This window comes from Pseudomonas sp. NBRC 111139 (assembly GCF_001753955.1).
Classification (GTDB): Bacteria; Pseudomonadota; Gammaproteobacteria; order Pseudomonadales; family Pseudomonadaceae; genus Aquipseudomonas; species Aquipseudomonas alloputida.
In genome coordinates, this window is the sequence record NZ_BCBP01000036.1 from 1 (window position 1) to 53,076 (window position 53,076).

Annotated in this window: 64 protein-coding genes and 4 pseudogenes (1 of these 68 only partly in view); 39 read left to right on the forward strand and 29 right to left on the reverse strand. The window is 61.1% G+C overall.

Going from position 1 to position 53,076, the window contains the following annotated elements:
• The 3 genes from BJQ17_RS14425 to dusA form a co-directional block, all read right to left on the reverse strand.
• A partial coding sequence (locus tag BJQ17_RS14425) for an alkaline phosphatase D family protein (RefSeq protein ID WP_070096203.1) occupies positions 1–1,783 on the reverse strand: 1,783 nt, incomplete at its 3' end.
• A gap of 179 nt (positions 1,784–1,962) precedes the next feature.
• Complete coding sequence (gene tal, locus BJQ17_RS14430) at positions 1,963–2,889, reverse strand: transaldolase (RefSeq protein WP_070096204.1); 927 nt, start codon at positions 2,887–2,889, stop codon at positions 1,963–1,965.
• 156 nt (positions 2,890–3,045) lie between these two features.
• Complete coding sequence (dusA, locus tag BJQ17_RS14435; protein WP_070096205.1) at positions 3,046–4,056, reverse strand: tRNA dihydrouridine(20/20a) synthase DusA; 1,011 nt, start codon at positions 4,054–4,056, stop codon at positions 3,046–3,048.
• A gap of 100 nt (positions 4,057–4,156) precedes the next feature.
• Between dusA and BJQ17_RS14440 the strand changes: the two genes are divergently transcribed.
• The gene (locus tag BJQ17_RS14440) at positions 4,157–5,284 is read left to right on the forward strand and encodes a tyrosine-type recombinase/integrase (protein WP_070096206.1); all 1,128 of its coding nucleotides are present in this window, start codon (positions 4,157–4,159) and stop codon (positions 5,282–5,284) included.
• Here the strand turns inward: BJQ17_RS14440 and BJQ17_RS14445 are convergent.
• The 21 genes and pseudogenes from BJQ17_RS14445 to BJQ17_RS14530 all read right to left on the reverse strand — a co-directional run bounded on the left by BJQ17_RS14445 (position 5,268) and on the right by BJQ17_RS14530 (position 17,301).
• Positions 5,268–5,546: a pyocin activator PrtN family protein gene (locus BJQ17_RS14445; protein WP_070096207.1), complete on the reverse strand. Its 279-nt coding sequence runs from the start codon at positions 5,544–5,546 to the stop codon at positions 5,268–5,270. The two genes, BJQ17_RS14440 and BJQ17_RS14445, sit on opposite strands and share 17 nt — an antisense overlap.
• Positions 5,547–5,583: 37 nt before the next feature.
• Positions 5,584–5,907: a hypothetical protein gene (locus BJQ17_RS14450; protein ID WP_070096208.1), complete on the reverse strand. Its 324-nt coding sequence runs from the start codon at positions 5,905–5,907 to the stop codon at positions 5,584–5,586.
• A gap of 52 nt (positions 5,908–5,959) precedes the next feature.
• On the reverse strand, positions 5,960–6,172 hold the full coding sequence (locus tag BJQ17_RS14455) for a hypothetical protein (protein WP_070096209.1): 213 nt from the start codon (positions 6,170–6,172) through the stop codon (positions 5,960–5,962).
• On the reverse strand, positions 6,169–6,852 hold the full coding sequence (locus tag BJQ17_RS14460; RefSeq protein WP_070096210.1) for a hypothetical protein: 684 nt from the start codon (positions 6,850–6,852) through the stop codon (positions 6,169–6,171). Before BJQ17_RS14460 ends, BJQ17_RS14455 begins: the two co-directional genes overlap by 4 nt.
• A gap of 10 nt (positions 6,853–6,862) precedes the next feature.
• A complete protein-coding gene (locus BJQ17_RS14465) occupies positions 6,863–7,723 on the reverse strand; it encodes a hypothetical protein (RefSeq protein WP_070096211.1) in 861 nt (286 codons plus the stop codon).
• Positions 7,720–8,358 carry a hypothetical protein gene (locus BJQ17_RS14470; RefSeq protein ID WP_070096212.1) on the reverse strand — a complete coding sequence of 213 codons (639 nt, stop codon included), beginning with the start codon at positions 8,356–8,358 and terminating at the stop codon, positions 7,720–7,722. Before BJQ17_RS14470 ends, BJQ17_RS14465 begins: the two co-directional genes overlap by 4 nt.
• Positions 8,359–8,399: 41 nt before the next feature.
• On the reverse strand, positions 8,400–9,011 hold the full coding sequence (locus BJQ17_RS14475) for a 3'-5' exonuclease (protein WP_070096213.1): 612 nt from the start codon (positions 9,009–9,011) through the stop codon (positions 8,400–8,402).
• Between the two features lie 65 nt (positions 9,012–9,076).
• Entirely contained in the window at positions 9,077–10,819 is a 1,743-nt protein-coding gene (locus tag BJQ17_RS14480) for an AAA family ATPase (protein WP_070096214.1), read from the reverse strand.
• Positions 10,820–11,139: 320 nt separating this feature from the next.
• Positions 11,140–11,322: pseudogene (locus tag BJQ17_RS32120) on the reverse strand (DNA translocase FtsK); the annotation flags it as partial.
• A 528-nt stretch (positions 11,323–11,850) separates the two neighbouring features.
• Positions 11,851–12,051: a hypothetical protein gene (locus tag BJQ17_RS14490; protein ID WP_070096216.1), complete on the reverse strand. Its 201-nt coding sequence runs from the start codon at positions 12,049–12,051 to the stop codon at positions 11,851–11,853.
• 6 nt (positions 12,052–12,057) lie between these two features.
• Positions 12,058–13,077, reverse strand: a complete 1,020-nt coding sequence (locus BJQ17_RS14495; protein ID WP_070096217.1) for a hypothetical protein — start codon at positions 13,075–13,077, stop codon at positions 12,058–12,060.
• A gap of 8 nt (positions 13,078–13,085) precedes the next feature.
• Positions 13,086–13,889 (reverse strand): PD-(D/E)XK nuclease family protein, encoded by an 804-nt coding sequence (locus BJQ17_RS14500; protein WP_070096218.1) that lies wholly within the window; start codon positions 13,887–13,889, stop codon positions 13,086–13,088.
• Positions 13,886–14,410, reverse strand: a complete 525-nt coding sequence (locus BJQ17_RS14505) for a zinc-finger-containing protein (protein WP_070096219.1) — start codon at positions 14,408–14,410, stop codon at positions 13,886–13,888. The genes BJQ17_RS14500 and BJQ17_RS14505 overlap by 4 nt, the downstream gene beginning before the upstream one ends.
• Positions 14,411–14,532: 122 nt before the next feature.
• Positions 14,533–14,736 carry a hypothetical protein gene (locus tag BJQ17_RS31095; protein ID WP_139139782.1) on the reverse strand — a complete coding sequence of 68 codons (204 nt, stop codon included), beginning with the start codon at positions 14,734–14,736 and terminating at the stop codon, positions 14,533–14,535.
• Positions 14,733–14,882, reverse strand: a complete 150-nt coding sequence (locus BJQ17_RS31660; protein WP_175442737.1) for a hypothetical protein — start codon at positions 14,880–14,882, stop codon at positions 14,733–14,735. The genes BJQ17_RS31095 and BJQ17_RS31660 overlap by 4 nt, the downstream gene beginning before the upstream one ends.
• The gene (locus BJQ17_RS31665; protein ID WP_175442738.1) at positions 14,872–15,027 is read right to left on the reverse strand and encodes a hypothetical protein; all 156 of its coding nucleotides are present in this window, start codon (positions 15,025–15,027) and stop codon (positions 14,872–14,874) included. Before BJQ17_RS31665 ends, BJQ17_RS31660 begins: the two co-directional genes overlap by 11 nt.
• Positions 15,024–15,257: a hypothetical protein gene (locus BJQ17_RS14510; RefSeq protein ID WP_070096263.1), complete on the reverse strand. Its 234-nt coding sequence runs from the start codon at positions 15,255–15,257 to the stop codon at positions 15,024–15,026. Before BJQ17_RS14510 ends, BJQ17_RS31665 begins: the two co-directional genes overlap by 4 nt.
• Before the next feature lie 146 nt (positions 15,258–15,403).
• Complete coding sequence (locus BJQ17_RS14515) at positions 15,404–15,646, reverse strand: hypothetical protein (protein WP_070096220.1); 243 nt, start codon at positions 15,644–15,646, stop codon at positions 15,404–15,406.
• A gap of 12 nt (positions 15,647–15,658) precedes the next feature.
• On the reverse strand, positions 15,659–15,991 hold the full coding sequence (locus tag BJQ17_RS14520) for a hypothetical protein (RefSeq protein ID WP_070096221.1): 333 nt from the start codon (positions 15,989–15,991) through the stop codon (positions 15,659–15,661).
• A gap of 366 nt (positions 15,992–16,357) precedes the next feature.
• A complete protein-coding gene (locus BJQ17_RS14525) occupies positions 16,358–16,666 on the reverse strand; it encodes a hypothetical protein (RefSeq protein WP_070096222.1) in 309 nt (102 codons plus the stop codon).
• Between the two features lie 2 nt (positions 16,667–16,668).
• Positions 16,669–17,301: a LexA family transcriptional regulator gene (locus BJQ17_RS14530; RefSeq protein WP_070096223.1), complete on the reverse strand. Its 633-nt coding sequence runs from the start codon at positions 17,299–17,301 to the stop codon at positions 16,669–16,671.
• 121 nt (positions 17,302–17,422) lie between these two features.
• Here BJQ17_RS14530 and BJQ17_RS14535 point away from each other — a divergent pair, with 121 nt between their 5' ends.
• From BJQ17_RS14535 to BJQ17_RS14685, 32 genes and pseudogenes are all read left to right on the forward strand, one after another.
• The gene (locus BJQ17_RS14535) at positions 17,423–17,668 is read left to right on the forward strand and encodes a helix-turn-helix transcriptional regulator (RefSeq protein WP_070096224.1); all 246 of its coding nucleotides are present in this window, start codon (positions 17,423–17,425) and stop codon (positions 17,666–17,668) included.
• Positions 17,669–17,721: 53 nt separating this feature from the next.
• Entirely contained in the window at positions 17,722–17,979 is a 258-nt protein-coding gene (locus tag BJQ17_RS14540; protein WP_232858492.1) for a CII family transcriptional regulator, read from the forward strand.
• Between the two features lie 526 nt (positions 17,980–18,505).
• Positions 18,506–18,652, forward strand: a pseudogene (locus BJQ17_RS32570) (hypothetical protein); the annotation flags it as partial.
• Positions 18,653–18,725: 73 nt separating this feature from the next.
• Positions 18,726–19,475, forward strand: coding sequence for a hypothetical protein (locus BJQ17_RS14550; RefSeq protein ID WP_256559672.1), 750 nt, complete (start codon positions 18,726–18,728; stop codon positions 19,473–19,475).
• Positions 19,472–19,627, forward strand: a complete 156-nt coding sequence (locus tag BJQ17_RS31675; protein WP_175442740.1) for a hypothetical protein — start codon at positions 19,472–19,474, stop codon at positions 19,625–19,627. The genes BJQ17_RS14550 and BJQ17_RS31675 overlap by 4 nt, the downstream gene beginning before the upstream one ends.
• On the forward strand, positions 19,624–20,109 hold the full coding sequence (locus BJQ17_RS14555; RefSeq protein WP_070096227.1) for a hypothetical protein: 486 nt from the start codon (positions 19,624–19,626) through the stop codon (positions 20,107–20,109). The genes BJQ17_RS31675 and BJQ17_RS14555 overlap by 4 nt, the downstream gene beginning before the upstream one ends.
• The gene (locus BJQ17_RS14560; RefSeq protein WP_070096228.1) at positions 20,102–20,464 is read left to right on the forward strand and encodes a DUF1064 domain-containing protein; all 363 of its coding nucleotides are present in this window, start codon (positions 20,102–20,104) and stop codon (positions 20,462–20,464) included. Before BJQ17_RS14555 ends, BJQ17_RS14560 begins: the two co-directional genes overlap by 8 nt.
• Positions 20,465–20,501: 37 nt before the next feature.
• Positions 20,502–21,131, forward strand: a complete 630-nt coding sequence (locus tag BJQ17_RS14565; protein ID WP_139139783.1) for a hypothetical protein — start codon at positions 20,502–20,504, stop codon at positions 21,129–21,131.
• 174 nt (positions 21,132–21,305) lie between these two features.
• Positions 21,306–21,551 carry a holin gene (locus BJQ17_RS14570; protein WP_012271404.1) on the forward strand — a complete coding sequence of 82 codons (246 nt, stop codon included), beginning with the start codon at positions 21,306–21,308 and terminating at the stop codon, positions 21,549–21,551.
• Complete coding sequence (locus BJQ17_RS14575) at positions 21,548–22,060, forward strand: glycoside hydrolase family protein (RefSeq protein ID WP_070096230.1); 513 nt, start codon at positions 21,548–21,550, stop codon at positions 22,058–22,060. The genes BJQ17_RS14570 and BJQ17_RS14575 overlap by 4 nt, the downstream gene beginning before the upstream one ends.
• A complete protein-coding gene (locus tag BJQ17_RS14580) occupies positions 22,057–22,284 on the forward strand; it encodes a hypothetical protein (protein ID WP_070096231.1) in 228 nt (75 codons plus the stop codon). The genes BJQ17_RS14575 and BJQ17_RS14580 overlap by 4 nt, the downstream gene beginning before the upstream one ends.
• Positions 22,281–22,745, forward strand: a complete 465-nt coding sequence (locus BJQ17_RS14585) for a hypothetical protein (protein ID WP_256559673.1) — start codon at positions 22,281–22,283, stop codon at positions 22,743–22,745. The genes BJQ17_RS14580 and BJQ17_RS14585 overlap by 4 nt, the downstream gene beginning before the upstream one ends.
• 11 nt (positions 22,746–22,756) lie before the next feature.
• Complete coding sequence (locus BJQ17_RS14590; RefSeq protein WP_070096232.1) at positions 22,757–23,209, forward strand: lysis system i-spanin subunit Rz; 453 nt, start codon at positions 22,757–22,759, stop codon at positions 23,207–23,209.
• Between the two features lie 9 nt (positions 23,210–23,218).
• Positions 23,219–23,725 carry a terminase small subunit gene (locus BJQ17_RS14595; protein WP_070096233.1) on the forward strand — a complete coding sequence of 169 codons (507 nt, stop codon included), beginning with the start codon at positions 23,219–23,221 and terminating at the stop codon, positions 23,723–23,725.
• Positions 23,685–25,142, forward strand: coding sequence for a terminase large subunit domain-containing protein (locus tag BJQ17_RS14600; RefSeq protein WP_070096234.1), 1,458 nt, complete (start codon positions 23,685–23,687; stop codon positions 25,140–25,142). Before BJQ17_RS14595 ends, BJQ17_RS14600 begins: the two co-directional genes overlap by 41 nt.
• Before the next feature lie 11 nt (positions 25,143–25,153).
• On the forward strand, positions 25,154–25,417 hold the full coding sequence (locus tag BJQ17_RS14605) for a hypothetical protein (RefSeq protein WP_070096235.1): 264 nt from the start codon (positions 25,154–25,156) through the stop codon (positions 25,415–25,417).
• Positions 25,418–25,419: 2 nt separating this feature from the next.
• The gene (locus tag BJQ17_RS14610) at positions 25,420–27,108 is read left to right on the forward strand and encodes a portal protein (RefSeq protein WP_070096236.1); all 1,689 of its coding nucleotides are present in this window, start codon (positions 25,420–25,422) and stop codon (positions 27,106–27,108) included.
• A complete protein-coding gene (locus tag BJQ17_RS14615; RefSeq protein ID WP_070096237.1) occupies positions 27,109–27,414 on the forward strand; it encodes a hypothetical protein in 306 nt (101 codons plus the stop codon). It begins immediately after the preceding gene.
• A gap of 2 nt (positions 27,415–27,416) precedes the next feature.
• Positions 27,417–27,782 (forward strand): Gp49 family protein, encoded by a 366-nt coding sequence (locus BJQ17_RS14620; protein WP_070096238.1) that lies wholly within the window; start codon positions 27,417–27,419, stop codon positions 27,780–27,782.
• Positions 27,779–28,444, forward strand: a complete 666-nt coding sequence (locus tag BJQ17_RS14625) for a hypothetical protein (RefSeq protein WP_175442741.1) — start codon at positions 27,779–27,781, stop codon at positions 28,442–28,444. Before BJQ17_RS14620 ends, BJQ17_RS14625 begins: the two co-directional genes overlap by 4 nt.
• 16 nt (positions 28,445–28,460) lie before the next feature.
• Positions 28,461–29,456: a major capsid protein gene (locus BJQ17_RS14630; RefSeq protein ID WP_070096239.1), complete on the forward strand. Its 996-nt coding sequence runs from the start codon at positions 28,461–28,463 to the stop codon at positions 29,454–29,456.
• A gap of 10 nt (positions 29,457–29,466) precedes the next feature.
• Complete coding sequence (locus BJQ17_RS14635) at positions 29,467–29,859, forward strand: Bbp16 family capsid cement protein (protein ID WP_070096240.1); 393 nt, start codon at positions 29,467–29,469, stop codon at positions 29,857–29,859.
• Positions 29,852–30,145, forward strand: coding sequence for a hypothetical protein (locus tag BJQ17_RS14640; protein WP_070096241.1), 294 nt, complete (start codon positions 29,852–29,854; stop codon positions 30,143–30,145). Before BJQ17_RS14635 ends, BJQ17_RS14640 begins: the two co-directional genes overlap by 8 nt.
• Positions 30,146–30,204: 59 nt before the next feature.
• Positions 30,205–32,451: a tail fiber domain-containing protein gene (locus BJQ17_RS14645; protein WP_070096242.1), complete on the forward strand. Its 2,247-nt coding sequence runs from the start codon at positions 30,205–30,207 to the stop codon at positions 32,449–32,451.
• Positions 32,448–33,074, forward strand: coding sequence for a hypothetical protein (locus BJQ17_RS14650; protein ID WP_070096243.1), 627 nt, complete (start codon positions 32,448–32,450; stop codon positions 33,072–33,074). Before BJQ17_RS14645 ends, BJQ17_RS14650 begins: the two co-directional genes overlap by 4 nt.
• Before the next feature lie 2 nt (positions 33,075–33,076).
• Positions 33,077–35,455, forward strand: coding sequence for a hypothetical protein (locus BJQ17_RS14655; protein WP_070096244.1), 2,379 nt, complete (start codon positions 33,077–33,079; stop codon positions 35,453–35,455).
• A gap of 1 nt (position 35,456) precedes the next feature.
• A complete protein-coding gene (locus tag BJQ17_RS14660) occupies positions 35,457–35,900 on the forward strand; it encodes a hypothetical protein (RefSeq protein ID WP_083285059.1) in 444 nt (147 codons plus the stop codon).
• Positions 35,900–36,370: a hypothetical protein gene (locus BJQ17_RS14665; RefSeq protein WP_070096246.1), complete on the forward strand. Its 471-nt coding sequence runs from the start codon at positions 35,900–35,902 to the stop codon at positions 36,368–36,370. Before BJQ17_RS14660 ends, BJQ17_RS14665 begins: the two co-directional genes overlap by 1 nt.
• A gap of 2 nt (positions 36,371–36,372) precedes the next feature.
• Positions 36,373–38,409 carry a hypothetical protein gene (locus tag BJQ17_RS14670; RefSeq protein WP_070096247.1) on the forward strand — a complete coding sequence of 679 codons (2,037 nt, stop codon included), beginning with the start codon at positions 36,373–36,375 and terminating at the stop codon, positions 38,407–38,409.
• Positions 38,406–40,373: a hypothetical protein gene (locus BJQ17_RS14675; protein ID WP_070096248.1), complete on the forward strand. Its 1,968-nt coding sequence runs from the start codon at positions 38,406–38,408 to the stop codon at positions 40,371–40,373. The genes BJQ17_RS14670 and BJQ17_RS14675 overlap by 4 nt, the downstream gene beginning before the upstream one ends.
• Entirely contained in the window at positions 40,373–42,928 is a 2,556-nt protein-coding gene (locus BJQ17_RS14680) for a hypothetical protein (RefSeq protein WP_070096249.1), read from the forward strand. Before BJQ17_RS14675 ends, BJQ17_RS14680 begins: the two co-directional genes overlap by 1 nt.
• Positions 42,929–43,412: 484 nt before the next feature.
• Entirely contained in the window at positions 43,413–46,079 is a 2,667-nt protein-coding gene (locus BJQ17_RS14685; protein WP_070096250.1) for a tail fiber domain-containing protein, read from the forward strand.
• A 58-nt stretch (positions 46,080–46,137) separates the two neighbouring features.
• Here BJQ17_RS14685 and BJQ17_RS14690 read toward each other — a convergent pair whose 3' ends face one another.
• Positions 46,138–46,653, reverse strand: a complete 516-nt coding sequence (locus BJQ17_RS14690) for a hypothetical protein (protein WP_070096251.1) — start codon at positions 46,651–46,653, stop codon at positions 46,138–46,140.
• Positions 46,654–47,092: 439 nt separating this feature from the next.
• On the opposite strand from BJQ17_RS14690, the pseudogene BJQ17_RS32125 reads away from it, so the two are divergent.
• Together BJQ17_RS32125 and BJQ17_RS14695 are read left to right on the forward strand one after the other, a co-directional pair.
• A pseudogene (locus BJQ17_RS32125) lies at positions 47,093–47,233 on the forward strand (site-specific integrase); the annotation flags it as partial.
• A gap of 208 nt (positions 47,234–47,441) precedes the next feature.
• Entirely contained in the window at positions 47,442–47,750 is a 309-nt protein-coding gene (locus BJQ17_RS14695; RefSeq protein ID WP_047604592.1) for a chorismate mutase, read from the forward strand.
• Positions 47,751–47,795: 45 nt separating this feature from the next.
• Here the strand turns inward: BJQ17_RS14695 and BJQ17_RS14700 are convergent, their stop codons facing one another.
• Positions 47,796–48,413 carry a LysE family translocator gene (locus BJQ17_RS14700; RefSeq protein ID WP_083285061.1) on the reverse strand — a complete coding sequence of 206 codons (618 nt, stop codon included), beginning with the start codon at positions 48,411–48,413 and terminating at the stop codon, positions 47,796–47,798.
• A 174-nt stretch (positions 48,414–48,587) separates the two neighbouring features.
• Here BJQ17_RS14700 and BJQ17_RS31110 point away from each other — a divergent pair.
• From BJQ17_RS31110 to BJQ17_RS14710, 4 genes and pseudogenes are all read left to right on the forward strand, one after another.
• Positions 48,588–48,704 (forward strand): annotated as a pseudogene (locus BJQ17_RS31110) (IS5/IS1182 family transposase); the annotation flags it as partial.
• A gap of 185 nt (positions 48,705–48,889) precedes the next feature.
• Complete coding sequence (locus tag BJQ17_RS31115) at positions 48,890–49,336, forward strand: hypothetical protein (RefSeq protein ID WP_139139784.1); 447 nt, start codon at positions 48,890–48,892, stop codon at positions 49,334–49,336.
• A 438-nt stretch (positions 49,337–49,774) separates the two neighbouring features.
• Positions 49,775–50,338: a TetR/AcrR family transcriptional regulator gene (locus BJQ17_RS14705; RefSeq protein WP_003248835.1), complete on the forward strand. Its 564-nt coding sequence runs from the start codon at positions 49,775–49,777 to the stop codon at positions 50,336–50,338.
• Positions 50,335–51,309, forward strand: a complete 975-nt coding sequence (locus BJQ17_RS14710) for a DMT family transporter (RefSeq protein WP_070096253.1) — start codon at positions 50,335–50,337, stop codon at positions 51,307–51,309. The genes BJQ17_RS14705 and BJQ17_RS14710 overlap by 4 nt, the downstream gene beginning before the upstream one ends.
• A gap of 71 nt (positions 51,310–51,380) precedes the next feature.
• Here the strand turns inward: BJQ17_RS14710 and BJQ17_RS14715 are convergent, their stop codons facing one another.
• From BJQ17_RS14715 to BJQ17_RS14720, 3 genes are all read right to left on the reverse strand, one after another.
• A complete protein-coding gene (locus BJQ17_RS14715; protein ID WP_012053137.1) occupies positions 51,381–52,220 on the reverse strand; it encodes a GyrI-like domain-containing protein in 840 nt (279 codons plus the stop codon).
• Between the two features lie 128 nt (positions 52,221–52,348).
• Positions 52,349–52,738, reverse strand: a complete 390-nt coding sequence (locus tag BJQ17_RS30075; RefSeq protein ID WP_083285062.1) for a GFA family protein — start codon at positions 52,736–52,738, stop codon at positions 52,349–52,351.
• A gap of 81 nt (positions 52,739–52,819) precedes the next feature.
• Positions 52,820–53,076, reverse strand: the 3' portion of a protein-coding gene (locus BJQ17_RS14720; RefSeq protein ID WP_014859677.1) for an SDR family oxidoreductase. 448 nt of this gene lie beyond the right edge of the window; the window shows 257 of its 705 coding nt (coding positions 449–705); the start codon falls outside the window, past its right edge; its stop codon occupies positions 52,820–52,822.

Here is a 53,076-nt window from a genome sequence, read left to right on the forward strand (position 1 = left end):
GCCCCTGTTCATCAAAAAACACCTGTCCCAGCCCGGCACCATTCCACAACCGTTCCCCCGCCTTGCTATGGTTCGGCGTGCGCGGCACCACTTCCATCTCCCGCCGCTTGGTAAACCAGTTGAGCGGCGAGCGCGGCGCATACAACCAGCGGTTGAGCCGGTCGAGCACATCCAGCAAACGCCGGGGGAACTCGTTCTTGATTCCGCTGCTGGTCACCTGCCACAAGTGCGGGCTGCGCTGGCGGTGGCGAATCAGCACCTCATACACGAACGAGTAATGCACATCTCCCGACAGCACCACGTAGTGCCCCGGCGTGCGCGAGTGGCGGAAGATATTGAGGATGACCTGCGCTGCACCGCGGTGGGCCATCCAGTTCTCGGCATCCACCAGCAGCGGGTAGCCCAGCCAGCTGAACACCTTCTGCACCGTCTCGATCAGCTTCACCCCGAAAATCGGCGCAGGCGACACGATGACTGCCGAGGGATGATCGAGCAGTGCTTGCTGCAATTCACTCAGCGCTTCCCAGTCCAGCAGGCCGGACGGCTTGGCCAGGTTACTTTCGCTGCGCCAGCGGCGGGTGCGGGTATCCAGTACCAGCAGCGGTGGTTCTGTCGGCAGGCTGAACTGCCAACCCTGGAAGCGCAGCAGCTCGCCAATCAGCTCATCCTGGTTCTGGCGGGTCAGCACCTGGCACTGTTCGATCAGCGGATTGCAACCGTCCGGGTTGTTGCCCCAAGCCTGGCAGAGCAGGTAGCCGAGCAAGGCGTTGCCAATGATCCTTCGCGAGAATGGGTGGCCGTAGGCCGTTTCCTCCCACTGCGCCGAGAGGTTCCAGTCGTCCGTGATGTCGTGGTCGTCGAAGATCATCAGGCAGGGCAGGTGAGCCATCACCCGCGCCACCTGACCGAGATTGTCGGCAAACCCCTGGATCAGCGGCAGCTCTTGCCGGTATCGGGCTTGATGCTCGTCGCTGAGCCCGCTGGGGATGCCCAGGTCCACCAGCTGCCAGGGCACCGGCGACCACACCAACAGGTACATGGCCATGACTTCGGCGAAGGTCACCAGGTGGTTGTCGGCGTTGCTGGACGAGAAGATCGGCTTGCGCTTGCCGCCGAAAAAACGTTCGCGCAGGGTGTCGTTGCGTTCCAGCGCCGGCAGCAGGTCGGCGCGGTGGTAGTAGCTGGCCGGGTGCTGGTACAGCGCCTGGCTGTCGGCTACCACCGCACCTTCCAGTTGCTCGTCGAACAAGCCCAGGCGCGAGATCAGGCTATGGATGGCGCGCAGCATGGGGCCAGCGACATCGTCGGCGTAAACCTGGTCGCCCGTCATCACTAGCACGGCGGGGCGGTCTTCGGGCTTCTTGCACCCCTGCAGCAGCCGGTCGGCGCACAGCAGGCCGTCGGCAGCAGGGTGGTGCGGCTTGCGGCAGGAGCCGTGCAGCAACTGCTCGAGGCGCTCACGCAGCACCAGGTTTGGGCGCTGGGCGCCCGGGTAGAGCAGGTGCGGCGCCCAGTCGGCGATACCCTGGCCGTTGATCAGCAGGTCGTAGTCGAGCAGCTGGTTGCAAGGCAGGGGGCTGGCGAATTGGATGTCCAGCAGGTGAACGTAGGCATGCTGGCCAATCGGCACCACCTGGCAATCGACGTGGGCCTCGCTTGCCAGGCAGACGAACGCGGGCTGCAGCGGTTGGGTAGTGACCAGCCAGACGGCCAGACGCTGGGGTTCCAGGCGGCGCAGTACCGGGCCGGCGAGAACGAGGGGCAACGGGTTAGGGGAGGTCATCGACAGCTCGGGTGGCTATGGCGGCCTGTTCGCGGGCAAGCCCGCCCTTACATCGATCGGTGTAGGAGCGGGCTTGCCCGCGAACAGGCCCGAGAATTCAATACACAACTAAGGCGTGGCAAGCAAAACGGGCGGAAAATACTGAACACTTCCCGCCCGTCAGGCAAACACGAACTGTATCAGGCCTTTTCAGCCATCAACTTCTCAAGCTTTTCCTGGTCCCGCGCAAACTGGCGAATACCTTCGGCCAGTTTTTCGGTGCCCATGGCGTCTTCGTTCATCGCCCAGCGGAACTGGCATTCGTTCAGGTGCTGCTTGGCTTCACCGGCGTTGCCCGGTTTCAGCACCTGCGGCAATTCACCCTGGTCATCACTCAACTGCTGCAGCAGCTCGGGGCTGATGGTGAGGCGGTCACAGCCGGCCAGTTGTTCGATCTGGCCGATATTGCGGAAGCTGGCGCCCATGACCACAGTGTTGTAACCATTGGCCTTGTAGTAGTTGTAGATGCGCGTGACCGACTGCACGCCTGGGTCCTCGGCGCCCACGTATTCCTGGCCGGTGCTCTTCTTGTACCAGTCGTAGATACGGCCCACGAACGGCGAAATCAAAAACACCCCGGCATCGGCGCAAGCCTGGGCCTGGGCGAAGGAGAACAGCAGGGTCAGGTTGGTCTGAATGCCTTCCTTCTCCAGCTTTTCGGCGGCGCGAATGCCTTCCCAAGTGGAGGCCAGCTTGATCAGCACACGCTCTTTTGCCACTCCGGCCGCCTCGTACAGGGCGATCAGCTGACGAGCCTTGTTCAGCAGGGCTGGCTCATCGAACGACAGGCGTGCATCCACCTCGGTGGAGATACGCCCCGGGATGACCTTGAGAATGCCCGAGCCTACCGCCACCGCAAACTTGTCGCAGGCCAGGTCGACATTACCCTTGGCGTCGGCCTTCACCTGTTTCAGCAGGTCGGCGTAGCCCGGGATGGCAGCAGCCTTGAGCAGCAGTGACGGGTTGGTGGTGGCATCGACCGGCTTCAGGCGGGTGATGGCGTCCAGGTCCCCGGTGTCGGCGACCACGGTGGTGAACTGCTTGAGTTGTTCCAGCTTGGAGGTCATGGGCGTGCTCTGTCCTGTGCATTTACTCGACATTACCCGAGGCCCGACAGCCGCTCAAGGGCCGCCGAAACCCTGCGGACCCGCTGGCCCGCACAGGGCTGTACGAAAGGTGAAGATTCGAGTCGCAAGCAAGCCCGAGGTTCCCTCCCTCTGAGGTCACCGCCCCTGCAACAACTCCACGGCCTGGTCAAACACCGCCAAGGGTTCGGCCGCCTTGTGAATGTCTGCCGACAGCAACTGGCGGAAGCGCCGCGCCCCTTTGAATCCTTGGGCCAGCCCCAGAATATGCCGGGTAACGTGGTGCATCGCACCGCCACTTTCCATATGCGCCACGATGTAAGGCCGCAGTTGCGCCAATGCCTCGCTACGGCTGACCACCGGCGCATCGCTGCCAAACAGTTGCTGGTCCACCTCGGCCAGCAGATAAGGGTTGTGATACGCCTCGCGCCCCAGCATCACGCCATCGAAGGTTTCAAGGTGTGCCTGGCATTCGTCCAGGGTCTTGATCCCGCCGTTGAGCACGATCTCCAGGTCCGGGAAGTCCCTCTTCAACTGCGCTGCGATGTCATAGCGCAGCGGCGGGATCTCGCGGTTCTCTTTCGGCGACAGCCCTTCCAGAATCGCGATGCGTGCATGCACGGTAAAACTCCGGCAGCCGGCCTCACGCACCTGGCCGACGAAGTCGCTCAGTTCGGCGTAGCTGTCACGGCCGTTGATACCAATGCGGTGCTTCACCGTGACAGGCGTCGATACGGCGTCACGCATGGCCTTCACGCAGTCGGCCACCAGCGCCGGGTGAGCCATCAGGCACGCGCCGATCATGTTGTTCTGCACCCGGTCGCTCGGGCAGCCAACGTTGAGGTTGACCTCATCGTAGCCCGCTTCTTCAGCCAGGCGCGCACACGCGGCCAGGTCGGCCGGCACACTGCCGCCCAGTTGCAGGGCCAGCGGGTGCTCAGAAGCATCGTGGCGCAGGAAACGGTGGGCGTCGTTGTGCAGCAGGGCACCGGTGGTGACCATTTCGGTGTAGAGCAGGGTTTGCCGGGAGAGCAGGCGCAGGAAGAACCGGCAATGTCTGTCGGTCCAGTCCATCATCGGTGCAACAGAAAACCTCCTAACTACCGTATCGCCTGAGGTTCCGGGGTTTTCCGCTTGTTTTTGTAGCATTTGTGGGCCTCTGTTTGATGCCGATTTTTTCCGGTTTTTGCTGGTTTTGCTACAAGCGTTGCTACAATGTAGCAAATCAAATCGGTCATGTAGCAAATCCATGGGAACCATCACGCAGCGCAAGCGCAAGGACGGGTCATCCGGCTTTACAGCCCAGATCCGTATCATGATTGAAGGGAAGGCAGTTTATCAGGAAAGCCAGACCTTCGACCGGAAGGCAACGGCGCAGGCCTGGATCAGGAGGCGCGAGGCTGAACTGTACGAGCCGGGCGCCATCGAGAAGGCCAACCGCAAGGGCGTGACGATCAAGGAGATGATCGACAAGTACCTGGTGGAGTACGAGAAGCTGCGGCCGCTGGGCAAGACCAAGCGCGCGACCCTCAAGGCTATTGGTGAAAGCTGGCTTGGTGAGCTGGAAGACCAGCAGCTGACCAGCCAGAAGCTGGTTGACTACGCTATGGACCGGATCGAAAAGGACGGCATCCAGCCGCAGACGGTCGGCAACGACCTTGCCCACCTCGGCGCCGTCTTGTCCGTGGCCAGGCCAGCTTGGGGTTATGAGGTTGACCCGCAGGCGATGCCTGATGCCCGGCGCGTATTAAAGAAGATGGGCGCTGTCACCAAGAGCGTGGAGCGCAACCGCCGGCCGACCATGGATGAGCTGGAGCACATCATCAAGTACTTCCAGAAGGTACGCGATGCCAGGCGCCAAGAGATCGACATGGTGCGGGTGGTGGTCTTTGCGCTGTTCTCGACCCGGCGGCAGGAGGAGATCACGCGGATCCGCTGGGATGCGCTCAACGACCAGGAACAGTCGGCGCTCATCACCGACATGAAGAACCCGGGCCAGAAGTATGGCAACGACGTGTGGTGCCATATGCCCGACGAGGCCTGGCGCATCCTGCAGTCGATGCCGCGGGTGGCCGACGAGGTCTTCCCGTACAACTCCAGGTCGATATCGGCGTCGTTCACCAGGGCGTGCCACTTCTTGCAGATCGATGACCTGCACTTCCACGACCTGCGCCACGATGGCGTAAGCCGCTTGTTCGAAAAAGGGTGGGATATTCCGCGCGTGGCCAGCGTTTCGGGCCACCGGGATTGGAACTCGATGCGGCGCTATACGCACCTGCGGGGGAAGGGAGACCCTTATGAAGGGTGGGAGATGCTGGAGGAGGTGGTAACGGGCCCCGTTATCGAGGCCCAGAAGAGGATCAAGAGGCCCGTCTAGTGCCTCGCCCCATGAGCTTGTCCTGCTCGGCCTTGGCTTTGGCGTGCTGATCGTCGATGTAGGCGGCCAGGTCGTTCAGGTGCACACCGCGTGCACCTTTCTGGCTCGACTCCATCCAGACCAGCGGCAGGTTGATTTCGCCCTTGGCCACCTTGGCCTTGAGTTTGGTAGGCGTGATATCGAAGAAGTCCTTACAGACCAGGTCGATGGGGATGATGGCCCGGCCGTTGTACTGGGCCATCAGCAGGAAGGCGGTATTCATATTGGTCTCCGCGCCGCCGGCGGCGGCATGTTGATGGTCAATCGACCTGGTAGTAGACGTAGCAGTCGACGCCTTGCGCCTTGAGCGAGGCATGCATCGCTTGCACGCCAGCGCTGTGCTGGTTGCCCTGGCCAGGCCACGGCGTATCGAGGTGAATACCCTGTTGATGCCAGCTGCTGCGCTTCCACAGTTTTCCCGGTAGCTCTGGCAGCTGGGTGGAGCGAAGCCCAGGAACTGGAATGACAACGCGGTCGAGGTTGGCGCTTCCACCATCGTTGGTGCAGGCTGCGGCTGCAGCCTTACCTGCCTCGATTGCGATACGAACCTTCTCGGGCAGGCTGGCCAGTTCTTCTTTCGTCATGGCAATAGCTCTCCACGCCCGCGCATTTCGGCAGGCCTTTTAATGGTTGGTCTCAGAAAATGAAGCGCACAGGGGCAAGGTGTGCGGCCGGCAGCCGGGCCAGCACCGGCACTTCGTCGAACTGGTCGCCGGCGGGTGGTGGCGGGTGCTGGTCATCGGCCTGGGCAACGCGGTGGTTGGTGGCGTAGATGGTGAGCACTACACCGATCAGGAAGGCAAAGGCTGCTGCGGTGAGGCAGGCCCAGAAGACGGCAATGGGCCTCATGGCTGGATCCTCTTGAACTCGACGACCCAGACCCACGGGTTGGCTTCCCAAGCACCTTTGCCGTTGATGGAGCTCCACAGGTCGGCAAATGCATCGACGTAGCCGATGCTGCCGCAACTGCACGCCGGGTAACCATCCGGCTCAACAGGGCGATCACATTCAAACCGGTGATCGCCAATGCCTTCATCCAGCACCTGGTCCTCGCTGATGTCTTGCAGGCGCTCGACGCGCACATCGGTGATCTCCAGCAGAATGCGACTTGCCCAGCGCGGCATGTGGATGCTGGGGCGCCAAAGCATGCCGGGACCTTTCCAACTTTCGCGGAAAATGCAGTGATCTGGCTTCTGAGAGCGCTTGGGGATGTCTGAAAGCGGTGATCCTTTGCAGCCCATGTACTGGGTGTAGGCCCAGGTCCCGTCGTCCTCTGGGTCTTCCAGCCACGTCTCGCGCACCCACAGACGGTCGCCAGGCTTGCCGTAGGGGCACGGTTTCCCACGCTGCGTGTTCATCTGGACTTCGCCGCCGTAGTTGGTTGGAGACTCCCAACTTGGCACGCCATCAACTACATCGGCCGGGGCCTTCTGGGGCTGCGGCTTCATCGCTCTCCTGGTGACTGTCTTCTGGCCTTCCAGGAGGGCGCGGACCATCGGCCCGCTGAACAAGATTGGACGTTCTTTCATTGCCCTGGCCTCAGTAGGGGACGCACTTGTTGCAGGCGCCGGTCCAACCAGGTGTTCCGCAGCCTGAGCAGGGTTCGGTTTCCGGCGTGCCGCGCTCTTCCGGCCGGCTTTCAAGGTCGGGCAGGAGCAGAGCCAGCGCCTTCTGGTAGTTCGGGTTGTCGGCCAGCATCTTGTCCACGCTGTCGCAGTCGCTGCCAAGCCCGGTGATCTTGTCGTAGCCGGCCTGCACGACCGATCGGTAGTCGTAGACCATGTAGCGCAACAGGTCTTGCGTCTGGTCGAGCTTCTCATCCAGCTTGGTCAGGTCGGCCTGCAGCTGGTCGCAAAGCACGCATTTCATCAGGACCAGCTCGGTTGGCCGCGGCTCAGCAAGCAGCACTTCCATTTCCCGCTGGCTCAGCTCCAAGATCTGCGGGTCGTAGGTGCGCAGCTTCGATTCCGCCTCGATGGCGCGGCGCTTCCAGGTGGCCAACTCAGTGCGCAATTCGTGCTCACGCTCGCCGGCCCGAAGGTATGCGCCGCGCAGGGCGACAACCTCGGCACTATCGGCGCTCCGGAACAGAGGTGTGTTGCAGTACTCGCTTTGCAGGGCACTGCCGGCGATGTTGCGCGGAAGGTTGTGCATCATCGGGTTATCCGGCTCGACGACTCGCGGTGACTTGCTGCACAGCAGAAGCTGTTGATCATTGACCCAGCACACCGGCTCGCCCTGGTGCTGTTCGGCTGGCCTAGCCATGAAGGCTCGCAGCTCGTCGTCAGCCTGGTGCAGCTCGGCCAGCGACTTGAAGTCGATGCGGATGCAGCCTTTATCGCCCAGCGACTGGGTGGTGTAGAAGCCGGTGCGCAGCACCTTTGCCTTGTCGTTGCTCATTGCTGATACCCATCCTGTTGCATCATGAAAGAGAGCCCTTCGGCTGTGAGGGGAGCTGCATTCCTGGTACGGCCTTTCACCGACTGGTGATCGCGGCAGAACATGGTCCCGTCGACGCGAGGTAGCTGGCAGTCTTTGGCAGCGCAGGATCTTTCTGGCTCAGCAGGCTCGGCCTGGATGGCCAGCTTGCCCAAGGCCCTGACCAAGCGCTTGGCCCGGCCGAACTCCTGGCGAACCAGCTTCCGGCGCTCGATCAGCAGCCAAGCGGCAAGGCAGTGCTCGCATTTGTACGGGTCGCCCGCTTCGAAGCTAAGGCCGCGCAGCTCGTCCTTTACCTCGTAGTCGTGAAGGCCGCGCTCAATGTCGTAGTCGCCGCCATCGGTGGTGCGCATCTTGAGCACCTGGTGCAGGTGGTGACGAATGCGTGATCCATCCCAAAGGCGGTCAATATCGGCTTGGCTTTGCTGGCGGTATACGCCGTCAATGCTGCTTCCCTGGTACGCCTCAATGGTGATCGGACACTTCTCCAGCTCTGCCACGATCCCTTTCTTGATGGCGCCAAGTTCGCCGGCCGCGCGTTCATACCGAGCAATGGCGGCAAGCGCGCGCTCGGCCAATGGTGGTTTGGTCTTCATGGTTGGCTCCGGCAAGCGCCGGTTGCCCGGCGCGGTGATGATCAGGCAACCGACTGGAAGGCCTGGAGTGCGAAGTACACGCGAGCACAGGCCTCGGCATCAGGACGAGCGCGGTGACCGCCGACTAGGTCTTCGCCGGTGAAGAACTTCAGTGCTTCGGTCACGGTTGGCGGCTTGTGCTGCTTGCCACGGCCGGCGGCGATCATCTTCTCGGTGGGCGGGCACTTCACGATGCTGGTGGTCGAGGTGCAGGTGCAGAACTTCGGCGCTTCGCGGTATGCCTCTGCCACCCATGCATCCTGGAAGCGCTTGAGGCCGATGCGCATGATGCGGTCGTCGAACGAAACGTTGTGCGCCACACGCAGACCGGCCTGGTTCCAGATGCTCAAGAAGCCTTCGATGGCCACAGCTTCTGGAATGCCGTGCTCCAGGGCCAGTTCGTTGGTGATGCCGTGGATCACAGCGACTTCGTTGGGGATGCTCCAGCCGTCCGGGCGGACCATGGCTTCGAAGCTGTCGACCAGCTCGCCCTCAGGGGTGTAGAGCAGGGCACAGATATCGACGATGTGGGGCTGGTCCGGGTGGTCGCTGGGGGCTTTGAAGTTCGGGAAGCCGGTGGTTTCGGTATCGAAGACGCAGATCAAATCGGACATGGTGGGTTTCCTGTAGGCGAAAAGAAGGCGCCCGGAGGCGCCTGTAGGTCTTGCAGAGGATGGGGTCAGCCGGCTTGCTGCATCGGCTGGTCTTGCTGGGCGACACCGCCTTCGATCCATACCGCGCTGATCTCTGGCGGCAACTTGGCAGGCTTGGCCTTGAGGGTGCCCAGCACGATGGCGCTTTCGATTTCGTTGGCCTTGGCCAGGCTGACCAACATGCCGAGCAGTTGCCCGCGCGCCGGCAGATCCAGCACGTCGAAGCGGTCTAGCATCACCAGCTTCAAGCCAGAGTGCACGGCGATGGCCAGGGCCAACAGCGTGTCGCAGCGCCACTGTTCGGACTCGCTCAGCAGCTGGTAAAGGCGACCGCCGGCGGTGATGTCCATTTCGGTGGAGACCTGCACCACTGGCCAGCCAGTGAGCTTTGAAGTTCGGGCAAGGCTGGCATTGAACGGCTGCAGGGCCCCGGCCAAGATCTCGCCGGGAATGCCGTCTGGCGCTAGGGCCTTCTCGATCAGCACCCATTCCAGAACGTCGAGGTGGTACCCGGCAGCCTTCTGGGTGTTGGCCTCCGCGTTCCTGGCCTCGTCAGCCGCCTCGCACAGCGCGTTGTACTGGGCGCGCAGTTCACCTTCCTGCTTGCGCAGGGCGTTCAGCGATTCGATGGACCGGTCGTACCGGCCCTGGTCGAAAGCTTCGGCCTGCTGGCCCTCCAGCTGCTTCAGTTCGTTACGGGCTGCTTCGGCCTTGGCCACCGCCGCCATATCGTTCTGCAGGGTACGGCGCAGCATTTCGACGCTGCGCTGCATGTTGGTGATGTCGAGCGCTAGGGTGCTGGTGGCTGCGGTGTCCTGCTTCAGGCCCTGGTACAGCTCCAGCTTGCTGCCAACGATCTTGAGCCCGACGCCGCAGGCTGGGCATTCGCAACCGCCGGAGCCAGCCTGCTGGTCTTTCAGTTGGGCCTGCAGGTCGGGCAGCTGCTGTTCCAGCTTGGCCAGATCCTGCTCGGTGGTGGTTCGCTTGGCCACGGCGCGGTCGTACAGGCCGGCGGATTCCTCCAGTTCGGCTTTACGCTGGCCCAGCCCTTGAACGGCCTGGCGCTTGGCGTCCTGCTCACCAATGAAGCGGTTGCCGTTGTCGATGTCCTGCTGAACTTTCGCGTGCTTCTTGAAGACTTCTTCGCGCTCGTCGGCGTTGGACACGGTGTCCGGCGCCTCAAATACCCAGCCTTCGGCCTTCTCGCTGCCGTACTGCTCGCCGGTGATGGCCTTCCAGGCGCCACGCGACTCGGCGGCGTAGGCCTTGGCCTGCTCCTGGGCAGCGCCGAACCCGCTCAACAGCAGCGGCTTGATCTTCTCGACCTTATCCGCGTTGGCCTTGCGCTTGGCCAGCATGCCCACAACAACGTCCGGCTTGGCGCTGGACTTGGTCAGCTTGAACAGCAGGGCGCGGCGGGCTTTCTCGTCCAGGGCTGCAAAGGCCCCGGGCGTCAGCACGAATGGCAGGTAGTCGTCGCCGGGCACGCTGTGGCGCTCGGCTGTGCCCTTGGGCAGGGAAAAGCTGCTGGCCGCGCCATCGTGGCTCACGATGATCTGGGCTTTCTTCTCGCCCTCGGTGACCAGCTTGCCGTAGTCCTTCTTGTGCTGGACGCGGCCGGAGCCGCCCAAGGCGAAGCCGATGGCCTCGCGCAGGGAGGACTTACCGGCACCGTTGAAGCCCGCCACCAGGGTGATCGGCGTGGCCAAATCCAGGCTGGCGCTGCGCAGGCCCTGGAAGTTCTCGACGAAGATGTGTTCGAGGTGCATAGCGGTTACTCCAGGTTGAGGTCGACAGCCTGTTCCAGGGTGCCAACGACGCGGTAGGTGTGTTCGAGCGAGGAATCGCCCTCGTCTTCCAGCTGAATAACGTTGCTTTCCAACAGGCGCAGCAGCAGCGAGGTGGCGCGGTCGCTGTCGATGCTCAGGCGGCGCTGTAGCCAGGCGGCGTCGATGACCTGGCCGTGCAGGGAGACGATCTGCGCAGCCTCGCTGTAGTCGAAGTCGCCGAACTCCTTGTTGACTGGCAGGCTGTCACTTGGCCATTCAGCGTCGACAACGTCGCTGTCGTCCTGAGCAGGCTGCTGTTCAGCCTGGGCGATAACCTCGCGGGCGCCGGTGGAGTTGATGGCGGTAACCGCGCCCTCGACTTCCATCTGCTCAAGCATGCGTGCTGCCCGGTTGTAGCCGACCTTCAAGTGGCGCTGAACCGCTGAAATCGAGGCGCGGCGAGTGTTGCGGACGAAGGCCAGAGCTTCGTCGTAGAGCGAGTCAGGCCCATCCGGAAGCTCTTCTTCCTCACGTTGGCGTTCCAAGCCCATGCCCGAAACGATTTCCGACACGCTCAACGGCAGTTCATGCTGATCGCGCTCCGGCTTCACGAAATCTGTACCTTCGTGATAATCATCCGGCGCCATCACCAGCAGGCAGAGGTGGCCTGCGCTGTCGATCAGCTCTTTCCGATTCGGCGCCTTCGCGTCGATGATCCCCGTTGCGGTCAGCTTCTTGGCGTCGAATTTGACCTCTTTCATGGTCAGTTCGATGGTCGTGGCGCCACGCGCAGCAATGATGCTCACCGCCGAGCGCACTACATCGCTGGCCTTCTCGGTGATGCGGTCGATCACTTCCTGCTGATCGTCCTCGCCCAGCCGAAGGAATGGCATCTTGATGTTGCGCAGTTCGAACAGCGCCGCTTCGACCAGGTCGTGCACCATCAGCTCATGTGCCAGGACCATCGGCGAAACGCCGTGCAGGTAGGCGCGGTCGATGAACTCTTTGTGTTCAGCTTTCATTGGGGATCCTCAGTACTTGGCGATCTCTTCCAGCTTCTTTTGCTGGGAGAAAGTCAGGTTGGTGCGCGGGCCATAGCGCTTGAAGCTGCCCCGCATGTTTTCGACGAACTCTTGTTCCCAGGCGCCTGACGCGTGGAGGTCGGCGGCAGCTAGCAGCGAAGTGAATTCCTCGACCCGGTCATACAGTTCTTCCACGGTCTGGGCGGCCATGGCGGCTTACTCGAACTGCAGGTTGCTGGTGTCGCCCGGCTGGGCATCGTCTTCGGCATCCGGCTCAGGGTCGGAAACCTGTTCAGGTTCCGGCTCTTCCTGGACGTTTTCGGCGGTTTGCTTTACAGAATCGGTAGTTTTCTTACCTTTTCTGGGGGTTTCGCTTACCACTTCGGCCAGTTCGGCGACTGGTTCGTCATCAACAACCAGGCCTGCATCGTCGTCACCCTGGATGATCGCCGGTGGCTCAGGATCCTTGTTTCGCAGATCGTTGATATCCACTGCATAGTTACCGGCACCGTCAGGTGAAGCGTCGATGTAGTCCTCGACCTCTTCACGGGTTTGCAGGCCCATCAGCAGTTCAGGTGCATACAGTCGACCCAGCAAGCTGGCGGCTCGATAACGCAGCATGATCTCTGGCATGGTCAGCCACTTGCTGCCGTTCTTGGTGAGCCAGCCTTCTTCGATCGCCATCTGGATAGACACCAGCGGTCCATCCAGGCGGTCGCCGGATTCCTTCTCTATCACCCATGCGCGGCAAGTCTGATGCTTGATCTTCGCCTTGCGCTGCTCAGTGACCTTCTTGCCATCCTTCCAGAACGTGGCGCTGTAGGTGATTTCCTCGGCCTTGCCCGGCTCGCTGATATCGAAGCGCAGCGGGCTGAACCGTCCGCAGCTGTTGATCGAGGCGATGATGAACTGGCTCGACCAGGACGGGCGCCCTTCGATCACGTACAGGTTCTGCATGACCATCAGCGGATCAGCACCCATACGCTGCGCCATGTTCAACGCCACAATGCAGTTCGGCAAGCCCGCTCCATTTGGCTCATGGCCGACCACGCGACCGTATTCCTTTTTCTCGGTAAACGCCCGGTATTGAACTGGTACCAGGGTGGAGGCAGACAGGGCCTTGGCAACACGCTGGATCTGATCAAAGCCTTGACCAGTCAGCAGCGACATAGGGGCATCGTTGGGCTTGGCGACAGCGCTGGTCTGCATCTGCGCCAGGGTGGTGGGTTGCGACATGGTGGACCTCATTGGTGGTAAGGGCAGGTGGACCAGCGCGGGCAATACTTCGCGCTGCAAAGGAAGCTTTGGGGGTTTGGCGGGAACAGGCCGGAGCGCAGCATGTCGGCGCCGATCTGGATAAGTCCGGGGAAGTCATCGGTACCGACCATCATTTGCTTGGCGCCGACGATCTCGCCGATGCCGGTTTCTGGCTTGCCCTTGGTCTTGAGCCCGATGATGTGGGCCGGTGCGGTGCAGGGCTCGCCGGTGGTGTGCTCTTCAAGGATTTCGTAGGTGCCGATCTGGGCCCAGTGGCCCTTTGTCTTGGCGACCCCGTCCACGACTGCGGCGCCGCCGGTCTTCACGTCGGCAATGCCTTTGCCATCACCGGCTTTGCAGATCCGTGACCGGTCGAGCTGGCCGGTCAGGCGGATGATGGTGCCGCCACCGCAGTCGATCTCCAGCGGCTCGGTGGTCCGCTCAACGGCCACGAACTCATAGCGAGGGCTGATCTCGTTGCAGTAGCGGGTGTGCAAGGGCAGGGCGATACGCTCGGCCTCGGCCAATGTCAGCTTGTCGGCCTTCCAGTCGATCTCCTGGTCTGGGTTGCGCAGCGTGTGCACCAGTAGCTCGGCGGTGTCGTAGGCCGACAGGTTGCTGCCGTTCATGCGGGATACGTCGAAAGCTGCGGTGCTGGCGTGAATGGCGGTGCCCAGGTGCGAGCGGCCGCTGCTGGGCGACCGGTGCTTGAGAATGTGGATGTACTCCCACTTGTAGGCACAGTCGAATAGCGAGCCCCACGAAGAGGCGCGGATTGTCGTGATGCTCATGACCGCAGCACCTTGGCTTCGAAGAAGGCCTGCTGCATGCCGGTTGGCTGGGCAAGATCTGCATTGCAGATGAAAACGACCCGCGCGCACTGCTCCGGCTCGAACCATCCGAAGTGGCATTCGGCGACGGGGATGCCCAGCCTTCCAGCCAGCCACTGATACGCCATAGAGCGCGAAAGCCCACGGCGTTCCTTCACTTTGTGGAACAGTGCCTTACTTCTGTTGCGTGCGGCGCGCAGGCCGTCGTCGGCCAGGGTGCCCAGCGGTACGTCAGTGTCCGGATGCAGCCCGACATAGGCGTCGCAGTCTGAACACAGGTATGCGTAGGGCCAATCTCCGTAGGAGCGACCGTTGTAGATTTCGCGGTTGTTCACCAGGCAAACCAGACCGCCGCAGTAGCGGCACTCTGTAGGAGCGGGCAAGGCGTCTTTGACGCGCTTGAGTGCGCGACGGCTGACATGCGGTAGAGGGGCGGGCGCAACAAGGCGCTCGGGGCTGTTGGCCCGAGGATCAATTGGCATGGTGGTTACCTATCGGGTGATGGCGTCAGCCAGCCCGATCAGCGCAAGCCAACCGGTCCAGCCAAGGAGGGAGTTGAAGGCGCCGCGCCAGATCAGGTGGCGCCGGCGGCGTTGGGTGGCTGTCACGACGAAAAACCCATCAGGTCATCGCCGTAGCATTCGCCGTTGCAGCCAATCGCGCCGCACTCTCGGCAGGCATCTTCTTGGCTTTCCTCACGCTGGCAGTTCTGGCCGCCGCAGTGAGGGCATTCGGTGTGGGTGAGTTTGTTGAACGGCCCCATCCAGCGAATGCCGTACCGGCCACAGTTTCCGCAGATCATCGTCATGGAAACCTCACAACGAACATGCCGCGGCGGATGCGGATGGTGGTGCCGAGCGGCAGGTCGCGGAACATGAAAAAGCCCTGGCGGTGCAGGGCTTCAACCATTTGCTGGGCGTTTGGGGCGATGAAGCCCCGGCATTTAGCGTTCATAACGGCGCTCCAGTTGGATGTCGCGCTCGTCCGAGCGCCAGTCGCCGGCCTGGAACGGGTAAGCGTCCGGCTCGGCATCGTCTTCATCGGGTTGCGGCTCTTCGTCCATGTCGGGCGGGTCGAGCCACATGTCATAGGCGCTCATGCAGCTGTCTGCCGTATCAGCAGGGCCACACGGCGCTGGCGTGCAGCACGCACACGCATGTGCATTAGCTCGGCCTGCTCATGGGTGATATCGCGACGGAACAGCGCGTAGCTGACCAACCCAGAGGCGTAATTGAGTTCTGCTTCGGATGCCACCAAGTCGCCCGGTGGCAAAGCAAGTGCGCGGTCGATGCTCTCGTCGAACACCTTCTGTGCGGTTTGGTTGAACATGGTGGTTTCCTCGGTGGTGTCGTGCATGGGTCGTGACGCTCGAAGCCGTGAACCTCCCGGACCAGAGGAGGGTGAGCGTCACGACCGATACAGCCTGGTGATGGGGGAGCCAGGTGCACCGGGCCGTCTTTCCGGCTGTCAGGGAATTAGTGGCGGCTGATGATTTCCGCATGGCTGCGGTGGGCATTGTCGCCAACGTGCTCGGCGACTGAGTGGATGAGTTCGACGGCTGCTTCCTTGCCATGCGTGGCTGCGATTGCCAGGCCAGCCATGCTGATCAACTTCATGGTCAGGTTGAGCACATCGTCGAGATCCTTTGGCTTGCAGGCGTTTATGTAGGCCTCAACCAGTTTGTTGCACATGCGTTCTGCGACTTCTGGCGTAACCATTGTGTTCTCCCGTCAGAACCAGACGCGGCGATCGAAGATGACTGCGGTGCCGGCGATGAAGCCAAGCTGCTCCGGGTCAACGCCCGGGTTCTGCTTGAGGTAGTGGGCGCGGTAGATCGCGGTGGCTTTGTCGTTACGCGGCAAGCGCTTCAGCAGGCCTTCCTCGTCAACGAACATGTCCGTGCCCTTGCCGTTGTGCAGCACACCGACCTGCTCTAGGTCGCCGCCGGCCAGGTGCGGCACGATCAGGCTTCGCAGGGTTTGCAGCGTCGGCGCCGCCGGCAGGTTCATGTGCAAGTTCAGTTCGGTGCCATCCGGGTGGATGACGGTGTAGTTGGTGTTCATGGGGTGATCCTCGGTCGATTTCCCGCTGCACCCGTCACCAGGTGCAGAAGTGAAATGTTCCGTGGCCCCGCATGTGCGGGAAGGTAGCAACGGCCCCGAGGTCTATACGGCGCAGCCAGTGTGGGTTTCTGCCCACCCCCAGCGCGTCAAAGCCTTTCCAAGCCATCGCGGTGAATCGTCTGGTTGTGTAAAGAGCGCTGGGCTCTTCGGCGGTGTGCGCTGGAGGCCCATGACCTTCGCAAATTTTGCGTAGTGCGCAAGTCATGGTTTGCATTATGCGCAAAGTTTTATTTGCGTCAAGCGCAAACAGAATGAATGGGCAAAAAAAATCCCGCACGATGGCGGGATTGTTCGGAAGGCTACGGGCTAGCCGTTACGAACCCAGGCGAGTAGGCGACCGATTCCCCTGTCGTATAGATAGGAGAACAACAGGCCAGCCAGCGCCATGTACGGACCTATGGAGGCCATTGGGTAAAACCGGAAGTTGTACCGATTGAAGCAGAGGGATTCGAATACACCTTCGATGAATTTCTCAACCCAGCGGTATTTGTAGAGGTCAGACCCGATTTGGATGAAGCCTATGAGGCTAACAAAAACCCCTACAGCCAGAATCACAAAGCCAATACGCTTCACCGGCCTGTCGAGTGATGCACATATCTTGCTCGATCCCTGCATAGCTAAAGTCCAGTCATTTTCGTGTCTATCACACGTCCAATGAATCGGCAGTTGCCGTCGATCTCGATAGTACGATAGCCCGGATTAAGCGGGCGCAGGTACTTGATGCCGGCGTCTTCCACGTACTGCTTGAAGGTCTTCTCGCCGCTGTCCAGCATTTCGACAACGTAGTACTTGCCGTTGATGACATCTGATTCCGGGCGTACCAGGATCAACGACCCGGCCGGGAAACTCGGATTGCCTAAACAGGTCATTGAGTCACCCTGCACCTTGAGCCAGAAGCCAACATCTGTGGCGTTCTCGGGGGAAGGGAACCATTCGTAGTCGGTCCCCAGATTGCTTGGCGACTCTGTGAGGTCGCCGGCCTGCACCCAGCTAATCAACGGATACTCCTTGTGTTTCCGTGTGGGTTGCAGGGTGGAGGCGATGTTTGTCCCTTCGTCCAGCTGGCCAGATGGGCTCAGGCTGATCTCAAGCTCTTTCAGTACCTTGGCTAGCAGTTCCTTGCTTGCACCCTGCAGGCCGCGCTCCAGGCGCGACACATTGCCGGCATCAGTCCCGATCCGGTTTGCGAGTTCTTCAAGCGTCCAGCCCTTGGCCTTACGCGTCTTTCTGATGATCTGTCCTATTTCCATGGCGTGAATTCTTCTTTCCTGATGCGTGATACGCAAAGCGCACTGCGCAAATTGCGCTTGCGGTTTATTTGCGCATTGCGCAAACTAGATTTGGAACCAATCCCTACAGAAGGCAAATTCCATGTCCCCGTTGAAACGAGCACGACGATCCAGAGGCTGGACGCTGGCCGAAGTGTCGGCCCGCCTGGCTGCGCTGGGTGACCGCGTCGATCCGGCAAACCTCTCCCGGGTTGAGCGCGGTACTCAAAAGGCCTCCACCGCACTAGCTGAAAAGCTGGTTCAGGTTTTTGAAGGCGACTTGACCGAGATCCACATCCTCTATCCCGAGCGCTTCGCCACCGCCGACACTGACGAGGCGGCGGCCTGATTATGTCGACGACCCAATTAAGCCAGGACCAGGTTGTAAGGTCCCGCAAGAACATGGCTGTTCTCATGCAGCGGCTTGCATCGGTCGGCAATGGCCCGGTAGCGCATGCAGTGGGTTGCGATGAGGCGACCATCAGCCGCATGAAGCCGGAGAAGTTCCAGCAGTTTGCAGAGATCCTTGCAGTGCTGGACTTGAAGATCGTTCCCATGGAGATGCGTTGCTTCAACCAGCGCGATATCGAAGCGATCCTGCATCAGGCCAAGCGCTGGATGGAGCATGTCCAGCACGTTGACCAGCTGGACGAGGAATAGGCCCATGCCTGCCTTCCAGATCAATGACGCAGAGTGGAGCGCGCTGGCCGATGAGCCAGCTGACGTCTTCAAGCTGTACTGCGCCATTCGCCGGTTTATGGACTACAAGACCGGGGTGTCTGGTGTCGTTCGCCGATTGAGCGAGCAAATGTTCCGTGAAGAGCTGTATATTGCTCCCACGCGCGGGCGGCATGAGTCTGGATCCCCTACCAGGCAAAAGGTCCGTTCGTTGGTTGATCGCCTGATCAGCATCGGTGTTGTAACCCCCATCGGACCCTTGGTTTTCCAGCTGCCACATGCGGACTGGGATGGTTTGTCCAAATCATCAGCAACCGATGAACAACCAGATCAGCAACCACATCAACAACCAACAGAAGAATCGCCAGAGCTAACGGAATACAAGGCCTCCAGCGATGAAGCTAACGGATCAGCAACCACATCAGCATCAGCCGAATCGCTGATCAGCAACCTACCTCCGATATCCGTTAAAAGCACTAGTACTGGTAACGCGCGCGGCGCGTTTGCCATGCCACTCGAAGGCTGGGAGCCACAGCCCAAGACCTTCAAAGCTTTCGCCTTCGCCAACTCCGTCCCGGTCACAGCGCTGACCTCGGAGATTCTGGCCGCCTTCCGCACCTACTGGCACGTTCGCCCCGAGCGCGAGCAGACACAGGCCCAGTGGGAGCAACAACTCGTCAGCCACCTGAAACACCACATTCGCCAGGCGCAAGCCGGGGGGTATACCCATGGATCACAAGGACCTGCCACCGCAGAAGCCAATCAACAACGTGCCCGGGGTCAAGGACCTGCTGGGCAAAACGGTCGACACCAGCGCGAAGATCGTTCAGCACCCGGCCGCGTCCGCGCAGCAATCGCTGAACGACAGCAACGAGAGCAAGCTGCCGCAGGTGTTGCTGGACAAGCTGTGGCTGAAGATGTCGGAGATGTACGGCCACCGCTGGACGTCGAGTTTTGGCGAATTGGCTGACCAGAACCACAGCTGGGCCAGGATCTTGGGCGGTCTGACTGGCCGTCAGCTCGCAAGCGGCTTGCAGCAGCTGTTGGACCGGGCAACCGAATTCGACTGGCCACCACCGGCGAACGTTTTCCGGGCCATGTGCCTGCACGTGCAAGGCCTGCCGCCCGTTGACCAAGCCTGGACCGAAGCCCTGATGGGCAAGTACAGCCACGAAGCGGTGAAGGTCGCAGCCGAAGCTACCGGCACGTTCGATCTGCGCAGCGCCAAGCACAGCGACAAGGCCCTGCGTCAGCGCTTCGAGCGCAACTACGCCATCGTCCAGCGCCGCGCCCAGAACGCCCAGCCACTCGACGGCAGGATCGCCCAGGGCATCGAGCATGACAGCGGCATGAAGGCCCAGCTGGCTCGATCCCACCAGGAAGCCCGCGACCTGATCGCGGCACAGAACATCCCTACAGACCCAAAGGCCGCACGCGCTCTGCTGCTGGCCAAGCTCGGCATTCGGAGGCCGGCATGAACAAAATCCATATGTGGCACCGCATGGCCATGCTCGGTCTGATTGCTGTCAAGTGCGGGCGCCTGGTGAAGGCAACTCAGTTCACTCCAGAGCGCAGCAGCGTCACTTGCAAAGCCTGCTTGAACGCCATGGTCAAGGAGAAAAGGGCATGAGCGTCGACATGCAGGAAATCAAGGCAATGGCCTTGGCCTGTGACCCAGCCAAGTGCGCAGACGAAGCTGAAGAAGACCGACGCTTATCGGAGCTGTACAGCGAGCTGACACCGGAAGCGGTGTTGACGCTGATCGAAGAGGCCGAGAAAGAGCGGCGCTGGTCGAGGTTTATGGTTCAGGTCAGCAACCAATGGCATGACCGTTACCAGGCATGTCTTGGGCAACTTCGCGATGCATTCGTGGAGCGCGACAAGCTCAAGGCCGAGAACGCCGAACTTCAAGCCAAGTGCGAGGCCCTGGGCCGCTACGTCTCCATCGGTCGCCGCCAGAAGTCGCAGTACTTCCGGGCGGTGAAGTGGTTCTTGGCGAACACCAACATCGACCCGAAGCAAGTCCCCGGGCCGGTGTATCACACGCTGGTGCACGTGGTGAAAACCCTGGCCGAGAAGGCCAAGCGTTCTGTGGAGGTGGCCAATGGTTGACCGACGCAACGGTACGCAGCGCATGCAGGCCCTTGGCCGTCTCAAAACAGGCGAGATGAACAAGACCGAGGCCGCATACCAGGAATACCTACAAGACCGCCAGTTCGTTGGTCAGGTCGCTTGGTTCAAGTTCGAGGGGATCAAGCTGCGCCTGGCCGACAACACGTTCTACACGCCCGACTTCGCAGTGATGCTCGCCAACGGTGAGATGCAGCTGCATGAGGTCAAGGGCTTCTGGACTGACGACGCCAAGGTAAAAACCAAGGTCGCCGCCAGCATGTACCCGTTCAAGATCATCGCCGTCACGGCCAAGACCAAGAAGTCTGGCGGTGGCTGGGCATTCCAAGAGTTCTGATTCACATGATCTACGCGGAACTACGCAAGGGGGCAGTATGAGACTTGGAAGCGCACGCCTGGCATGGCACGACGCGTTCTACACGCCCTGGGACAGCGTCATGCACCACGGGCTGGAGGGGGCAAAGCTCGCCAAGCGCGGGTACGTGGCTAACGAGACCCGGCCCGAGCGCTGGGAGAACACGGGCAAATGCGCCCACATGGCGCTGGCGGGGAGGGTGCAGCACGCCATCGCCAGCCTGCCCGAGGACTACCAGCAGTTCGGCCACCACCTGTACGCCCCCGTCATTACCACCGAGGTGTCGAACAACTGGGAGGAAGTGGCGCTGGCCAAACTGGCCGGCCATGTGCACCTGGCGCTGAAAGGGCGGAGCGACAAGCGCACGTGCAGGCCGTACAGCCGCGAGTGGTGGGTTGCCCGTGGTGTCTTGGTCCGGTACCGACACATGGTTCAGGGCGGCATGGGCGCCAATCCTGACCCGATGGCTGCCCAGTGGGTGTTCAGGGAGTGGCTGGCCGACAACCACGGTGTCGAACTGGATAGCCGCAACTGGGGCCGCCAGTGGGGCTGGCTGGTGCAGCTGATGTTCGACCAGGCCGGGATCATCGACGGCATGTGCCTGCGTCCAGTGGGACGAGTGCTGAGCGAGGAAAGAGAGGCCGCTTGACAGCGATGTGCGGGTTTTGGCAAGATTTTCCCACGGTGCGAAGCAGCACCCAAAACACATAAACCCGCCATTTGAGCGGGTTTTTTGTTGCCCACGAATAATTCCAGACCCCGCCATCGAGCGGGGTTTTGCGTTTCTGGAGGCCCCATGAAAGCCCCAGTCAGGAGCAATAGCATGTCGAAACCGGAAGGCATCGTTGAAGCTGTCGGCGCCTCGGTGGCGAACAAGGGCATGCTCGTCGGCGCCAGTACCGGCTTTGTCGGCTGGCTGTCCCAGGTGAACTGGGTTGGCTTTGCCGGCGTGGCCATCGCCTTGATCGGCTTCCTGGTCAACACGTACTTCCAGATCCGCAAGGATCGCCGGGAGGCGGCAGAGAGCCAGGCCCGTATCCAGGCCCTGCGTGAGCAATGCCAGCGATGAGCGTGCGCAACCGGGTGGCGGTAGGCCTGCTGACCGTGAGCCTGGCCGGCTTCGGCGCCTGGAAGGCCAGCGAGGGTTTTACCGACGTGGCCGTCATCCCCACCAAGGGCGACGTTCCAACCATCGGCCACGGCTCCACCAGGTGGGAGGACGGCACACCCGTGAAGATGGGCGACACCATCACCCGCCAGCGCGCCGATGTTCTGGCCCGCGCCCTCAACAGCCAGGCCGAGAAGCAGTTTGCCGCCAGCCTGCCGGGCGTGAAGCTGCACCAGGACGAGTTCGACCTGTACATGGACTTCGTTGGCCAATACGGCATGGGCAACTGGCGGCCATCCTCGATGCGCCGCGACCTGCTGGCCGGCAACTACGCTCAGGCCTGCAATGACCTGCTCAAGTACAAGTTCGCTGCCGGCTATGACTGCAGCACCCCAGGCAACAAGCGCTGCGCTGGGGTCTGGACTCGACAGCTTGAACGCCACGCCAAGTGCATGGGGGTTCAGCGATGAGCCGGAAGCAGCCGTACACGCCCTGCAAGCTGTACGTCGATGGCGCCGATGGCATCGCTGTCGGTGACTTCATCACCACCGCCGCCGGGTCCGCGTACCTCGTCCAGACGCTCCGGGTGAACCGCAACCGGCCGGATCGCAAGCACATGGACTGCCTGCGCTGGCCCATGGCCGAGATACCCGCTGACGCACGCTGCTACCAGATGACCTGGTATGCGCGATGAATTCCACCACCACCCCTGAGGCACCGGAAATGACCAAGCACTACATCGGCACCAAGATCGTCATGGCTTTGGCGATGACCCGCCTGGCGTATAACGAATACCGAGGCTGGGACCTGCCAGCAGACGAGAACGGAGCCGACGAAGGCTATCTGGTCGAATACACCGACGGCGGTGCGCCAAACCACCCAAGTCATGCCGGTTACATCAGCTGGTCGCCCAAAGCCCAGTTCGACGCCGGCTATGTGGCCGTTGGGGATATAGGCCATCTGCCGCCGCACCAGCAGCGCGTTGTCGCTGAGCTGGAGCAGCTGTCCGACCGCGTCACCAAGCTGGAAGCGTTTCTGGCTACACCCCTGTACGCCAGCCTTCCCGATGACGAGCAGCAGCTGCTCAAGATGCAGGCCGATGCGATGGTGCTCTACATGGGCATCCTCAACACCCGCGCTGCCAAGTTCCGCTGACGGGGCAGCCCATGACCAACTACCTGGTGGCCGGCCTTGTCGCATGCGGCGTGGTCATCTACGCCGGCTGGCAGAAGATCGAGGCGCAGTCCGTGGCACTGGACCAGGCCACCCAGCAGGTGCAGACCCTTGAGGCAGCTGCCGGGTCCCGGCGCAACACCATCCGCCTGCTGGCCGACCTCGACACCCAACACACCCAGGAGCGCGAACGTGCGAACCAGACCAATGCGAGCCTTCGTGCTGATGTCGCTGCTGGCCAGCGCCGGCTGTCAGTCCTCGCCACCAGCTGCAGCACCCCAGGATCTTCCACCGCCGCCGGCGTGGGTCATGCAGAAGCGCGAGCCGAACTTGACCCAGCGGCTGCTGAACGAATTGTCCGAATCGCCAACGACGGCGACGACGCCATCCGCCAACTGACAGCCCTGCAGGACTGGGTCAGCAAGGCCTGCCCCATCGCGCAGTAAGGAATTTCCATGGCCATGACCGTGAAGCGCCACCGGTTTGTGGCTGAGTACCTGGTGGACCTGAACGCCACCCAGGCAGCGATCAGGGCCGGATACGCGAAGAAGGGGGCGAAGGACCAGGCCTACCAGCTCATGCAACTGCCGGAGGTTGCCCAAGCAATCGAGCAGGCCATGGGCGAGCGGAACAAGCGGTTGCAGGTCGATGCCGATTACGTGCTGCAACGGCTCACCGAGATCGACCAGCTCGACCTGGCCGACATCTTCGACCTCGACGGCAAGCTGATGCCCATTCGGCAGTGGCCCCTGATCTGGCGCCAGATGGTCAAGGAAGTGGACATGAAGACCGGCAAGGTCAAGTTCCACGACAAGTTGCGTGCACTTGAACTGATCGGCAAGCACGTCAACGTCAATGCGTTCCGGGAGCAGGTGAACCACACCGGGGAAATCAACTTCACGGACATGACGGACGAAGAACTTGAACGCCGTATCGCCAAGCTCTCCGGCAACCAGGGCTGAGAAGCATGAGCTGCTCGCGCTGCTGGAGGAGCGAAAGCGGCGCAATGCCCAGCGCCAGTACCTGCTGCAGTTCGAATCGCTCTACGAATGGCAGCTCAAGTTCGTCAGGGCTACGGCTGATTTCTCGTCCTGCATGCTCATGGCGGGTAACCGGGTCGGCAAGACCCGCACCGGCCTGACGATCGATGCTGTACACCTGCTCGGCGACTACCCGGCGGATTGGGAAGGGCATCGGTTCAACCACGCGCCGCTGTGCTGGTTGCTCGGCTACTCCATGGAGAAGACCCGCGACCTGCTGCAGAAGCCGCTGTTCGGCACCTACGAAAACGGCAAGTGGTCGGGAGGGCTGATCCCGGCTGACCGCATCGTTGGTCACCTGTCAGCCAGTGGTACGCCAGGCGCGATGCGCGAGATCCGCGTGATGCATGCGTCAGGTGATGTAGCCACGGTGCAGTTCTGGTCCTACAGCCAGGGCCAGCACGCAATCATGGGCGATAGCGTTGACTGGTACCACATCGACGAAGAGCCCGAAGACAAGGAGATCTACCCGCAGGTCATCACCCGGACCGCCACAGGCGACCGTGGGCGAGGCGGGCGGGGGATCCTGACCTTCACCCCTGAGAACGGTCGAACCGAACTGGTCGTCAAGTTCATGGACGACCCGGGCGAAGGCCAGTACATGCAGCGTGCGACGTGGGATGACGCGCCGCACCTCACCGACAAAATCAAGGCCGAGTTGCTCAGTGCATACCCGGCCTGGCAGCGCGACATGCGGACAAAGGGGCTTCCATTGCTCGGCACCGGCCTGATCTTCGACTTCGGCGACGACGACATAAAGTGCGCCCCGTTCCCATGCCCCGACCACTTCTGGGTCATCAACGGCTGTGACTTCGGCTGGGATCACCCGCAGGCGCACGTGCAGCTGTGGATCGACATGGAGGCTGACATTGTCTACGTCGCTCATGCCTGGAAGATGTCGAAGGTCACCCCTGTCACAGCCTGGGGCTCGATCAAGTCCTGGGCGCAGCACGTGCCCACCGCCTGGCCAAGCGACGGCTTGCAGTCCGAGAAGTCCTCAGGCGACGAGCAGAAGAAGGCCTACGTCGATGCCGGCTGGAACATGCTGCCCGAGCACGCCACCTGGCCAGAGGGCGGCGTAGGCGTGGAAGCCGGCCTCGTCCAGATGTATGAGCGCATGACCACTGGCCGCTGGAAGGTGTTCAGCCACCTCAGCGGCTTCTTCGAAGAGAAGATGAACTACCACCGTGACGAGAAGGGCCGGATCGTCAAGCTTCAAGACGACATCCTTTCGGCGGCGCGGTACGCCTACATGATGCGGCGCTTCGCCCGTCAGCGGTTCCAGTGCCGGCCGGTTACGCACGGCACGCATCAATCCCACTACGACCCTTTCAACTGAGGACTCAACCCATGGGCGGAGCAGCGAAAGCCGTGGCCAACGTCGCCACGCTGGGCCTTGCCGGCAAAGTGCTCGGCGATTCTTTCGAGACACCGAAGACCGAAACCACCACGGCCGACCAGGTGGACACCAACGACGTATCCAACGCCGATGCCCAGGGCTTTGCCGATGACAAGCGCCGCCGCGCCAAGGCAGCCGGGCTGTCGTCAACCATCCTTGGCGGGGCCAGCGCGGCCGCGGCACCAACCGCCACCAAGACCTTGCTGGGCCAATAATCATGGCTGACACCCTGCGCCAACGAGCCGAGAAGCGTCTCGGCATGCTCAAAACTGAGCGCACGTCCTGGGAGGCGAACTGGCGCGAGCTGTCAGATTTCATCCAGCCCATGCGCTCTCGCTTGCTGGGCGATGATCAGGTCAACAAAGGTGACCGTCGAAGCAGCAAGATCATCAACAACGAGGCAACCGAAGACAGCGGCTCGCTCGCTGCCGGCATGATGTCCGGCCTCACTTCTCGATCTCGTCCGTGGTTCAACCTGGTTGTGCAGGATAAGCGGGCTATGGAGTTCGGCCCGGTCAAGGACTGGCTGTTTGAGGCCTCCGAGCGCATGCGCGACGTCTTGCTGCGCTCCAACTACTACAACTGCCAGCACGTTTCCTACCTCGAAATGGGCGTGTTCGGTACCGGCGCCATCTGGATCGACGCTGATCCGCGCACTGGTATCCGCTGCGAGGTGTTCACTGCTGGCGAGTACTACGTAGCCAACGGCGCCGACGGCAAGTGCAACAGCTTCTACCGCGAGTTCAAGCTGACAGCTGCCCAGATGGCCGAGCGCTTCGGTAAAGAAAACCTCAGCACCCAGGCGCAGAACGCCCTGGCGCAGTCGCAGCAGGATCAGTGGTTTGACTGCGTGCAGATGGTCGAGCCGAACGCCGACCACGTGCCTGGCTCCAAGGTCAGCCGAATGCTGCCATTCGTGTCGCTGGTATGGGAGAAGGCTGCACCAGGTGACAAGGTGCTCGAGCACAAGGGCTTCCACGAATTCCCAGTTGCTGTCATGCGATGGGATGCGTTGCCCGGTGACTGCTACGGCACTGGGCCAGGGCGTCGCTGCATCGGCGACATCAAGGCCCTGCAGCTGTACGAGCGCAACTCAGCGCGTCTGGTCGAGACCGGCGCGAACCCGGCAATGCAGGCGCCCACCAATCTGCGTGGCCAGGCCAGCTCAACCACGCCCGGCTCGATAACCTACGTTGACCAGGTTGGCGGCCAGAACCAGATGGCGCCGATCTACACCCCTGACGCCAAGTGGTTGCAGTTCATCGAGTCCAAGATCGGCAAGCACGAAGCACGCATTCGCCGCTCGTTCTACACCGACCTGTTCCTCATGATCAGCCAGATGGACGACGTCCGGACGGCAACCGAGATCAACGCCAGGCGCGAAGAGAAGATGTCCATGCTCGGCCCGGTCGTCGAGCGCGTGGACTTTGAGGGGCTGGACCCGATCATTGAGCGCGTGTTCGGCATCATGCTGCGCCAGTCTTTGCCGATCTGGGCCGGCCTTGTCGATGGTGACCCGCTGCTGCCTGAGCCTCCGGAAGAGATCGGCGACACCGTAGTTGAAGCCGATTACATCTCGATCCTGGCCCAGGCGCAGAAAGCCTCTGCTGTCACCGGCCTGGAGCGCATTGCTTCGACCATCGGCAACCTGTCTGCCGCATTCCCTGAGGTCCGCGACAAGTTCGACGCCGATCAGTGGGTGGACGAGTACGGCGAAGCCATTGGCGTTGTGCCTACCGTCATCCGTGGTGATGAAGAGGTCGCCGCCATCCGCGAGCAGCGCGCCCAGCAGCAACAGCAAGCAGAGGCCCAGCAGGCCATGGCCAGCGGCGTACAGGCCGCAAAACTCCTATCCGAAACCCAGATCACGGGCGACAACGCGCTCGGCCAGATGCTCGGAGCCTAAATGTTCGACGAAGACGACATCTCGCAACTGCGGGAGGACGGGGCGCGCCTGGCGAAACAGCAACGCATCGCCGATGTGCGGGCCCAGATGGCCACACAGACCGGTCGCCGCTTCGTGTGGCGGTTGCTGGTTGATACCCGCTTCGAAAGCCAGAAGACCCTTTTCGATACCCATGGCGGCCGCCAGAGCTACCTGATCGGCGCCTACGAGGTTGGCCGTTCCATAGCCGACGAGATCAGAACCCTGTGCCCTGAGCAGTACCTGCTGATGGTGCGGGAAAACACCACGGTCAATAGCGAGGAATGACCATGAACGACAAAGCAATCGAGCAACAGATCCAGGCAAAGGGCCTCAACGCTCCGCGTATCAAGCCTGACGACATCAAGGCCAACATCGTCTGCGAGCACTACTTCACTGCTGGCGATGGTGCGCATGGTGCGGCCCTGGCCGCTGGGAAGGATCGCAGTGCTTACGAGTCATCGCTTGACCTGCTGACCTTCTGCGTTTTGGTGCTGCGCAACGGCTTCACGGTGACCGGGGAGAGCGCTTGTGCCAGCCCGGAAAACTTCGACCCGGAGATCGGCCGCCGCATCGCCCGTGAGAATGCTGTGGCCAAGGTCTGGCCGCTGATGGGCTACGAGCTGCGCAGCAAGCTGGCAGGGGGTGAAGCATGAGCCTGTTCGTGCACGGCCGTCTCGGCCACTACCTCATGAATGAAGCAAATGTTGACGGGGCACAGTCTGGGTCCGCTACCACAACCGCAAGCGGTACAGAGGGTGAACAGTCGCAAGGCACTGAGCAGCAGCAACAGGCTGCCGACCAGAGCCAGCAGCAAGCCCAGCAAGAGCAGCAGGCTGCCGCAACGGTAGTTCCTGAGTCCTACGCGTTCGCCAACCTGCCCGAAGGCTACTCCATCAGCGAAGAGCAGCTGGCCGCGTTCTCGCCAGTGCTGAAGGAACTGGGCCTGACCCAGGAGCAGGCGGACAAGCTCGTTGCATTCGATGCCCAGCGATCCCTGGCGGCCCAAGAGGCAAGCCAGCAGCAGGCCATCGAGTTCCGCAACAAGCAGGTAGGCGAGTGGGAAACCGCACTGCGCGGCGATGCCGAGTTCGGTGGTGCCAACTTCGACGCCAACGTTGCTATCGCCCAACAGGCTCTGGCTGCGTACGGCACCCCCGAGCTGAGCGCGATGCTTAGCGAGTCTGGCCTGGGCACTCACCCGGAAGTGGTTCGCTTCTTCCACAAGGTCGGCAAGGAACTGGGCGAGGGCAAGCTGCACCGCACCACCACCGAAGTCCCAAAAACCGAAATGACCATCGTTGACGCCTTCCGGTAAGGCAAAGGAGTAACAAGTGGGAATCCTCACCTCGACCATGCCCACGCTGATCGATAAGTTCAGCCGGGAAGATAAAGACAAGAAAATCATGAAGATCATCGAGCTCATGGCTCGACAGAACGACATCCTGATGGATGCCGAGTATCAGGAGTGCAATGACGGCTCCAAGCACAAGACCACCATGCGTTCCGGCATTCCTGAGCCGACCTTCCGCATGTACAACCAGGGCGTTCAGCCAAGCAAGTCGACCACTATCCCGGTTCTCGACACCACCGGCATGATGACCGACTACGGCCTGGTCGATAAGGAATTGGCCGACCTGAGCGGCAACGCCGATGCTTTCCGCGCCTCCGAGAACCTGGGCAAGCTGCAGGGCTTCAACAACAAAGCCGCTCGCTACATGTTCTACGGCAACACTCAGACCGAGCCGCAGGCGTTCCTGGGCCTGTCGCCGCGCTACAACTCGCTGTCCGCTGAATCCGGACGCAACATCGTTGACGCTGGCGGCACCGGGTCCACCAACACATCGATCTGGATCGTCACCTGGGGCGAGCTCACCACCCATCTGCTGTATCCGAAAGGCAGCGTGGCCGGGTTCCAGCACCAGTTCAAGGGCGAAGAAACCGTCAAGGACGATGTTGGTGGCGAGTTCCAGGCATATCGCGACTACTTCAAGTGGGACCTCGGTATGTCGGTACGCGACTGGCGCGCAAACGTCCGCGTAGCAAACATCGATGTCACCCAGCTGACCAAGGATGCATCGGCTGGCGCTGACCTGATTGACCGCCTGATCACTGCCTACTACCTGGTCGACAACCCGATGCAGGGCGAAGGCCGCACCGTGATCTACGCGAACCGCACCATCCAGACGTTCCTGCACAAGCAGGCGATGAACGCCAAGAACGTCAACCTCACCCTGGGTGAGTACGCCGGCCGCAAGATCCCAGAACTGCTGGGCATCCCGATCAAGCGCTGCGACGAGTTGCTCAACACCGAATCCCGCGTGGTTTAAGGAGATCATCATGCTTTTCGACAAGAAATTGCTCATGTCGAACGCCCAGGCGATCACTGCCTCGGCGGCTTCGACCGACGTTATCGACCGCGGTGACCAAAAAGACGTGGGCCGCGCCGGCGATATCCCGCTGTGCATCCAGGTGGTCGAGGCCTTCAACACCCTGACCAGCCTGACCATCGAGATGCAAGCCGACGACAACTCGGCGTTCAGCTCGCCGCGCAGCCTGTTCTCGGTGGTTGTTCCCTTGGCCGACCTCAAAGCCGGCTACCAGACGCCGATCATCACGCTGCCGCAGAAGACCGAGCGTTATCTGCGCATGAACTACACCGTGACCGGTACCGCGCCAACCACTGGCAAGGTCACCGCCGGCATCGTTGCGGGGGTACAGACCAATGGTTAAGCGCTATCGCGTCCTCGAGCGTTCGTTCATCAACGGTGCGCTGCTTGATGCAGGAGCCGAAGTTTCACTGATGATCGACTCGCCAGGTTCCAACCTTGAGCTTCTGGACCCGCCAGACGATAAGGGCGGCCCTGCAGCTGCATTCACCGCCAAGCACAACGGTGGTGTCCGCTGGATCGTCGTTGACGCTAACGGCGAAAAGGTCGGCGACTTCGTCGGCGCCAGCAAGGAAGAGGCTCAGGCCGAGGCTGACCGGCTCATTGCCGCCAGCCAATCTGACGCCTAAGTCAGCACCACCAACCATCCAGGGCCCTTCGGGGCCCTTTTTATTTCCCGGAGATCACCGTGGAACTCAAGAGCATCTATGCGCAGGATCAGCGAGGAAACGTGCTGCCTGGGGCCTCGGCTGCCTTGTATTTGGCTGGCACGCTTACCCTGGCTTCTGGACTGCTGAGGAAAGATGGGAGCAGCCATCCAAACCCTTTCGCGGCTGACTCTACCGGCCTCATTGAACTGATAGCGCCGGATGGAGCTTATGACCTGGTAGTCAACAACTCGGCCAGCTCGCTTACCCAGCGCTTGGTGTTTTTCAGTGCAGAGGATGCCGTTATTACGCCGTTGCAATTCGGCGCAAAGGGCGATGGCGCTTCCAACGACTCTGCAAAGTTCACCGATCTAGGGGCAGTTTATCAGGGGAAAACCGTCGACTTGGCGGGCAGAACCTACCTGGTCAACGCGTTCCCGACAGACAACTTTTACATAAATGGCAAGTTTAAGAGGGTATCTGACGGGCTTACCGTGCAGTCCGAGTACAACGGTACCTTTCGAATCGGTAATAGCAATACCCTTGCAGGCCGCCAGGTAGCGCAGAACCTCACGCCATACTCGATTTATGGGGCTGGGCCGCGTGGCTACAACCTCACTGCTTATGGCGACAAGGCTCTGGCCAGCGCTGGGGATGAAACATACAACTGCTCAGCCTTCGGCCCGGGCGCCATGTTCAACAACAGGTATGCCCGATACAACGAGGTTTTCGGACTTGAAGCGCTTTACTACACGGTTGGCATTTCTGGTGATGGTCTGACTGGTACACGCAACTCGGTGTTTGGTAGTAACGCCATGCGCTTCAACACCACTGGCAGAAGCAACACCGCCATGGGACGGAACGCCAACCAGGTGGCAACGACGGCAAACTTCAACACCTTCTTGGGCGCTGCTTCTGGCGCTGGTGCTGCGCCACTCGATCTTTCCGGGGCCATCGTCAACCCTTACCCACGGACGGCAAATAACCAGACAGGCGTAGGTACCAATTCCCTTCTGTCGTCGAACGGTGAGGGCAACACAGGCATTGGTAACAATGCTGGTCAGAACTTGAAGTTGGGCAGTCAGAACACTGCCCTTGGCTCCGGTGCGCTCAGCACGCTGGAATCAAACGTTTCACCAAATGGCAACCAGCTGATCCAGTCATCGCTTGCGGGCACCTGGAGCCAAGTAGGCACAGTCCTTACCTTCAACATGACTGCACACGGCATGTCTGTTGGCTTCACCGCAACCGTTGTGCTCAACACTGGTGCACCCAATACCGGTGGAGATCCTCAGCACTTCACGCTGACAGCGGCAACTGCGGATTCCTGGACGGCAGTTGCACCTGATTCTGCTGCTCGGGCCGGCACCTGCACGCTCACCGCTTACGAAACCACGACGCCAGTAGCACCAATTACCGGGGTAACTGCGGCCGGCTACGGCGCAATGCTTAGCGCAACCGGCGGTAACAACTGCACGGCCTACGGTTCTTTCGCCTTGCGCGACAACATCGGCGCATCCAATACCGCCGTGGGTGGCCTGGCTGGGCTGGAGAACACCACCGGAACCCAGAACACCGCGATTGGCTATTCGGCGCTGCGGCTCAGCAAGACCGGCGGCCAGAACACTGCAGGTGGTGAGTTCGCACTGGGTGCACTGACCTCAGGTAGCGGGAACACTGCCTTTGGTCGGTCGGCTCTGCGCGGCATGCAGGATGGTTCGGCAGCCGCAACCCTGAACAATGCCACCGGAATCGGTCAGGGAGCCTCGGTATCGGGTGACAATCAGGTGCAACTTGGCAACTCAGCCACCACGACCTATGTCTATGGAACCGTGCAGAACCGATCTGACGCGCGCGACAAGACGGAAATCCGCGACACCGTGTTGGGGTTGGACTTCATCAATGCGCTACGCCCTGTCGACTTCAAGTGGGACATGCGCGAGGACTACAACGAAACCAAAGAGGTCGAGGTAGTTCAGGCCGATGGAACGATTGCCGTAGAGCTGCAGGTGACCATCCATGAGCGCGACGGTACGAAGGCCAGGAATCGCTTCCACCACGGCTTCATTGCGCAGGAGGTGGCCGAAGTCATCAAGAACACCGGGGTTGATTTTGGCGGCCTGCAAGACCACGCGGTGCTTGGCGGATGCGATGTCATGTCTATCGGCTATGACGAGGTAATAGCGCCATTAGTGAAATCGGTACAGCAACTGACTGCTCAAATTCAAGACCTGCGTGCCGAGGTACTAGAGTTACGCGCCTCCTCAGAAGGGGGGCTGCAGCCATGACCAGTGTCGTGACCATTTGCAACATGGCGCTGGCCAACATCGGCCACGGCCAGCAGATCGAAGCGCTGACCGAGGGCAGCAACGAGGCGCAGCAGTGCAACCTGTTCTACGAGCATTGCCGCGACACGGCCCTGCAGGACTATCGGTGGGGCTTTTCGACTGCGTATGCCGCTCTGGCGAAGGTAGCCGACAACCCTGACCCTGAATTCCCCTATGCCTTTGGCATCCCGGTTGGCTGCTTGAAGGTCTGGAGGATCATCAACCCGGTCATGCCAGAGGCGCTGCTGCGCTCGCAAGGATGCGTAGGCGTGCCGGAGATCCCCCCAACGCCATACCGCATCATCAACGGCGGCGGTGTGCGCCTCCTGGCGGCGCCGGTCTTGACTCCCACCATCGAATACACCGTGCGGGTTACATCGTCGGAGCTGTTCGACCCTCTGTTCGTGTCTGCGCTTTCCTGGCTGCTGGCTTCGAAGATCGTGGGCCCGCTCGCTAAAGACCCAGGGATCGTGACCGCCTGCCTCCAGCAGTACAGGGCAGAGATCACCAACGCTGCCGCCTCGGACCTGAACCAGTCGGAAACCAACTACGTGCGGGAATCCGCCTTTATTACGGTGCGATGACCATGACAGTGCTCATTCAGCCATCATTCAGTGCCGGCGAAGTGGCGCCGGCCACGTATGCCCGGGTCGATCTCGCCCGTTATTACACCGCGCTCCGGACCTGCCGCAACTTCGTTGTTCTGCCTGAGGGTGGTGTGCAGAACCGGGCCGGCACCCGCTTCACCACTGAGGCCAAGGACAGCAGCGTGCGTATCAAATTGGTCCCGTTCCAGTACTCGACCGAGCAGGCCTATATCCTGGAGTTCGGCAACCAGTACATCCGATTTATCAGTAATGGTGGGCAGGTGGTTATCGGCAATACGCCGTACGAGATCGCTTCCCCGTATACCACCGCGCAGCTGTCAGGGCTGAAGTTTGCCCAGTCGGCTGATGTGCTGACTATCGTCCACCCGGATCACCCGCCGCGCGAGCTGTCCCGCTTGGCTCCAACGAACTGGACGCTGACCGCCATCACCTTCGAGCCTGGCATTGCGGCACCCACCGGGCTGTCCGCATCGCCCCGTTCCGGTGGCACCGACGACACCACCGAGTATCAGTACAAGGTCACCGCCGTCAGCGGCATATCGGAAGGTTCCGTCGAGTCCTGGGCCAGCAACACCGCGACCGTCAACAGCTGGGACAACAAGCCCGGGGCGACCCTGTCCTGGTCGGCTGTCGCCGGCGCCGACCACTACAACGTGTACAAGAACAAGTCGTCTGGCGTGTTCGGGTTCATCGGGCAGGCTACCGGTACCACCTTCACCGACATCAACATCACGCCCGAAACCGACAACACCGTGCCAATTGGCTACAACCCGTTTGCTGATGGCAACAACCCATCGGTGGTTGGCTATTACCAGCAGCGCATGGCCTTCGCTGCCAGCAACGCCAACCCGCAAACCGTCTGGTTGAGCCGTACCGGCGACTTCCACAACTTCGGCTACTCCGACCCGAGCAAGGATGACGACGGTATCGAGTTCGTCATTGCCAGCCGGCAGGTCAACCAGATTCGGCACCTGGTTTCCCTGCGCGAGCTGCTGGCCATGACTTCAGGCGCCGAGATCGCCATTACCGGCTCAAGCGATTCCGGCATCACCCCGGCCAACGTGTCGGCAGTCGAGCAGAGCTACTTCGGTTCTAGCAACGTGATCCCGGCCATCTATGCCAACACGGCGCTGTACATCCAGGCCCGTGGCGGAAAGCTGTCGACGCTGGCCTACAACTACGTTTCGGACGGCTTCCAGCCTCAGGACGTAAGCGTGCTCTCGTCGCACCTGCTGCGCGGCTTCACCATCCAGGACCAGGCGTTTGCCCTGTCGCCGAACGGCGTGCTGTGGATGGTGCGCAACGATGGTGTGCTTCTGGGGTTCACCTTCCTGCCTGACCAGCAGGTATACGCATGGCATCGCCATGACACGGACGGGCTTGTTGAGGCCGTCGCCAGCGTTCCGGAGGGTGACGAGGACGCGCTGTACCTGGTCGTGCAGCGGACCATCAATGGCACGCCACGACGCTACATCGAGCGCATGGCCTCGCGCCAGCTGACCCAGTACGGAAGCGACCAGACTGTCTACGATCGTTCGTTCTTCGTTGACTGCGGCCTGAGCTACGACGGCAGGGTCAGCGGTACGGCAGTTCTGACCGAGGGCACGGACTGGAAATACCCCAACCCGATCAAGTTGACCTCTTCGGCTGCCGTCTTCTCGTACGTGCCAGAAGAGAACGCGGTGATCCTGGTGCTGGTGGATGGCGGAACCATCCGTATCCCCCTCGACTCCGTTGAACCCGGGGAAACCCTTGTCATGTACGGAGCCGACGGGGAGATCCTGCACCTGGTTATCACCGAGGTGCTGGACACCAATACGGTCATGGTCATTCCCCAGACCATCGTTCCTGAATCGCTGCGCGGCATCAGCACCGGCCGGTGGGGCTGGGCCAAGTCCATCTTCGCTGGCGCAAGCCACCTGGAAGGGAAGACGGTGTCGATCCTTGCTGACGGCAACGTGCTGCCGCAGGTCGTTGTCTCTGGTGGCGAGGTCGTCACCGACCAGGTTGCGCTGGTTGCCCATATCGGCCTGCCAATCGAGGCGGATTTCGAAACGCTCGACGTCACGCTGCAGAACAACCAAGCATTCCTCGGTAACCGCAAGCGGGTCAACGAAGTCACGGTCATCTGTCAGGAAAGCCGCGGAATCTTCGCCGGTACCGATCCAGACCACCTGAAAGAGTTCAAGCAGCGCAGCACCGAAAACTACACGCAGCCGATCGACCTGCTGACTGGCCGGGCCGAGATCTCCATCCCGGGGCGCTGGGACAACTTTGGGCGCATCTTCATCCGCCAAAGCGACCCGCTTCCGCTCACCATTCTGGGGGTAATGCTCAATGTCCAGGCCGGTGGGTGAAATGTTGCCGGTTGATGACCGGCTGATCGCCATGACGGTGGCGAACGCACGGATGCAGGACCGCCTGGAGTTTGAATGCCTGCGCGGCCTGACCGTCGAGCAGGAGCTGCGCGACTCGGTGGCCCGGAGCATCAACCCGCGCGCCTTCGTCGTCGGCGGCCGGGTGGTGGCCATGTTCGGCGACATCAAGCACGACGACCGTATCGGCGTGCCGTGGCTGATCAGTACCACCGAGATCGCCAAACACCGCCGGGCTTTCCTGGTCGAGTGTGACCGCGAGGTCGCCGCCATGCGCAAGCGCCACCAGGTGCTGATCAATTACACCGATGCCCGCTACGTCAAGGCCTTGCGCTGGCTGCGCTGGCTCGGCTTCGAAATGCACGCCGCCATCCCCTACGGGGCCCGTGGCGAGTTGTTCCATCCAATGACTTTGAGGGGGTTGTAATGGGCGCAGCAGCACCAGCCCTTGGCCCGGCAGCGGCCGCCGGCGGCGGGATACTCGGCGCGTATTCCCAGATCCAGCAGGGTAAGGAAGCGGTGAAGGCCGCCAATCGCCAGCAGCGTTACCTGAATGACCAGGCACGCGACACCATCAACCAGGGCGATTTCGCCGCCGACATGGCCAACGAGCAGGGCAGGCAGACGGCCGCCAGCCAGCGCACGGGCTTCGCTGCCAACGGTGTGGTTGTTGGCCAAGGGTCTGCCGGCCGGATCGAGCAGGACACCATTGACCTCGCCCGACAGGACGCCGATCAGCTGCGCCGCAACGCTTTCAACCAGGCAATGGGCCTGGTCGATCAGGGGAACGAGGGCATCAAGCAGGCCAAGGCCGAGTTCCGCACCCGCCGCCTGAACGCCTTCGGCTCGCTTCTCACCGGCGGCGGCCAGGCCGCCAACATGTACAGCAGGGGTTGACCATGGCTGCAAGAATTCCGCAGTACCAGCGCCGGGTTGGCCCAGAGGTCACGGGCGCCCCGCGTGTGGCCGAGGCATCTGTCGATGCGTCGGGCTTGGCTCGAGGCCTGTCTAGCTTGGCCGGAGACTTGGCCGACATTCACCAGCGTGAAACGCGCGAGGCCAACCAGACTGCCGTGCTCAACGCCGACAACCAGCTTGGCACCTGGCAGAACGAAGCGATTTTCAACCCGGAAACAGGTGCTTTCACCAAGAAGGGTCAGGCTGCGCTCAATGTGACGAAGACCACGCTGGATCAGTTCGACCAGCAGCGCGAGTCCATTGCCAGCGGGCTGGCCAACGAGCAGCAGCGGCAGATGTTCACCCAGGCGGCACTGCAGCGGCGCTCCCAACTGCAGGGGAAACTGGGTAGCTATGAGTTCGGCGAGCAGCAGGAATACAAGAACCAGGTCGATAAGGCTGCCATCGCCACCGCGCTCAACACGGCGGCACTGAACTACAACGACCCCAAGGCCATTGCAGAAAGCCACGGTAGGATCGACGGCATCCTGCAACTGCAGGCCCAGCGAAATGGTTGGGCGCCCGAGGTGCTGGAGGCCAACCGTACCAAGGCCACCAGCGACATGTACTCGGACATCCTGAAGCGCCAGGCCTCGCAGGATCCGTATAAAGCCCAGGCCGCCCTGAAGCAGTACCAGCAGTACCTGACAGCTGACGACCTCACCCAGGTGGGCAGCTCGATCGATGGCAAGGTCGAGCGCCTGCAACAAAAAGCGGAGATGGCCCAACTACGCGCCGAGGCCCGTGGCGAGCGTGCGCTTGGCAAGATCAACACCCAGATCGCCAGTGGCATTCCGGCTACCGATGAGATGTGGTCGAACTGGGCGAATCAGGTCAAAGGTACGCCGGCGGCGGCCGAATTCAACGAGCTCCGCAAACAGGAGGTGGCCACCCAGCAGGTTCTGCGCCAGCCTATCGACCAGCAGGCAGCCTACTTCAACAAGCTGCAAGCCGAACTGCAGAACAATGGCGGTACCGTGGCACAGGCCAACAACCTGAATCGCCTGGGGCGTGCCATCGAGACAAACGCCAAGATGATGGCAGAAGCACCCCTCGACTACTTCCAGCAGCGGCTTGGCGGCGGCGTCGAGCCTATCGACCTCAACTCGGACAACCTGCCTGCTGTTCTGGGCGACCGCGTATCGGCCATCCAAGGTATGCGGCAGAAGTTCGGGCCAACTGTCGCCATGAAGCCTTTGTTGCCACAAGAAGCCAAAGCGCTGTCGGCCCAGCTCGAACAGATGAGCCCTGACCAGCAGTCGCAGTTGTTCGGCAAGCTTCACGCCGCCATGGGCGATGACCAGGCATATGTCGGCGCCATGCAACAGATCGCGCCAGATTCGCCTGTCCGCGCGCTGACTGGCGTTCTGGCGGGTAAGCAGCGCTCCCTAACCACAGGCACCCACTGGTTCCGTCCCGACGACGTTGTGAGCAGCGGCGATGTGGCCAAGACCATGGCCCTGGGAGAGTCGATCCTGAACAAGTCCAAGGCTCAGAAAGGACAGGATGGCGGTGGCAAGTTCCCGATTCCCAAGCAGGCCGACTTCGATCTGGCGTTGGGCAAGCAGCTCGGCACAGTGTTCGCTGGCCAGCCGCAGTCCTACTCACTGGCGGCCCAAGCCGTGAAGTCCTACTACACCGGCGCTGCGGCTGAGGCTGGCGACGTGTCGGGCGAGGTCAACAATGCGCTCATGAAGAAGGCTATCAAGGCCACTGTGGGCGATGTGGTTGATTTCAACGGCTCGTCCACGATTGCGCCATGGGGGATGCCTTCCGACACCTTCAAGAACGCGGCCCAGCAAGCACTGGTTCAGACGATGAAGGCCCAGGGCATGAGCGATCAGGATGTAGCCACGGCCAGCGCGCTGACGCTCCGCCAGGCCCGTGATGGTGTCTATTACGTCATGCAGGGCAACCAGTACAAGTACGGTGCTGATGGTAAGCCGCTCATGATCAATGTGAATGGGGGTGGCCAGTGAGCTTTGTCACCGACCTCGCCTTCAACGATCAGCTGGCGCTCGAGCAGGATGCCCTGGCAAATCCTGCCCTGACCCCGCCCGAGCCAAGCTTCTGGGATGGTTCCGGTACCGCGCTGTTCAGCGGCATCGCCCAGGGCGCAACCCAACTGGCCCTGCAGGCAGCCCAGTACGGCAACGACCCAGACCAGGCCATTCTGTTCGATGTGCCAACCGATGAAGAAGAGATCGCCCGCCGCGCCGCCATTGGCCAGCAGCGCCTGGCAGTGACCGAGCGCTTGCGGCCAGACGCACAGACCAATGGCACGGCCGCGCAGATCCTGTTCGGCCTGGGCGACGTTGGTACCCGCTTCGCGTTCGGCGCAGCATCCGGCGGCTTGCCTGTTGCAGCTGGCGGCGTCGGTCTATCCATGGGGGAGCAGCGCTTCAGCGAACTGCGCGGGGAGGGCGTAGACCCGAAGACCGCAGCACTTGCTGGCGTGATCGAGGGCACAACACTGGCAGCCGGCGCTTTTCTGCCGGCGGCCCGTCTGCTGGCCCAGCCAGTTGCAGACCTTGCCGCAACAGCCGGCGCCAACGTTGCGCTCGGTGCTGTGGCACGCGGCGGTGTTGGCCAGGTACTGGAGAGCAATGGCTACACCCAGCAGGCGCAGCAGTATCGCGCGCTGGATGCCCAGGCCATGGCCATCGATGGCTTGCTTGGTGGCGCATTTTGGGGGCTTGGCCGGGCTATGTCAGGCGCGCCAGCAGCATCCCCTGAAACCGTCGACGCCGCGCTTGCCGGAAACAATGGGCTGCACGCCCAGCACGGTACCGCGCCTGGTGCGCCCGTTAACGCTAAGTCGAGCGCTGCACACCAGAGCGCGCTGGACTTGGCACTTGATCAGATGAGCCGCGGCGAGCCGGTCAACATCAGCGGCCTTATGGATGACACCGCGTTCATTCGCTCCAATCGCGTTGGGCCCGAGGAAACCGTGGTGCGTGACCAGGCGCAGCAAGAGGTCTTCGCTACCGCCCGGGCAGAGCTTGAGCCTTTGGCGGCCGCAGGCCTGCCAAATGTTCGCGATATCCGGGCCGAAGTCTCAAACCTGCGTCGGAGCCTTGGTGATCTTGAGCAGGCGCACGAAGCCGCTGGGAATACCTACCGGCAGGCGGCCAAAGACTTTCAGCAACAGCGCATGACTCGCAAGCAGGCCGAGCGAGCTGCCCGCGACAGCATTGCCCAGCAGCGCCAGGCCATTGATGAACAGCGCTCGGCAACTCAGGCGCGCATCGATGAGCTGAACCAGCAGCTTGAAGGTAACCGCGCTTCTGAGCGTGCCAAAGCTGACCTGGCGGCCATGGATCGCGGCGAAACTCCGGCACGGCTGCAGAATCAGGTGGACCAGCGCGCTGAGCAGATTGGCAGCGCCTTCAAGCGTTCGGCCCTGGCCAGCAGTGTTGCCCCTGACCACGGCATGGCCCTGAACAGGCTGGCGGCCGAAGACATCCAGCGCATGCTGCGCGAGAGCCGACAGCTGATCGAAGAGCCTGTAACCCAGGCCGAGCCACGCACCCCGACAGGCGACTCTGCTCCTACAGGCGAAACCCAGCAACCACGGGCCCCACAGGCAAATCAACAGGGTGAAAATGGCGGCTCCGCTCCCACAGGTGAAACAGATGCAACGCGGGGCGTAACGACTGCGCCGGAAAGCGGAACACCGGCGACCGAAACCGTAACAGTCGGCACCCAAGGTGCTGACGCTGTAGCAGGTATCGACCCGGCGTTGCCTGCACTGCTCGACGCTGTAGCCGCTGGCGAGCGCGACCTGCAGGTGCCGACTGGCGCTATCAACGAGGACGGCACCCCCGTCACTGTCTCCGCCCGCGAGCTCCTGGCCGAAGCAGACGCCGAGATTGTCCAGGCCGCCAACGACTCCAAAGGCTTCCTTGCTGCCGCCTTGTGCGCGCTGAGGTTCGGTAACTGATGAAACAGCAATGTATCCAGGCGGTTCAGCAGGCCATAGGCCGTGCACTCACTCAGCCGCAGATCCAGGACATCGAGGCGCGGATAAGCCGCAATATGCGGCAACTGGCGCAGCGCGACCCACAGGGCTGGCAGATGAAGACCTCGTCCGACCGGCTGACTGAAGCGGCCAATGCCGCCGCCAAAGAGCTGCAGGCCGAGGCCGCCAAGAAGAAGCAACGGGTTGCCCTGACCATTCTGGCGCACGACCGCGTGCAGAACGTAATGGCCCAGTTCCCGGACGACCCACTCAAGGGCCTGGACCGCCTTCTGGCCTTCGCCTCGGACTACCCGGGCATTATGTCGATCGAGTCGGCCAGTCGCGCTATCAGGGACGAGGCCATGTCCACCATGCTCGAAGCCATCGACATGACGCGTGGCAAGTTCCTAGGGCTGTTCGCCGATGAGGCCAAGGCACGCGCCCTAGTGCAGGAGCTACACGGCCAAGACAGCGGCGTGCCGGAGGCAAAGACCGGCGCCAAGCAATTCGCCGATGTGGCCAACCGCCTGCGCGAGCGCTTCAACCGTGCGGGCGGAGATGTCGGCTACCTCGATGATTGGGCGATCCCGCGCAGCCACAGTCAGCTGAAGGTGGCCCGGGCCAAGGATCAGTGGATTGCAGACCATGTCCAATGGGCGAACCGGTCCAAGTACTTCAAGGCAGACGGCACCAGGATGAACGATGCCGAGCTGGCAGACTTCTTCACCAACGCTTGGGAGACTGTGGCCACCGGCGGGGTTAACAAGCTGGAACCAGGACGCCCCATGGGCAATGGCGCACGCGCCAACCGCGGCAGCGAGTCGCGCCAGATCCACTACCGGGACGCTGATGCCTACCTGGCCGCCCAGGCCAAGTACGGTGACAAAGGCCTGATGGACCTGATGTTTGGCCACATCGACCGCGCTGCCCGCGATATCGCGCTGATCGAGGCCATGGGCCCGAATCCTAATCACGCCATGCGGTACCACACCGAGACGGCCGCCAAGCAGATGATCCAGGCCAAGCCCGAGGCAAAGGCCAAGATCGAGAAACGCGTGAACCGTCTGGAGCGCCTTTACACCGAGGTGGCCGGTACCCGTGAGCCGGCAGCATCCGCTGCGCTGGCCAATGCTTTCGATACCTACAGGGCGACCAACGTGGCGGGCAAGCTTGGGTCGGCGGTGATCACCGGCCTCAGCGACCAGGGCACGCTGGCGCTGGTAGCCAAAATGAATGGCATGCCCGTAATGCAGGTGCTGAGCAACGAGTTGCGCATGCTTAATCCTGCTGACGCCAGCCACCGTCGGCTGGCCATGCGCGCCGGCCTTGGCATCGACCAACTGATCGGCAGCCTGGCGCGTTGGGGTGAGGACGGGCTGGGCACTGATGCCGAGATCGCCGGACGCGCGGCGAAATGGTCCCAGGCTGCTGCCACAAAGGTAATGCAGCTTTCCGGCATGAACGCTATTGATGCCGGCAACCGCCGGGCGTTCGGCGCCACCATGATGGATGTTACCGGTGACCTCACGCGTCGGTTCGATTCTCTCAAATCCCTGGAAGAGGGAGATCGCAAGCTGATGCAGCAGCGCGGTATCACCGATCAGGATTGGTCGGTATGGCGCCTTGCCCAGCCGGAAGACTGGCGCGGTGCCGGCGACCAGGTGCTGACCCCTGGAAGTATCTACCGGGTATCCGATGCCACCCTTACTCCTTTGGCGAAGCAGGTAGGGGTTTCCCCTACGCGCCTTCGGGAGCAGGCAGCCACCCGGCTGCTGGGCATGGTGCTGGACGAAACGAACATGGCGATCCCAGCGCCAGGCGCTCGCGAAAAAGCGTTCATGCATGGGAACAACCAGCGCGGCACTTGGAGCGGCGAAATCATGCGTAGCTTCTGGCAGTTCAAGTCTTTCCCGGTATCGATGATCTCGAAGCACTGGCGCCGCGCAATGGCTCAGCAGACAGGCTGGGGCAAGGCTGGGTATTTCTCGGCTCTCTTCGCCAGCGCTACAGTGCTTGGCGCCATGGCAATGCAACTGAATGAAATAGCATCGGGACGCGACCCGAAAAACATGCTGGATGACGGCCTCGGCGGCGTGCCTGGACTTCGGTTTGGGCTGGCAGCTTTGCTCAAGGGCGGCGCGCTTTCGCTGTACGGCGACTTCCTTTTCTCCAATACCACCCAGGGTGGCACGTCCGCTCTTGCAGCGTTTGGCGGCCCACTGGCCGGTGATCTTGAAACGCTGCTCAACCTGCGCGGAGTCACTGCCGATGCAGCACTGGGAGACCGCGACGCAGATGTAATCGGGGCCCGGCTGATCCAGTTGGGTAAGGGCCATCTGCCCGGGGCCAATCTCTGGTACACGAAGGCTGCCACCGACCACATGATCTTCCACCAGTTGCAGGAGTACTTCTCGCCGGGGTACCTCAGCCGTATGCAGCGCCGGGCCCAGCGTGAGTTTGGCCAAAGCTATTGGTGGGAGCCAGGGGAGACCGGGCCATCCAGGTCCCCAGACCTCGGGGCCGCCGCCGGCAACTGATCACCAAGCCCGCTTCGGCGGGCTTTTTCATGCCCGGAATTCGGGGCAAATCGGTTTTGTCACACTTCAAGGTAGAGACAACCCCAAAAGCAAAAGCCCCAGGCGCTCGCAACGCCCGGGGCTTTTTGTTTCCACCCCATGAGAGCCCATGAGGAGAACGTAATTGCATGTTAGCAAAATCATTCGAGAGGTACGAATCATGTCCGAAAGCCTGTCGTCCTGGCGCTTTGTGGCGATCTGGATCGTCGCGCTTGTCATCGCTGTTGGTTACGCAGCGGGCAACATCCCTTGGGACAAGTTCCTGTGATGACCAGTCGAGCCGCAAACGTCGCCGGCTGCCTTATCGCCGCTGGCGCTTTCATTTTTCTATCCCTATCCGGCGCAGCCCTGCTGATCGCCGCCCTTTAACCAAGCCACCCGACAACCATCCCCCTTAGAGAGCCCCGCCAAGTGCGGGGCTTTCGCGTTTCTGGAGCAAAGAAAATTGACCGTATCGACCACGACCAATGAGGTTTCCTACGATGGCACTGGCGGTCTGGCTTCCTGGCCCGTGCCGTTCCGATTTTTCGACGACACCGACCTGACCGTCACGAAGATCGATGCTCAGGACAACAGCACTGTACTGGTGCTTGGCACTGACTACACCGTGACCGGGGCCGGTAACCTTGAGGGCGGCACGGTCACCCCTGCGGCCGCGCTTCCCGTGGGGCAGAAGGTGATCATCTCCCGCATCCTGGCGGCCGTTCAGGAAACCGACCTGCGCAACCAAGGCCGCTTCTTCGCGCAGATCCACGAAGACGTCTTCGACTACCTGACCATGCTGATTCAGCAGTCATTCTCCTGGCTGTCGAGGGCACTGGTCCGGCCAATTGGCAAGAACTACTACGATGCAGAGGGCCGCCGTATTGCAAACGTGGGCGATCCTCAGTCGGATGGGGACGCGACCAATAAAGGATGGGTGGTGACTTACACCGCCTATTGGTACAGGGCAGCCATTGAGTACGCGGAAAAGCTGTTGGCCGGCGCAACTGGTGGCTTCGGCTACTTCATCCAGCTCGGGGCAGGCGCTGTGGCCAGGACGTTCCAGTCCAAGCTGCGCGAGATCCACCAGTCGCCATTCGATTACGGCGCAACTGGGGATGGTGTGACCAACGATACGGCGGCATACGCGCTGACCGAGGCTGCGGCGGATGTGGTGCGCTTGCCGAAGGACGCAGTGTTCGTGATCGATCCGGGTTACGTGTTCACCAAACCTACGTCAGGCCCTGGCCAGGTGAAGATTGGCGGGGTGGCTTTGGCCGGCGCCGATCTGGTGTATGACGTTTACCGGACCAGCCTGCAGATGATCCCGGATTCGTATGCTGGCCAGGTGGGTTCGCCAACCGCTGGCGACAACCTGTCGATCAGCATTTCCCCAGGCGGCAAGCACACCGGCATCCGCAACCGCTCCACCTTCGTCGGCACCCTTGGCCCGAAACAAATTCAGCAAGTCGACCGTATCGACGGTTTCGGCAACGGCACTTTCATGTACACCCGGTTCCTTGAGCGAACTGCAGCGCTTGGCACCATTGCGTGCCAGTGGCTCGGCAGCAACAACCCGCTTGCCGATAACCATGAATGGTGGACCAATGCCGGTGGCTATGTGCCGGGGCAGGTTGGCTGGAACTATCAGGGCATGGAAACGCGAAACCCTGGCATCGGCGCCAAGATTGCTGCCTTCACTGGTTTCGCCACGCAGCCGACGGACTGCGGCCGAAGCGTCGCGGTTGGTCGTAACGCTCTGAACGGCACGGTGATGGCCACCAACGTGGTGGCTGTCGGTTACCGGGCCGCGGCCGGCACCTATTCGGTTTCCAACCTGGTCGCCCTCGGAACGGATACTTTCCGCGACGGGGTGTTCCACAAGGACTCCGTGGCCGCAGGCTCATTCGCTGGCAACGCCTGGCAGGAGGGCGAGCGCAACGCCTTGTTCGGGCACAACGCGGGCGGATCAGCCGTGCGCGGTACGCGAAACACCCTGATGGGCTCGTTCGCCGGCTACGACTATACCGACCTCAACGGCTGCATCCTGATCGGCCACGGGGCGGGCAATACCATAGGCGGGTCTTCGCTCACCAATGTTTTCTGCCTCGGGCCAGACGGCACCCTACCGCTGATGTCAGGTCGCCTGAATGACTTCGCCCTGGGCGTGAACATCCTGCCCAGCAAGATCAAGGGCACCTTGCATGTGCGGACCAACGATTTTGGTGGTGAAGCCGCTGCACATGCCCTGGCCGATGACTTGGTAGTGGAAAACTCGGTAGGCGTTGGCGCGACCTTCCGCTCTCCTGCCGATGCCTCAGGGAACCTGTTCTTCGCTCGGCCAGGTTCGAATCAGGCCGGCGGCATGAGCTACACGCACACCTCTGACACGCTTGCACTGCTGGCCAACGGCGCGTCTCGGTACCGGGTCGACAGTGCTGCGCTGTTCCCGACCCTGGACAACGCTTATTCCATTGGCAAGGCTTCGTTCCGGCCAAGCGTGATCTACGCGGCAACCGGCTCGATCAGCACCTCGGACGGCCGCCTGAAAGAGGTCCGGAGCCTGCTGAATGATGCAGAGCTGAAGGCCTGGTCTGGTGTGCAGCCGCTCATTTACCAGTTCATCGATATGGTGGAGGAGAAGGGCGGGAACCAAGCGCGCTTGCATGCTGGCTATGTTGCTCAGGAGGTGCAGCGGTCATTCCTGGATGCTGGGCTGGACCCGACCCGCTACGCGCTTTGGTGCGAAGATCCGGTTTTCCGAGTAGAGACGCGGCAGCGAAGCGTTGAGCGCCAGGTGATGCAACTCGTGGCAGAGGAGCACCGCACCATCGAGCTGATTGATGGCGTGGCAACCCAGGTCGTCAGCACCGTCCAAACTCAGAAGCCCGTCTTCCGAGATATGCCGGTCTTCGATGAGGCTGGCCATGAGGTCATGCGAGACGGTGAGCAGGTCACTTTCTCGGTGCCGGTGATGGAGGTGGTCCAGGAGGATTATGAGGAGCAGGTCCAGAACGGCACCCGGCTTGGGCTACGCTACGACCAGTGCCTGGTGTTTGAGACTGCCTACCTGCGTTCTGTCTTGGCCAGGCAGGATGAACGGCTCAATAGGCTGGAGGGCATCGAGTAATCAAAACGCCACGGTGAGTGGCCCCATCCACGGATAGGGCCACTAAGTCAATCGCGAGCTATCGGCTTTCGCGTTGCATGACTGCGTTCAGGTGTTCAAGCAGCGCTGGATCAAGAGAAATTGCCTCGCGCATCAACCGTTGAACGTTGATACGTCCACCTATCAGACGACCTTCATCGGTGATAATTACTGAGGATGCATCGACCGCCGCTGTCATTTCCCCATCATTCAACTCAAGAATGATGACATCCTGTGAGCGCTGTTTACCTCCGCCGTTCAGGTACTCGAGATGGTGCTCCCGGATGTTCCTTACGACGCGGGCCTTGTCAGCGGCAGTAATGAAGGATGAGGTGATGTCGGGATCTATCAGGTTCCGCTTATGAGCTTCTACAAGCCACTCTACGGATTTATGCACTGTGGTCACGAACAGGTGATCTTCAACATGGGTAAAGTCGATTTCAGCCTGGCGGCGACCTATCAAGGTTTCATCTTGCAACGAAAGAACCCTTTTACCCTGATGGATCACTGCTGCTACCCAGACCCTTGCGGTATTCAGTACGTACCAATCACTCATAACGATCCCTCATGTAGTGGACGGTATCTAATAGCATTAAGCCATCAACGCTGTATAGTTCTCGGCTCTGGGGTCGAATTTTCATGCGCTGTTGCCGATGAGAAGTACCGGCAGTGCCAGACCGGAGTGCCACCTTTTTCCCGCCCAAAAAATAGCCATTTATGTGGCTATCCCGTCGCCCTTGCTTAATTTTTGCTACAGCAAAAACGGAGCATGCCTTTAGGTCCCGTAAATGCTGGTCCGCCTCAGTTAATCGACACGATCCATCATAGGTGCAACGCTGAAGCGGCGTGACGGCTCAGGGCGCGTGGTTTGTGGCTTTGAAGCTGATTCTAGGGGCATTCTGGGCTACGCATTTATGTACCATTTTCCGGGGGCGTGTTGGGTTTGACAGTGGTGCGGGCTACCGCCGCCAAACACACTCGTACCACCGGAAATCATGGCAACGATCAGAGCAAGGAAAAAGGCCGATGGAATGGTTAGCTATACCGTCCAGATCCGCCTCAAGAAAAAGGGTGTCCTAGTCTACCAAAGGTCCCAGACATTCGCCCGCCAGCAGGCTGCTCAAGCCAGGGCGAAAGATGGTTGGCATAGACGATCTGCATTTTCACGATCTGTGCCACGCAGGCGTGAGCTGGTTATTCGAAATGGACTGGGATATCCCTGCGGCGTTACACCCCTCTGAGGAGCGTGAAGCGAACCTAACATAGAAGCTACACTGCACGCCCCGATCACCCAGGACAGCCTGCTCCAATCCATCGCAGGCTCATGAAAAGGAAGTCAAGCAAATGGATGTACTTTGCACCTCTCTGGACGAAGTCCGTCAACGGATCGATGAAATCGACCGCAGCCTCGTTTCGCTTCTCGCCAAACGTGGAAGGCTCGTGACGCAAGCAGCGGGTTTCAAGAAAACCACCGATGATGTGCGTGCACCCGCTCGGGTCGAGCAAGTGATCAAGAAGGTTCGTGAGATGGCTGACGAAACCGGTGCCTCAGCTGAGGTGGTGGAGCAAGTCTATCGGGCGATGATTTCGGCCTTCATCGCCGAGGAGCTCAACACCCATGCGAAGCTGGCCGATGAGGCTTCAGCATCGTGATGAAACGAGGGGCTCATACGCAGCCCCGCCGCTTTCTCCTGCTTGCTATCTCTGGCCCAACGTCGCAATCGAGACGCCAGAGGCAACGAAGGTGAGGCCTGCGCCCACGTTCAGCCCATTCACCAGCCGTGGCCGCCGGTACAGGTAGCGAGACAGTCCCGTGGCGAAAATACCCATCAAGGCAAACCCCAATGCCGTGAGTGCAGCGAACCACACGCCGTAAACCAACATCTGCACGCTGACCGACCCGCGTGCGGGGTCGACGAACTGGGGAATGAACGCCAGCACGAACAAACCGGGCTTGGGGTTGAGCGCAGCCGAAAGCAGACCGGTCAGAAAAATGCTGGGCAGCGATTGCCTGGAGGCCGGCTGAAAGCTTATGAGGTTACGAGCGCGCAGCACCTTGATCCCTAGCCAGAGCAGATAGCCGGCACCCATGAGCTTGATCACCCAAAATGCGAGCACCGAGGTTTGCATCAGTAGGGTCAAGCCTAACGAAGCGGCTGCAACGTGAAACAAAATGCCTGCTCCTGACGCCATGCCGGATACGGCCGCTGCGACTTTACCCTGGCTGAGACCGCGGCCAATGGCCAACACGTTGTCAGGGCCCGGTGCCAGCACCAGCAGCACGCAGGCGGCGGTATAGGCGAACCACACGTTCATGGGAAACACGGCTCTCTCCTTAAGCCTGATGAAGCATCCATCCTGACGGTGGGGTACGCCAATAGCAAGGCGGAACCTCAAGGGCTGTTAGCACTGGCGGGCTCGGCCCTGCTTGGTTGGCCGAGGATTCTCCGAACACGTCAGGACGGGGCAGACTACCTGTGCTGACACAGTCGTCCGCTCAAGCGCCAGTTCGGTTATGTGAAGGCTCGCTTTCGTGGCTTGGTCAAGAACACTGCACAACGGACCACGTTGTTTGCGCTGTCGAACCTGTGGATGGGGCGCCGGTAGTTGTTGAACGCTGCGCTATCGGCCGAAAAATGGGCCAGGCGCGGTCGAGATGTTGCTCATTACGCGCTCGGGAAAACGTGATCGGCGTTTCCCTGGCAGTCTGTCGGAATGCGAGAACTTTGGTGTCTGTGTCAGGTCCAATCCGCACTTTAGCTACCCACTCGCGCCTCCGGAGCCGAACAAAAATGAGAAAACCTTTGGTTGCTGTCTTTGCTTGTGCATTGGCACTCGGGATGACGGCATTCTTGCCCGCCGATATCTCCCCGATCAGTTCCGCCTATGCCAAGGGTGGCGGTGGCGGCGGCGGCGGTGGTCATGGCGGTGGCGGCGGACATGGCGGTGGAAACGGCGCCGGACATGGCGGTGGCATGGGAGGGCATAGTGGAAGCGGGAAGGGCCTTGGAAGTGATCACGCTGGAAAGGCGACACGCGATCATGGGGTAAGCGGCAATCATTACGGAAGCTCGCGCAACAGCGACAACGGTCACGGCACCACCACCTCGGGTGTCGCTCACTCCAAGGACACTCGCGGTTTGGCCAAGTCCACGGCCATCTCTCGAACGACGCCAGGCGATCATAATTCGAAAGGCCTCAGCAACGCTGTCGGGTCTTCTTCAAAAAATGATCGATGATTTGACCGCATCCATGCCGTACCGGCTTTAGCGTGCACGAAAGCCGAGCGTAGGCCGGGCTAAATGAATGGGTCACCCCCACACCCTGCGAGGGCTAAGCTTTCGCAGGGTGTTTTGTTTTGGAGGCCATCATCACGAGCGAGTCAGCACGGGTGGGGATCGATCTCGGTAAACACAGTTGCCACCGGCATGCCCAAGACACGTTGGGCCAAGCGGTGTTTCGCAAGCGGGTAGACGGCACGATCAGCCACACAGCCCCGATTCGCATCCCAAGTACAGGGGGCGCTTAGCTGGCGTAGCAAGTCTCTGATTGGCCAGGCCTGCATTTTGCTGCTGCGCTCTGTGTCGTAGCGGCCATGCTTCAGGTCGTATCTGGATGCGGCCTGAATCTTACCGGTCAGTATAGTCAGCTCCGTCCCTTTGCCGGAGTGCCTTGAATTGGACAATACCCGTGAGCGTTTGATTGATGCCGCGCTGAAGCTGTTTCTGTTGCAAGGTGTATACGTGACGGGGGTAACGGCCATTGCCGCGATGGCGGGTGTTACCAAAATGACGCTCTACAGCCATTTCCCCTCCAAGGATGCGCTGATAGTGGCGTGCCTTGAGGAGCGTGACCGACGCTGGCGTGAAGAGGTAGCGTGCACCTTGGCCAGGCATCCTGAGCCGGTCAGTGGCATGCTCGCTTTTTTCGATCTGTATGAACGCTTTCTTTTAAAAGATAGCGAGCGCGGGTGCCTGTTCGTCAACAGTGCGGCTGAATTCCCCCAGTTTAGCCACCCCGTGCATTTGGCAGTGAGCCGGCATAAGCAAGGGATACGCGAAAACCTTGCTGCCTTGGCCATGAGCGCCGGTATAAACGACCCCGACGCAGTTGCCCAAGGGCTGTTTATCTTGCTGGAGGGCAGTTTTGTCAGCGGCGCGATGGGCCAGGACATGCGGGTATTCGACACTGCCCGACAAATAGCTCATTGCTGGATCCAGAGGCAGGAGCAGGGCGTATGACCCTGGGCTTGTTAGCGGCCATTGCCGCCACCTTTTCCTGGTCACTGCTCTACATCTTTCCGGGGCTGGTCGGTGACTACAGCCTTTTTGACCTGGCGGTGGTGAGCTATGCCTTTGCCGGGTTAGGTAGCCTGCTGGTGCTGTTCGTTTACCGTAGCGCAGTGCGGCAATTGCGACTGATTGACTGGGCCTGTGCCGCACTGCTGGGCTTCTTGGGATACATTGGCTACTTCTTCCTGATCACCACTGCGGTCTTGGCAGCCGGGCCGGTGATCCCTCCGGTGATGATGGGGTCAGTACCGATCGTGCTCGCGATTGCCGGCAACCTGCGCAGTGCCAGCGTGCCCTGGCGCGCCATTGCCGGGCCACTGCTGGTGGCGGGTCTGGGCATCAGCCTGGTCAATCTGAGCGTGTTTGATGCTAGCCGTGCGGCGGCAGTGCTCCCAACCGCATCGTTACTGCTTGGGCTGCTTGCATCGTTGCTGGCAATCGCATTCTGGACCGGTTTTGGTCTATTGAATGAAAGTGCTTTGGCTCGACGCCCAAGCATGTCTCCCATGTTGTGGTCAGCCATGTTGATCTTCATGTGCAGTGTCGAAATGCTGGCGTTCATCCCGATTGGGCTGTACTTGAAACTGTCTCATTTCGCTAGCCATCCGAGCGGATTGGCAGGTACTCAGGCGCTGATCGTCTGTGGGCTGATTCAGGGGTTAGGGGCCACCCTTGCAGGTGCCTGGGCATGGTCAATCGCAACGCGGCGTCTACCGCTGGCGCTGAGCGGGCAATTGATCGCCAGCGGATCCATTTATGCAACTACGATGGGCCTGCTCATCAACCAACGCTGGCCGTCTCCTATGGAAGCGCTTGGAACAGGCTTGTTGTTCGTAGGGGTGGTGTGGGCTATTCACGCCTTTTACCGCAAGCAAACACGCCTCCAGACACATGGCGAGGCATCCAGGGTACGTATCTGATCCCCGGCTCGGTTGCCCGGCCATGCGTCTGGGCTGGCCAAGTTGGCTACGCCCGCTGTCCATGGCTCAGCCTATTTCAGCGGCACGTAGATGTCTGTCTGCCATTGCTCCAGTGGCGTTTCTGGATACACGCTCAGGTAATCAAAGAACAACGGATGATCACGCAGTTCTTCGTTGCTCGATGGCAGCCAGTCACGGTAGAGCGGGTAGATAGTTTCGCCAATGTAGTCAGGCGAACCGGTATGTCGAATCACGGCACAGCGCCCCGCCGGTATTACCCGTTCATGCACCCCGAAATCGTTGGGCTGCACTGCCTCGTCTATCTCGCCGCACACGGCAAAGCGAAAGGCGTGGGCCGGGGTGGTGTCGGGGTTGTCGTAGGGGATACCGAAGGTACGGCTGCTGGCCACAGGCGACTGGCCGCTGTGCATGCGCCATTGGCGAAAACGCGCGACGCTTTCGCTGACCAGGCCGGGCGGCCCTTGGTGTTCGAGCGCGGCCACGCGGGTTTCGGCGAAATTCACGATACGGATCTGCATGGTGATACTCCTGGATCGCTGAGGAACATTGAATACAGCACTCCAGGCCTGCCAGTTCGGCGCCTTGGCGAAAGCGCTCGGCGCCATGCCGAAGGCGCGCTTGAACGCTCTGGCAAAGGCTTCGGGGCTTTCGAAGCCGGCGCCGAATGCGGCCTCCAGTATGGGCGTCGCGGGCGAGGCGACCAGTTGATGCGCTGCGCGTCGAAGCCTCATCAGTTGCACATACCGTGAAACCGGAACGCCCATGTAGGCCGTGAACTGCCGATGGAAGTGAAATGCCGAGAAGTTGGCGATGCGGCTCAAGGCATTCACCGACAGATCGCCTTCGAGGTGGCTGTCGATGTAGGCAAGCACGGTTTCGAACCGTTTCATGTAGCTAGGGTTGTGCTGTGAGTCAGTCAACGAACGGAATCTCTGGAAGGTGCGGTAAGCGCTAGCATCCGTTGTTCAGGCACCGAGGTGCCTAGCCGTGATTGCTCTATCGGGCCTGCGCTGGGTGATCAGTCAGGGTTACAGGGTGAGTACCAAGGGGCAGCAGCGTCGACGTGAACATGTTTCTGCTTCCTGGGCAGGAACGGTGTATCAAGCGTTCCCAGTGCTATCGAAATCCAGTCGGCAAACTCACCTTGGGCGCGTGACCAGAACAAGGTCGAGCCGCACTCCGTGCAGAACTCGCGCGTAACCGTCGGTGATGAAGAAAAGGCCTTGATGCTGGAAGCGCCGCGCAGTATGCGCAGCCTGCTGCGCGGAATGCTGCCGTACGAAGCGAATGCGGCGCCGTGACTTTTGCGGCACTGGCTGCAATGGCAGTGGGTCACTGCCTTGGGAGGGGTGAGTAGCAGGTAAGAGACTGCTGCACACAAGCAGCTTCCTTGGTATGCCTCTGTCATTGGCGCTTCCGTGCTGGTGGGAAAGCGCCAGCGTAAACGCCTTGGCCCGATCAGTCGACCGGCCTGCGGGCCAATGGGCAATCAAACGCTACGTGTCACGCCGCCATCGACCTTGATGTTCTGCCCGGTGATGTAGGCAGCGCCTTCGCTGGCGAGAAACGCGATGGTGGCGGCGATTTCCTCGCGGGTGCCATAGCGTTTGAGCGGCACGCTGTCGCGGCGCTGTTCGGTGGCCGGCAGGCTGTCGATCCAGCCGGGGAGGACGTTGTTGATCCTCACGTTGTCCCCGGCGAATTGGTCGGCGAAGATTTTGGTGAATGCGGCCAGGCCCGAACGGA

What these genes read in the sequence shown, in the direction of transcription:
- tal (WP_070096204.1), bottom strand. Translation starts at nt 2,889, where the DNA reads ATGACCTCCAAGCTGGAACAACTCAAGCAGTTCACCACCGTGGTCGCC.
- dusA (WP_070096205.1), bottom strand. Translation starts at nt 4,056, where the DNA reads ATGCTACAAAAACAAGCGGAAAACCCCGGAACCTCAGGCGATACGGTA.
- BJQ17_RS14440 (WP_070096206.1), top strand. Translation starts at nt 4,157, where the DNA reads ATGGGAACCATCACGCAGCGCAAGCGCAAGGACGGGTCATCCGGCTTT.
- BJQ17_RS14445 (WP_070096207.1), bottom strand. Translation starts at nt 5,546, where the DNA reads ATGAATACCGCCTTCCTGCTGATGGCCCAGTACAACGGCCGGGCCATC.
- BJQ17_RS14450 (WP_070096208.1), bottom strand. Translation starts at nt 5,907, where the DNA reads ATGACGAAAGAAGAACTGGCCAGCCTGCCCGAGAAGGTTCGTATCGCA.
- BJQ17_RS14455 (WP_070096209.1), bottom strand. Translation starts at nt 6,172, where the DNA reads ATGAGGCCCATTGCCGTCTTCTGGGCCTGCCTCACCGCAGCAGCCTTT.
- BJQ17_RS14460 (WP_070096210.1), bottom strand. Translation starts at nt 6,852, where the DNA reads ATGAAAGAACGTCCAATCTTGTTCAGCGGGCCGATGGTCCGCGCCCTC.
- BJQ17_RS14465 (WP_070096211.1), bottom strand. Translation starts at nt 7,723, where the DNA reads ATGAGCAACGACAAGGCAAAGGTGCTGCGCACCGGCTTCTACACCACC.
- BJQ17_RS14470 (WP_070096212.1), bottom strand. Translation starts at nt 8,358, where the DNA reads ATGAAGACCAAACCACCATTGGCCGAGCGCGCGCTTGCCGCCATTGCT.
- BJQ17_RS14475 (WP_070096213.1), bottom strand. Translation starts at nt 9,011, where the DNA reads ATGTCCGATTTGATCTGCGTCTTCGATACCGAAACCACCGGCTTCCCG.
- BJQ17_RS14480 (WP_070096214.1), bottom strand. Translation starts at nt 10,819, where the DNA reads ATGCACCTCGAACACATCTTCGTCGAGAACTTCCAGGGCCTGCGCAGC.
- BJQ17_RS14490 (WP_070096216.1), bottom strand. Translation starts at nt 12,051, where the DNA reads ATGGCCGCCCAGACCGTGGAAGAACTGTATGACCGGGTCGAGGAATTC.
- BJQ17_RS14495 (WP_070096217.1), bottom strand. Translation starts at nt 13,077, where the DNA reads ATGTCGCAACCCACCACCCTGGCGCAGATGCAGACCAGCGCTGTCGCC.
- BJQ17_RS14500 (WP_070096218.1), bottom strand. Translation starts at nt 13,889, where the DNA reads ATGAGCATCACGACAATCCGCGCCTCTTCGTGGGGCTCGCTATTCGAC.
- BJQ17_RS14505 (WP_070096219.1), bottom strand. Translation starts at nt 14,410, where the DNA reads ATGCCAATTGATCCTCGGGCCAACAGCCCCGAGCGCCTTGTTGCGCCC.
- BJQ17_RS31095 (WP_139139782.1), bottom strand. Translation starts at nt 14,736, where the DNA reads ATGACGATGATCTGCGGAAACTGTGGCCGGTACGGCATTCGCTGGATG.
- BJQ17_RS31660 (WP_175442737.1), bottom strand. Translation starts at nt 14,882, where the DNA reads ATGAACGCTAAATGCCGGGGCTTCATCGCCCCAAACGCCCAGCAAATG.
- BJQ17_RS31665 (WP_175442738.1), bottom strand. Translation starts at nt 15,027, where the DNA reads ATGAGCGCCTATGACATGTGGCTCGACCCGCCCGACATGGACGAAGAG.
- BJQ17_RS14510 (WP_070096263.1), bottom strand. Translation starts at nt 15,257, where the DNA reads ATGTTCAACCAAACCGCACAGAAGGTGTTCGACGAGAGCATCGACCGC.
- BJQ17_RS14515 (WP_070096220.1), bottom strand. Translation starts at nt 15,646, where the DNA reads ATGGTTACGCCAGAAGTCGCAGAACGCATGTGCAACAAACTGGTTGAG.
- BJQ17_RS14520 (WP_070096221.1), bottom strand. Translation starts at nt 15,991, where the DNA reads ATGAACACCAACTACACCGTCATCCACCCGGATGGCACCGAACTGAAC.
- BJQ17_RS14525 (WP_070096222.1), bottom strand. Translation starts at nt 16,666, where the DNA reads ATGCAGGGATCGAGCAAGATATGTGCATCACTCGACAGGCCGGTGAAG.
- BJQ17_RS14530 (WP_070096223.1), bottom strand. Translation starts at nt 17,301, where the DNA reads ATGGAAATAGGACAGATCATCAGAAAGACGCGTAAGGCCAAGGGCTGG.
- BJQ17_RS14535 (WP_070096224.1), top strand. Translation starts at nt 17,423, where the DNA reads ATGTCCCCGTTGAAACGAGCACGACGATCCAGAGGCTGGACGCTGGCC.
- BJQ17_RS14540 (WP_232858492.1), top strand. Translation starts at nt 17,722, where the DNA reads ATGGCTGTTCTCATGCAGCGGCTTGCATCGGTCGGCAATGGCCCGGTA.
- BJQ17_RS14550 (WP_256559672.1), top strand. Translation starts at nt 18,726, where the DNA reads ATGGATCACAAGGACCTGCCACCGCAGAAGCCAATCAACAACGTGCCC.
- BJQ17_RS31675 (WP_175442740.1), top strand. Translation starts at nt 19,472, where the DNA reads ATGAACAAAATCCATATGTGGCACCGCATGGCCATGCTCGGTCTGATT.
- BJQ17_RS14555 (WP_070096227.1), top strand. Translation starts at nt 19,624, where the DNA reads ATGAGCGTCGACATGCAGGAAATCAAGGCAATGGCCTTGGCCTGTGAC.
- BJQ17_RS14560 (WP_070096228.1), top strand. Translation starts at nt 20,102, where the DNA reads ATGGTTGACCGACGCAACGGTACGCAGCGCATGCAGGCCCTTGGCCGT.
- BJQ17_RS14565 (WP_139139783.1), top strand. Translation starts at nt 20,502, where the DNA reads ATGAGACTTGGAAGCGCACGCCTGGCATGGCACGACGCGTTCTACACG.
- BJQ17_RS14570 (WP_012271404.1), top strand. Translation starts at nt 21,306, where the DNA reads ATGTCGAAACCGGAAGGCATCGTTGAAGCTGTCGGCGCCTCGGTGGCG.
- BJQ17_RS14575 (WP_070096230.1), top strand. Translation starts at nt 21,548, where the DNA reads ATGAGCGTGCGCAACCGGGTGGCGGTAGGCCTGCTGACCGTGAGCCTG.
- BJQ17_RS14580 (WP_070096231.1), top strand. Translation starts at nt 22,057, where the DNA reads ATGAGCCGGAAGCAGCCGTACACGCCCTGCAAGCTGTACGTCGATGGC.
- BJQ17_RS14585 (WP_256559673.1), top strand. Translation starts at nt 22,281, where the DNA reads ATGAATTCCACCACCACCCCTGAGGCACCGGAAATGACCAAGCACTAC.
- BJQ17_RS14590 (WP_070096232.1), top strand. Translation starts at nt 22,757, where the DNA reads ATGACCAACTACCTGGTGGCCGGCCTTGTCGCATGCGGCGTGGTCATC.
- BJQ17_RS14595 (WP_070096233.1), top strand. Translation starts at nt 23,219, where the DNA reads ATGGCCATGACCGTGAAGCGCCACCGGTTTGTGGCTGAGTACCTGGTG.
- BJQ17_RS14605 (WP_070096235.1), top strand. Translation starts at nt 25,154, where the DNA reads ATGGGCGGAGCAGCGAAAGCCGTGGCCAACGTCGCCACGCTGGGCCTT.
- BJQ17_RS14610 (WP_070096236.1), top strand. Translation starts at nt 25,420, where the DNA reads ATGGCTGACACCCTGCGCCAACGAGCCGAGAAGCGTCTCGGCATGCTC.
- BJQ17_RS14615 (WP_070096237.1), top strand. Translation starts at nt 27,109, where the DNA reads ATGTTCGACGAAGACGACATCTCGCAACTGCGGGAGGACGGGGCGCGC.
- BJQ17_RS14620 (WP_070096238.1), top strand. Translation starts at nt 27,417, where the DNA reads ATGAACGACAAAGCAATCGAGCAACAGATCCAGGCAAAGGGCCTCAAC.
- BJQ17_RS14625 (WP_175442741.1), top strand. Translation starts at nt 27,779, where the DNA reads ATGAGCCTGTTCGTGCACGGCCGTCTCGGCCACTACCTCATGAATGAA.
- BJQ17_RS14635 (WP_070096240.1), top strand. Translation starts at nt 29,467, where the DNA reads ATGCTTTTCGACAAGAAATTGCTCATGTCGAACGCCCAGGCGATCACT.
- BJQ17_RS14640 (WP_070096241.1), top strand. Translation starts at nt 29,852, where the DNA reads ATGGTTAAGCGCTATCGCGTCCTCGAGCGTTCGTTCATCAACGGTGCG.
- BJQ17_RS14650 (WP_070096243.1), top strand. Translation starts at nt 32,448, where the DNA reads ATGACCAGTGTCGTGACCATTTGCAACATGGCGCTGGCCAACATCGGC.
- BJQ17_RS14655 (WP_070096244.1), top strand. Translation starts at nt 33,077, where the DNA reads ATGACAGTGCTCATTCAGCCATCATTCAGTGCCGGCGAAGTGGCGCCG.
- BJQ17_RS14660 (WP_083285059.1), top strand. Translation starts at nt 35,457, where the DNA reads ATGTTGCCGGTTGATGACCGGCTGATCGCCATGACGGTGGCGAACGCA.
- BJQ17_RS14665 (WP_070096246.1), top strand. Translation starts at nt 35,900, where the DNA reads ATGGGCGCAGCAGCACCAGCCCTTGGCCCGGCAGCGGCCGCCGGCGGC.
- BJQ17_RS14670 (WP_070096247.1), top strand. Translation starts at nt 36,373, where the DNA reads ATGGCTGCAAGAATTCCGCAGTACCAGCGCCGGGTTGGCCCAGAGGTC.
- BJQ17_RS14680 (WP_070096249.1), top strand. Translation starts at nt 40,373, where the DNA reads ATGAAACAGCAATGTATCCAGGCGGTTCAGCAGGCCATAGGCCGTGCA.
- BJQ17_RS14690 (WP_070096251.1), bottom strand. Translation starts at nt 46,653, where the DNA reads ATGAGTGATTGGTACGTACTGAATACCGCAAGGGTCTGGGTAGCAGCA.
- BJQ17_RS14695 (WP_047604592.1), top strand. Translation starts at nt 47,442, where the DNA reads ATGGATGTACTTTGCACCTCTCTGGACGAAGTCCGTCAACGGATCGAT.
- BJQ17_RS14700 (WP_083285061.1), bottom strand. Translation starts at nt 48,413, where the DNA reads ATGAACGTGTGGTTCGCCTATACCGCCGCCTGCGTGCTGCTGGTGCTG.
- BJQ17_RS31115 (WP_139139784.1), top strand. Translation starts at nt 48,890, where the DNA reads ATGAGAAAACCTTTGGTTGCTGTCTTTGCTTGTGCATTGGCACTCGGG.
- BJQ17_RS14710 (WP_070096253.1), top strand. Translation starts at nt 50,335, where the DNA reads ATGACCCTGGGCTTGTTAGCGGCCATTGCCGCCACCTTTTCCTGGTCA.
- BJQ17_RS14715 (WP_012053137.1), bottom strand. Translation starts at nt 52,220, where the DNA reads ATGAAACGGTTCGAAACCGTGCTTGCCTACATCGACAGCCACCTCGAA.
- BJQ17_RS30075 (WP_083285062.1), bottom strand. Translation starts at nt 52,738, where the DNA reads ATGACAGAGGCATACCAAGGAAGCTGCTTGTGTGCAGCAGTCTCTTAC.